The organism is Streptomyces sp. NPDC107654 (genome assembly GCF_055639035.1).
The window spans coordinates 55,785-110,738 of the sequence record NZ_JBVKBI010000023.1; the positions used below are offsets into that span (position 1 = coordinate 55,785).

51 protein-coding genes and 2 pseudogenes (1 of these 53 cut by a window edge) are annotated in these 54,954 nt (G+C 73.3%); 19 read left to right on the plus strand and 34 right to left on the minus strand.

Annotated elements, in window-relative coordinates; all coding sequences use genetic code 11:
- Positions 1 to 14: 14 nt before the first annotated feature.
- Complete coding sequence (locus ACZ7N4_RS30940) at positions 15 to 1,217, minus strand: FAD-dependent monooxygenase (RefSeq protein WP_471364689.1); 1,203 nt, start codon at positions 1,215 to 1,217, stop codon at positions 15 to 17.
- Between the two features lie 333 nt (positions 1,218 to 1,550).
- Between ACZ7N4_RS30940 and melC1 the strand changes: the two genes are divergently transcribed.
- Positions 1,551 to 1,928, plus strand: a complete 378-nt coding sequence (melC1, locus tag ACZ7N4_RS30945; RefSeq protein ID WP_471364692.1) for an apotyrosinase chaperone MelC1 — start codon at positions 1,551 to 1,553, stop codon at positions 1,926 to 1,928.
- Between the two features lie 35 nt (positions 1,929 to 1,963).
- Positions 1,964 to 2,785, plus strand: coding sequence for a tyrosinase MelC2 (melC2, locus tag ACZ7N4_RS30950; RefSeq protein ID WP_471364696.1), 822 nt, complete (start codon positions 1,964 to 1,966; stop codon positions 2,783 to 2,785).
- On the opposite strand, the gene ACZ7N4_RS30955 is transcribed toward melC2, so the two are convergent.
- The 4 genes from ACZ7N4_RS30955 to ACZ7N4_RS30970 all read right to left on the minus strand — a co-directional run bounded on the left by ACZ7N4_RS30955 (position 2,786) and on the right by ACZ7N4_RS30970 (position 5,449).
- On the minus strand, positions 2,786 to 3,505 hold the full coding sequence (locus ACZ7N4_RS30955) for a ribonuclease H family protein (protein WP_471364699.1): 720 nt from the start codon (positions 3,503 to 3,505) through the stop codon (positions 2,786 to 2,788).
- A 34-nt stretch (positions 3,506 to 3,539) separates the two neighbouring features.
- Entirely contained in the window at positions 3,540 to 4,334 is a 795-nt protein-coding gene (locus ACZ7N4_RS30960; protein ID WP_471364702.1) for a VOC family protein, read from the minus strand.
- 142 nt (positions 4,335 to 4,476) lie between these two features.
- On the minus strand, positions 4,477 to 4,959 hold the full coding sequence (locus ACZ7N4_RS30965; protein WP_471364705.1) for a VOC family protein: 483 nt from the start codon (positions 4,957 to 4,959) through the stop codon (positions 4,477 to 4,479).
- Between the two features lie 97 nt (positions 4,960 to 5,056).
- Positions 5,057 to 5,449, minus strand: a complete 393-nt coding sequence (locus ACZ7N4_RS30970; RefSeq protein WP_471364708.1) for a helix-turn-helix domain-containing protein — start codon at positions 5,447 to 5,449, stop codon at positions 5,057 to 5,059.
- Between the two features lie 267 nt (positions 5,450 to 5,716).
- Between ACZ7N4_RS30970 and ACZ7N4_RS30975 the strand changes: the two genes are divergently transcribed.
- Positions 5,717 to 6,607 carry an RNA polymerase sigma factor SigF gene (locus ACZ7N4_RS30975; RefSeq protein WP_471364873.1) on the plus strand — a complete coding sequence of 297 codons (891 nt, stop codon included), beginning with the start codon at positions 5,717 to 5,719 and terminating at the stop codon, positions 6,605 to 6,607.
- Between the two features lie 40 nt (positions 6,608 to 6,647).
- Here the strand turns inward: ACZ7N4_RS30975 and ACZ7N4_RS30980 are convergent, their stop codons facing one another.
- The 5 genes from ACZ7N4_RS30980 to ACZ7N4_RS31000 form a co-directional block, all read right to left on the minus strand.
- Positions 6,648 to 7,103 (minus strand): ATP-binding protein, encoded by a 456-nt coding sequence (locus ACZ7N4_RS30980; protein ID WP_471364711.1) that lies wholly within the window; start codon positions 7,101 to 7,103, stop codon positions 6,648 to 6,650.
- A gap of 169 nt (positions 7,104 to 7,272) precedes the next feature.
- On the minus strand, positions 7,273 to 8,928 hold the full coding sequence (locus tag ACZ7N4_RS30985; protein ID WP_471364714.1) for a DUF6777 domain-containing protein: 1,656 nt from the start codon (positions 8,926 to 8,928) through the stop codon (positions 7,273 to 7,275).
- 159 nt (positions 8,929 to 9,087) lie between these two features.
- The gene (locus tag ACZ7N4_RS30990; RefSeq protein ID WP_471364717.1) at positions 9,088 to 10,083 is read right to left on the minus strand and encodes a serine/threonine-protein kinase; all 996 of its coding nucleotides are present in this window, start codon (positions 10,081 to 10,083) and stop codon (positions 9,088 to 9,090) included.
- Complete coding sequence (locus tag ACZ7N4_RS30995) at positions 10,083 to 10,625, minus strand: hypothetical protein (protein ID WP_471364720.1); 543 nt, start codon at positions 10,623 to 10,625, stop codon at positions 10,083 to 10,085. The genes ACZ7N4_RS30990 and ACZ7N4_RS30995 overlap by 1 nt, the downstream gene beginning before the upstream one ends.
- 198 nt (positions 10,626 to 10,823) lie before the next feature.
- Entirely contained in the window at positions 10,824 to 11,234 is a 411-nt protein-coding gene (locus ACZ7N4_RS31000) for a hypothetical protein (protein WP_471364723.1), read from the minus strand.
- Between the two features lie 331 nt (positions 11,235 to 11,565).
- On the opposite strand from ACZ7N4_RS31000, the gene ACZ7N4_RS31005 reads away from it, so the two are divergent.
- On the plus strand, positions 11,566 to 11,967 hold the full coding sequence (locus tag ACZ7N4_RS31005; protein ID WP_471364725.1) for a nuclear transport factor 2 family protein: 402 nt from the start codon (positions 11,566 to 11,568) through the stop codon (positions 11,965 to 11,967).
- 203 nt (positions 11,968 to 12,170) lie between these two features.
- On the opposite strand, the gene mgrA is transcribed toward ACZ7N4_RS31005, so the two are convergent.
- Positions 12,171 to 13,163, minus strand: a complete 993-nt coding sequence (mgrA, locus tag ACZ7N4_RS31010) for an L-glyceraldehyde 3-phosphate reductase (RefSeq protein WP_471364728.1) — start codon at positions 13,161 to 13,163, stop codon at positions 12,171 to 12,173.
- Positions 13,164 to 13,274: 111 nt separating this feature from the next.
- Between mgrA and ACZ7N4_RS31015 the strand changes: the two genes are divergently transcribed.
- Positions 13,275 to 14,165, plus strand: coding sequence for a LysR family transcriptional regulator (locus tag ACZ7N4_RS31015; RefSeq protein ID WP_471364733.1), 891 nt, complete (start codon positions 13,275 to 13,277; stop codon positions 14,163 to 14,165).
- A gap of 114 nt (positions 14,166 to 14,279) precedes the next feature.
- Complete coding sequence (locus ACZ7N4_RS31020) at positions 14,280 to 14,780, plus strand: mycothiol transferase (RefSeq protein ID WP_471364735.1); 501 nt, start codon at positions 14,280 to 14,282, stop codon at positions 14,778 to 14,780.
- On the opposite strand, the gene ACZ7N4_RS31025 is transcribed toward ACZ7N4_RS31020, so the two are convergent.
- From ACZ7N4_RS31025 to ACZ7N4_RS31055, 7 genes are all read right to left on the minus strand, one after another.
- On the minus strand, positions 14,777 to 15,856 hold the full coding sequence (locus ACZ7N4_RS31025; protein ID WP_471364739.1) for an adenosine deaminase: 1,080 nt from the start codon (positions 15,854 to 15,856) through the stop codon (positions 14,777 to 14,779). The genes ACZ7N4_RS31020 and ACZ7N4_RS31025 overlap by 4 nt on opposite strands.
- Positions 15,857 to 15,902: 46 nt before the next feature.
- Positions 15,903 to 16,298, minus strand: coding sequence for a VOC family protein (locus ACZ7N4_RS31030; RefSeq protein ID WP_471364742.1), 396 nt, complete (start codon positions 16,296 to 16,298; stop codon positions 15,903 to 15,905).
- Between the two features lie 763 nt (positions 16,299 to 17,061).
- Complete coding sequence (locus tag ACZ7N4_RS31035; protein ID WP_471364876.1) at positions 17,062 to 17,997, minus strand: M48 family metalloprotease; 936 nt, start codon at positions 17,995 to 17,997, stop codon at positions 17,062 to 17,064.
- Positions 17,998 to 18,002: 5 nt separating this feature from the next.
- Entirely contained in the window at positions 18,003 to 18,383 is a 381-nt protein-coding gene (locus ACZ7N4_RS31040) for a BlaI/MecI/CopY family transcriptional regulator (RefSeq protein ID WP_471364744.1), read from the minus strand.
- 247 nt (positions 18,384 to 18,630) lie between these two features.
- Positions 18,631 to 19,536: an aldo/keto reductase gene (locus ACZ7N4_RS31045; RefSeq protein ID WP_471364747.1), complete on the minus strand. Its 906-nt coding sequence runs from the start codon at positions 19,534 to 19,536 to the stop codon at positions 18,631 to 18,633.
- Positions 19,537 to 19,575: 39 nt separating this feature from the next.
- Entirely contained in the window at positions 19,576 to 20,244 is a 669-nt protein-coding gene (locus tag ACZ7N4_RS31050) for a chitinase (RefSeq protein WP_471364879.1), read from the minus strand.
- Positions 20,245 to 20,599: 355 nt separating this feature from the next.
- Positions 20,600 to 21,922, minus strand: a complete 1,323-nt coding sequence (locus ACZ7N4_RS31055; protein WP_471364882.1) for an aldehyde dehydrogenase family protein — start codon at positions 21,920 to 21,922, stop codon at positions 20,600 to 20,602.
- 186 nt (positions 21,923 to 22,108) lie between these two features.
- Between ACZ7N4_RS31055 and ACZ7N4_RS31060 the strand changes: the two genes are divergently transcribed.
- Positions 22,109 to 23,158, plus strand: coding sequence for an acyl-CoA dehydrogenase family protein (locus ACZ7N4_RS31060; protein ID WP_471364749.1), 1,050 nt, complete (start codon positions 22,109 to 22,111; stop codon positions 23,156 to 23,158).
- A 477-nt stretch (positions 23,159 to 23,635) separates the two neighbouring features.
- On the opposite strand, the gene ACZ7N4_RS31065 is transcribed toward ACZ7N4_RS31060, so the two are convergent.
- From ACZ7N4_RS31065 to ACZ7N4_RS31075, 3 genes are all read right to left on the minus strand, one after another.
- Complete coding sequence (locus ACZ7N4_RS31065) at positions 23,636 to 24,778, minus strand: LLM class flavin-dependent oxidoreductase (RefSeq protein WP_471364753.1); 1,143 nt, start codon at positions 24,776 to 24,778, stop codon at positions 23,636 to 23,638.
- Positions 24,779 to 24,933: 155 nt separating this feature from the next.
- On the minus strand, positions 24,934 to 25,017 hold the full coding sequence (locus ACZ7N4_RS31070) for a putative leader peptide (RefSeq protein WP_351932810.1): 84 nt from the start codon (positions 25,015 to 25,017) through the stop codon (positions 24,934 to 24,936).
- 112 nt (positions 25,018 to 25,129) lie between these two features.
- On the minus strand, positions 25,130 to 25,306 hold the full coding sequence (locus tag ACZ7N4_RS31075; protein WP_471364756.1) for a hypothetical protein: 177 nt from the start codon (positions 25,304 to 25,306) through the stop codon (positions 25,130 to 25,132).
- Positions 25,307 to 25,528: 222 nt separating this feature from the next.
- On the opposite strand from ACZ7N4_RS31075, the gene ACZ7N4_RS31080 reads away from it, so the two are divergent.
- A complete protein-coding gene (locus ACZ7N4_RS31080; protein ID WP_471364759.1) occupies positions 25,529 to 25,963 on the plus strand; it encodes an SPW repeat protein in 435 nt (144 codons plus the stop codon).
- Between the two features lie 691 nt (positions 25,964 to 26,654).
- Here the strand turns inward: ACZ7N4_RS31080 and ACZ7N4_RS31085 are convergent.
- Entirely contained in the window at positions 26,655 to 28,175 is a 1,521-nt protein-coding gene (locus ACZ7N4_RS31085) for an APC family permease (RefSeq protein ID WP_471364763.1), read from the minus strand.
- Positions 28,176 to 28,289: 114 nt separating this feature from the next.
- Between ACZ7N4_RS31085 and ACZ7N4_RS31090 the strand changes: the two genes are divergently transcribed.
- Positions 28,290 to 29,474 (plus strand): ROK family protein, encoded by a 1,185-nt coding sequence (locus ACZ7N4_RS31090; RefSeq protein ID WP_471364766.1) that lies wholly within the window; start codon positions 28,290 to 28,292, stop codon positions 29,472 to 29,474.
- Between the two features lie 107 nt (positions 29,475 to 29,581).
- Positions 29,582 to 32,332: a glycoside hydrolase family 2 protein gene (locus ACZ7N4_RS31095; protein ID WP_471364768.1), complete on the plus strand. Its 2,751-nt coding sequence runs from the start codon at positions 29,582 to 29,584 to the stop codon at positions 32,330 to 32,332.
- A gap of 69 nt (positions 32,333 to 32,401) precedes the next feature.
- Here the strand turns inward: ACZ7N4_RS31095 and ACZ7N4_RS31100 are convergent, their stop codons facing one another.
- Positions 32,402 to 33,859 (minus strand): hydrolase, encoded by a 1,458-nt coding sequence (locus ACZ7N4_RS31100; protein WP_471364772.1) that lies wholly within the window; start codon positions 33,857 to 33,859, stop codon positions 32,402 to 32,404.
- 226 nt (positions 33,860 to 34,085) lie between these two features.
- Here ACZ7N4_RS31100 and ACZ7N4_RS31105 point away from each other — a divergent pair, with 226 nt between their 5' ends.
- On the plus strand, positions 34,086 to 34,349 hold the full coding sequence (locus tag ACZ7N4_RS31105; protein ID WP_471364775.1) for a GlsB/YeaQ/YmgE family stress response membrane protein: 264 nt from the start codon (positions 34,086 to 34,088) through the stop codon (positions 34,347 to 34,349).
- 1 nt (position 34,350) lies between these two features.
- Here the strand turns inward: ACZ7N4_RS31105 and ACZ7N4_RS31110 are convergent, their stop codons facing one another.
- On the minus strand, positions 34,351 to 35,127 hold the full coding sequence (locus tag ACZ7N4_RS31110) for a GNAT family N-acetyltransferase (RefSeq protein ID WP_471364778.1): 777 nt from the start codon (positions 35,125 to 35,127) through the stop codon (positions 34,351 to 34,353).
- 108 nt (positions 35,128 to 35,235) lie between these two features.
- Between ACZ7N4_RS31110 and ACZ7N4_RS31115 the strand changes: the two are divergent.
- Positions 35,236 to 35,483 (plus strand): annotated as a pseudogene (locus ACZ7N4_RS31115) (fumarylacetoacetate hydrolase family protein); the annotation flags it as partial.
- A 253-nt stretch (positions 35,484 to 35,736) separates the two neighbouring features.
- On the opposite strand, the pseudogene ACZ7N4_RS31120 reads toward ACZ7N4_RS31115, so the two are convergent.
- The 5 genes and pseudogenes from ACZ7N4_RS31120 to ACZ7N4_RS31140 form a co-directional block, all read right to left on the minus strand.
- A pseudogene (locus ACZ7N4_RS31120) lies at positions 35,737 to 36,002 on the minus strand (nitroreductase/quinone reductase family protein); the annotation flags it as partial.
- 326 nt (positions 36,003 to 36,328) lie between these two features.
- On the minus strand, positions 36,329 to 36,652 hold the full coding sequence (locus tag ACZ7N4_RS31125; RefSeq protein WP_471364782.1) for a hypothetical protein: 324 nt from the start codon (positions 36,650 to 36,652) through the stop codon (positions 36,329 to 36,331).
- A complete protein-coding gene (locus tag ACZ7N4_RS31130) occupies positions 36,628 to 36,936 on the minus strand; it encodes a hypothetical protein (RefSeq protein ID WP_471364786.1) in 309 nt (102 codons plus the stop codon). Before ACZ7N4_RS31130 ends, ACZ7N4_RS31125 begins: the two co-directional genes overlap by 25 nt.
- A gap of 533 nt (positions 36,937 to 37,469) precedes the next feature.
- Positions 37,470 to 38,324, minus strand: coding sequence for a GNAT family N-acetyltransferase (locus ACZ7N4_RS31135; protein WP_471364789.1), 855 nt, complete (start codon positions 38,322 to 38,324; stop codon positions 37,470 to 37,472).
- A gap of 213 nt (positions 38,325 to 38,537) precedes the next feature.
- On the minus strand, positions 38,538 to 39,224 hold the full coding sequence (locus tag ACZ7N4_RS31140; RefSeq protein ID WP_471364792.1) for a chaplin: 687 nt from the start codon (positions 39,222 to 39,224) through the stop codon (positions 38,538 to 38,540).
- A gap of 284 nt (positions 39,225 to 39,508) precedes the next feature.
- Here ACZ7N4_RS31140 and ACZ7N4_RS31145 point away from each other — a divergent pair, with 284 nt between their 5' ends.
- Entirely contained in the window at positions 39,509 to 41,113 is a 1,605-nt protein-coding gene (locus ACZ7N4_RS31145) for an alpha/beta hydrolase (protein ID WP_471364796.1), read from the plus strand.
- Positions 41,114 to 41,286: 173 nt separating this feature from the next.
- Entirely contained in the window at positions 41,287 to 41,811 is a 525-nt protein-coding gene (locus ACZ7N4_RS31150) for a DUF4232 domain-containing protein (protein WP_471364799.1), read from the plus strand.
- Here ACZ7N4_RS31150 and asnB read toward each other — a convergent pair.
- Positions 41,804 to 43,645 (minus strand): asparagine synthase (glutamine-hydrolyzing), encoded by a 1,842-nt coding sequence (gene asnB, locus ACZ7N4_RS31155; protein ID WP_471364802.1) that lies wholly within the window; start codon positions 43,643 to 43,645, stop codon positions 41,804 to 41,806. The genes ACZ7N4_RS31150 and asnB overlap by 8 nt on opposite strands.
- 276 nt (positions 43,646 to 43,921) lie before the next feature.
- Positions 43,922 to 44,701 carry an alpha/beta fold hydrolase gene (locus tag ACZ7N4_RS31160; protein ID WP_471364805.1) on the minus strand — a complete coding sequence of 260 codons (780 nt, stop codon included), beginning with the start codon at positions 44,699 to 44,701 and terminating at the stop codon, positions 43,922 to 43,924.
- Positions 44,702 to 44,868: 167 nt separating this feature from the next.
- On the opposite strand from ACZ7N4_RS31160, the gene ACZ7N4_RS31165 reads away from it, so the two are divergent.
- A complete protein-coding gene (locus ACZ7N4_RS31165) occupies positions 44,869 to 45,963 on the plus strand; it encodes a baeRF3 domain-containing protein (RefSeq protein WP_471364807.1) in 1,095 nt (364 codons plus the stop codon).
- A 100-nt stretch (positions 45,964 to 46,063) separates the two neighbouring features.
- Positions 46,064 to 47,086, plus strand: coding sequence for a Gfo/Idh/MocA family protein (locus ACZ7N4_RS31170; RefSeq protein WP_471364810.1), 1,023 nt, complete (start codon positions 46,064 to 46,066; stop codon positions 47,084 to 47,086).
- A gap of 153 nt (positions 47,087 to 47,239) precedes the next feature.
- On the opposite strand, the gene ACZ7N4_RS31175 is transcribed toward ACZ7N4_RS31170, so the two are convergent.
- Positions 47,240 to 47,653, minus strand: a complete 414-nt coding sequence (locus ACZ7N4_RS31175) for an SsgA family sporulation/cell division regulator (RefSeq protein ID WP_471364813.1) — start codon at positions 47,651 to 47,653, stop codon at positions 47,240 to 47,242.
- Between the two features lie 347 nt (positions 47,654 to 48,000).
- Between ACZ7N4_RS31175 and ACZ7N4_RS31180 the strand changes: the two genes are divergently transcribed.
- Positions 48,001 to 49,437, plus strand: coding sequence for a PP2C family protein-serine/threonine phosphatase (locus tag ACZ7N4_RS31180; RefSeq protein ID WP_471364816.1), 1,437 nt, complete (start codon positions 48,001 to 48,003; stop codon positions 49,435 to 49,437).
- A 40-nt stretch (positions 49,438 to 49,477) separates the two neighbouring features.
- On the opposite strand, the gene ACZ7N4_RS31185 is transcribed toward ACZ7N4_RS31180, so the two are convergent.
- On the minus strand, positions 49,478 to 50,974 hold the full coding sequence (locus ACZ7N4_RS31185; protein ID WP_471364819.1) for a DNA-binding protein NsdB: 1,497 nt from the start codon (positions 50,972 to 50,974) through the stop codon (positions 49,478 to 49,480).
- Between the two features lie 288 nt (positions 50,975 to 51,262).
- Here ACZ7N4_RS31185 and ACZ7N4_RS31190 point away from each other — a divergent pair, with 288 nt between their 5' ends.
- Complete coding sequence (locus tag ACZ7N4_RS31190) at positions 51,263 to 52,408, plus strand: aminoglycoside phosphotransferase family protein (RefSeq protein ID WP_471364822.1); 1,146 nt, start codon at positions 51,263 to 51,265, stop codon at positions 52,406 to 52,408.
- A gap of 361 nt (positions 52,409 to 52,769) precedes the next feature.
- Positions 52,770 to 54,740, plus strand: coding sequence for an N-acetylmuramoyl-L-alanine amidase (locus ACZ7N4_RS31195; protein ID WP_471364825.1), 1,971 nt, complete (start codon positions 52,770 to 52,772; stop codon positions 54,738 to 54,740).
- A 45-nt stretch (positions 54,741 to 54,785) separates the two neighbouring features.
- Here ACZ7N4_RS31195 and ACZ7N4_RS31200 read toward each other — a convergent pair whose 3' ends face one another.
- Positions 54,786 to 54,954: the 3' portion of a hypothetical protein gene (locus ACZ7N4_RS31200; RefSeq protein ID WP_471364828.1), read on the minus strand. The gene runs 329 nt beyond the window's last position; only the last 169 of its 498 coding nucleotides appear in the window; the start codon falls outside the window, past its right edge; the stop codon is at positions 54,786 to 54,788.

Consider the following 54,954-nt stretch of genomic DNA (forward strand, 5'->3'; position numbering starts at 1 on the left):
GGTGGAGGGCGGGGTTATCCCCGGCCGGCCGCGGAGCGGGCGTGCAGGGCGCGGGCGGCGCGGGGGCCGAGCCAGCGCTTGAGCCTGCGCAGCGTCTCCAGCCGTCCGGCCGCCCGGTCGAGGCCGTAGTACAGCTGCGGCGGGACGTACGGCAGCAGCGGCGAGTGGCGCTGGCCGAGCAGGGCGAACATCCGGTGCGGGGGCAGGTCGATGTAGCGGGGCAGGTCCTCGTACCACTGGGCGCTGTAGCGGGCGGCGCTCTGCGCGGACAGCAGCGCGGCCCGGCGTCGGCGCTCGTAGGCGGCGAGGGCCTGGGGCAGGCCGGCGTGGCCGCGCAGGGCACCGGCGAGGCACATGGCGTCCTCCAGGGCGAGGGTGGTGCCGGCGCCGATGGAGTAGTGGGTGGTGTGGGCCGCGTCGCCGAGCAGGACCAGGTTGCCGTGGTGCCAGGTGCGGTTGGTGAGGGTGCGGAAGGTCTGCCAGGAGGCGCCGGGGCGGGCCGTCAGGGGGTGGCCGTCGAGGACGCCGGCGAAGAGCTTCTCCAGCAGGGCGAGGCCCTCGGCCTGGTCGGCGCGGTCCAGGCCGAGGCCGGTGAGGGTCCCCGGTGAGCACTCGACGACGCAGGTGCTGCGGTCGTCGCCGTAGCCGTAGCCGTAGGCCCAGATCCAGCCGTGCTCGGTCTCGGTGAAGGCGAAGGTGAAGGCGTCGAAGACCTTGCTGGTGCCGAGCCAGATGTAGGGGTTGCGGCCGGAGGTGACGCGGGTGCCGAAGTCGTGGGCGGCGTTGGTGCGCAGGGCGCTGTGCACTCCGTCGGCCGCGACGACGAGGTCCGCGCCGGCGGGCGGGCGCGTCACCTCGCTCTCGTACCGCAGGCGGACCCCGAGGGCGCGGGCCCGGCCGGCGAGCAGGTCGAGCAGCCGGTGCCGGCCGATGCCGAACCCCTCGTCCCCGGGGTGCCGGGTCGTCAGGTCGCGGACGTGGGCGACGCCCTCGCTCCACCGGACCGAGTGCTCCTCGATCGCCCGGGCCGTCTCGGGGTCGTGCGCCCGGAGCCGGTCGAGGAGTCCGTGCCAGTAGGTCACGCCCCAGCCGTAGGTGGAGCCTTCGGGGTCGCGTTCGTGGACGGTGACGTCATGGGCGGGGTCCTGCCGCTTGAGCAGGATGGCGAGGTACAGGCCGGCGGGCCCGCCTCCGACACAGACGACCTTCACACGCACTCCCCTGACCGTCACCCGACGTGCTGGAACGGCACCGGAGGGTAGCAGGGGCGGCGGGCCGCCCGATCGCGTCAGTTTGGCGCGGTGAGCCGCGCCACTCGAACGGGTGGCGACCGGAAAAGATCATCGGCAAGTGCGGCGCCCCGGCAAGGAATTCCCCGTTCCGGGGCGGAACGGCCTACCGCCCCAGCAAGATCATCTTAGTTCAACTCTCTACGACATGTGGCTAATTGTCCGGATCACAGCCAACCGGTTCCGGCTGATTTCTCCCGCCCCCAATGATCCGGATAGGCATGCGTCGTCACCACCGAACCACTCTTCAGGAGGACCCGCATGCCCGACATCACCCGGCGTCGCGCGCTCACCGCGGCAGCCGCCGTCGCCGCGACGGCCTCGGTCGCCACCCTCGCGGCGCCCGCCGCGTCGGCCGCCGACCACCACATGCCCACCACGCCCGATTCCTTCGACGAGGTCTACAAGGGCCGCCGGATACAGGGCCGTCCGGCGAGCGGCGGCGGACACCACCACGAACACGGCGGCGGCTACGGGGTGTTCGTCGACGGCGTGCAGCTGCACGTGATGCAGAACGCCGACGGCAGCTGGATCAGCGTCGTCAGCCATTACGACCCGGTGCCGACCCCGCGCGCCGCCGCTCGTGCCGCGGTGGACGAGCTGCAGGGCGCAACGCTGCTGCCGTTCCCCGCCAACTGACCGCCCTCGCAAGGACTTCCGGAGCACCCCGCACCATGACCGTACGCAAGAACCAGGCCACCCTCACCGCCGACGAGAAGAAGCGGTTCGTGGGCGCCGTCCTCGAACTGAAGCGCAGCGGACGCTACGACGACTTCGTCCGCACCCACAACGAGTTCATCATGTCGGACACCGACAACGGTGAGCGGACCGGCCACCGCTCCCCCTCCTTCCTGCCCTGGCACCGCAGATTCCTGCTCGACTTCGAGGAGGCGCTGCAGTCGGTGGACTCCTCGGTCGCGCTGCCCTACTGGGACTGGAGCGCCGACCGCACGGTGCGGGCCTCGCTGTGGGCGCCGGACTTCCTCGGCGGCACCGGGCGCAGCACCGACGGCCGGGTGATGGACGGCCCGTTCGCCGCGTCCACCGGGAACTGGACGATCAACGTGCGCGTCGACGGCCGTACGTTCCTGCGCCGCTCGCTCGGCACCGGTGTGCGGGAGCTGCCGACGCGGGCCGAGGTGGAGTCGGTGCTGTCGATGGCGACGTACGACATGGCGCCGTACAACAGCTCCTCGGACGGCTTCCGCAACCACCTGGAGGGCTGGCGCGGGGTCAACCTGCACAACAGGGTGCACGTGTGGGTCGGCGGGCAGATGGCCACCGGTGTCTCCCCCAACGACCCGGTGTTCTGGCTGCACCACGCCTACATCGACAAGCTGTGGGCCGAGTGGCAGCGCCGGCACCCGGACTCCGCCTATGTCCCGACGGGCGGCACGCCGAACGTGGTGGACCTGAACGACACCATGAAGCCGTGGAACACCGTGCGCCCGGCGGACATGCTGGACCACACCAGGCACTACACCTTCGACGTCTGATCAGACCTCGGCGGTACGGCACTCCGGGTGGCCCCAGCCCTGCGCGTTCTTGGCGATCTTCTCGCCGGCCGCGTAGGACCGGCCGCACAGGCAGCGGCCCGGGAACTTGGCCTTGATGGTGCGGGAGGACGCGGCCCCGCCGCTGCGCGCGGAAGCGGCGCCGCCGGTGCGGCCGCGTGCCTTCCCGCGCGATGTCCCGGCCGCCGGGGTGCCGGACGACGGCGGGGGCTCGGGCGAGCCGAGCGCGCTGCCGGCCGGCTCCTGGACGGAGGCCGCCTGGCTGGCCGCGCGGTCGGCGAAGTCGTTCAGCGGGTCGCCGTCGACCTGGTGTGCGGGGACGTAGCGGAACTCGACGGACCGGCCGCCGAGGAGTTCGTCGATGCGGACCACCAGGTCCTGGTTGGCGACGGGCTTGCCGGCGGCGGTCTTCCAGCCGTTGCGCTTCCAGCCGGGCAGCCAGGTGGTGACGGCCTTCATCGCGTACTGGGAGTCCATCCGGACCTCCAGCTCGACGTCCGGGTCGACGGCGGTGAGCAGCCGCTCCAGGGCCGTCAGCTCTGCGACGTTGTTGGTGGCCCGGCCGAGCGGGCCCGCCTCCCAGCGGGCGGGGGTCCGCTCGTCGCCGTCCGAGACCACCCACGCCCATCCGGCCGGTCCGGGGTTTCCCTTCGAAGCCCCGTCGCACGCGGCCACCACACGTTCACGCATGGGCCCGATCATGCCATGGCCTGCGGGGGTGCCGTTCCGGGACCGGTCAGACGTCCCGGATTCCCGGCATCTCGCCCTCGGTGGTCGTGATGTCGATCACCGAGAGGTTCGCGCCCTGCGGGTCGCTCAGCGCCGCGAACCGGCCGAAGGGGCTGCTCATCGGCCCGAAGCGGAGGATCCCGCCGAGCTTGACGGCCCGGTCGACGGCCGCGTCGCAGTCGTCCACGGTGAAGTAGACGTTGATGTACGACGGCACCTCCGGCGGGAAGTCGTCGGTCATCCGCATCCGGCCGAGGACGGTGTCCTCGCCGACCTCGAACATCCGGAAGTCCACCGTGTCGTCCGCGATCTCCTTCATCCGGTACGGGAAGACCGCGGAGAGGAACGCGTCCGCCTGCTCCGGTTCCCTGGTGAAGACCTCGGCCCAGCAGTAGGCGCCGGGCGTGGCCGTCGCCTCGAAGCCCTCGTGGGTGCCCGCCTGCCACACGCCGAACACGGCCCCGCTGGGCTCCCGGGCCAGGCACATGGTGCCGAAATCGCCGACCCGCATCGGCTCCATCAGCACCTCGCCGCCGTTCTCCCGGATCCTCTCCGCGGTGGCCGCCGCGTCCGGCGAGGCGAGGTACAGGCACCACTGCGAGTGGCCCTCCTGGCCGGGCATGGGCGGGACGACGGCGGCCACGGCCTTGCCGTGCGCGTAGGCCTGGGTGTAGTTGCCGTGCTCCGACGACGACTCGCCGAAGGTCCAGCCGAGGACGTCGCCGTAGAACCGCTTGGCTCCCTCGACGTCACTGAACATCGCATCGGCCCAACAGGGCGTTCCTTCCGGTTGCACGGCCATGCTGCCGGCCCTCCTGACGTGGTCTGTCCCGTCAGTTCACGCTAGCCACGCGGGGTCCGCCCCGCGCGCCGAGCCGACTGCCCGTACGACGCGCGGAGCCCTCCGGCGCCCCGCCTCCGGCCGGCCCCGCGGCCGGCTTCCGCTACTCGCCCGCGTACGCCCTGTCCAGTACCGCCGCGTCCAGCTTGGTCATGCCCATCATGGCGTCGAGGGCGCGGGAGGCCTTTTCCTGGTCCGGGTCGGCGATCATGCCGAGGAGGGGGGCGTAGACGACCTGCCATGAGACGCCGTACCGGTCCTTGAGCCAGCCGCACTGGCCGCCCTCGCCGCCGTTCTCGGTGAGCTTCGTCCAGTAGTGGTCGATCTCCTCCTGGCCGGAGCAGAGGATCTGGAAGGAGACGGCCTCGTTGAAGCCGAACTCGGGGCCGCCGTTGAGGGCGACGAACCGCTGGCCGTTGGCCGTGAACTCCACGGTCAGCACGGAGCCGGCCGGGCCGCGACCGGACTCCGGCCACCGGACGACGTTCCCGACGCGGGAGTCCTTGAAGATCGAGACGTAGTGGTGCGCGGCCTCCTCCGCCTGGCCGTCGAACCAGAGACACGTGATGAATCCGTCGGTGGACATGAGCACCTCCTGGGGCGTGGAACGCGGTCGTGTCTGTCGACTCCCGCACGCGCCGAAACTCATCGCGCTTCCGGCAGCCGCGGGGAGACGTGACGGATCAGGCCGCCAGACAGAGCCCCCGGTACGGCCGGTGCGGAGCGGCGGCGGGCGAGGGCCGCCCGGCGGTGCGCCGGGTCAGCTCGCCGTGCACCAGCGACAGCAGGTCCCCGAGGCCCAGGCCGAGCGCGTGGGCCGCGGCCGCCAGCACCTCGGACGAGGCCTCCTTGCGTCCCCGCTCGATCTCGGACAGGTAGGGCAGCGAGATCCGGGCGGCGTCGGCCACGTCCTTGAGCGTGCGGTCCTGCGCCTTCCGCTCCCTGCGCAGCACCTCACCGACGAGATCCCGCCACAGTGGCTCCCTGGGGGCGGGCTCGGTCTCCGGAGCGGCCGGCCGGGCGGGCGCCGGTCGCAGTGGAATGACACGGGCTTCTTCACTCACCGGGTTGCTCATCCCGTCAGCCTAGGATCGGTGCCGTCCCGGAACGAGGGAGCAGGATTGCGCTCTGCGGGAAACCCTCGCGGCGCACCGACCGTTTCGCGCCAGTGCGGGCGGAGGGGTGCATGCGTGGCGTCACCGTGGGTACCCGGGCCGTGAGCGGCTCTGCGGACCTGCTTGAACCCCCGCAGAACGGGTACCCGCACAGAACGGCCTGTGCGGGAAACCGGCAGTCAGGCCGTACAGGGAGATGTCGGAACCGTGACTTTCGTGGGAGAGGTAATGAACACCGCCGCCGGGATCCGGTCGGACGCAGAGGTCGTCGAACAGACCGTGCAGGACAGGACGGGCGACGGGTCGCTTCCCGGCATCGCGGACCCGGCGTCCGTCGCGCCACGGGACGCACGGGAGCTGTCCCGCCAGTTCTTCCGCCGCCTGACCGAGCTGGAGGAGGGGACGCCCGCGTACCAGTACGCGCGCAACACCCTCATCGAGATGAACATGTCACTGGTGCGGTTCGCGGCCGGACGCTTCCGTGGCCGCGGCGACGACATGGAGGACATCGTCCAGACCGGGATGATCGGCCTGATCAAGGCCATCGACCGGTTCGAACTGGCGCGCGAGGTCGAGTTCACCTCCTTCGCTCTGCCCTACATCGTCGGCGAGATCAAGCGGTTCTTCCGTGACACCACCTGGGCCGTGCACGTTCCGCGCCGGCTCCAGGAGCTGCGCGTGGAGCTGGCCAAGGCCCGCGAGGAGCTGTCGAGCCGCCTGGACCGGGACCCGACGGTCGCCGAGCTGGCCACGCTGATGAACCTCACCGAGCACCAGGTCGTCGAGGCCCAGCTGGCCTCCAACGGCTACAACTCGGCTTCCCTGGACGCGGCGCTCACCGGCGACGGCCCGGAGGACGGCGAGGCGGTGCTCGCCGACTTCATCGGTGTGGAGGAGGAGGGTCTGCAGCTCGTCGAGGACTTCCACGCGCTCGCCCCGCTGATGGCGGAGCTGAGCGACCGTGACCGGCAGATCATCCACCTCAGGTTCGTCGAGGAGGCGACCCAGGCGGAGATCGGCGAGCAGCTCGGCTGCTCCCAGATGCATGTCTCCCGCCTGATCAAGCGGATCATCGCCCGGCTGCGGCAGGGGATGCTCGGCGAGCTGGGCTGCGCCTGACACACCACGCCGTCGGCGCACCGCTCGGCCTCGCCGCCGCTCAGTCGCGTCGCAGCTGGAAGACGGCTCGCACCCGCTTGCCCACGGGCACGCGTTCGACGGTCAGCTCCGAGGCGAGGGCGTACACGATCTCCAGACCGTGCCGCCCGACGCGCTCGGGGTCCTTCGGGAAGCGGCGGGGCAGGGCGCTGCTGCTGTCGTACACGGACACCGTGACCGAGGTGTCCGTGCCCTCCAGCTCCAGGATGTACGGGCCGTTGCTGTGCCGGTCGGCGTTGGTGACCAGCTCGCTGACCATGAGAAGGAGCTCGCCGTCGGCCCGGGCGTCCGCGGTGGCGCACCACTCGGTGCGCAGCTGCTGGAGAAACCGGGACGCGAAGGCACGGGCCTCGGCGATGCATCCGGGTTCACCGGTGTAGTGCGCCGCGTTGCGCAATGGTTCCACGGGTACGTCGAAACCAGTCGGTATCACTGCCCCGCCCAGGTGCTCGATCATTCTGTCCTTCTGGGAAAACCCGGTCCGGCCGGTCGATGGTGCACCAGTCCTCGTACCCCGAGCTCGGCCCCCCAGTCCACCGGATACGTTCGCCCAGCGCGCACAGTGGCGAGTGTCACTGCATGCGACCGGGGCGGGCCGCCGTGGCGGCTCACGCCCCGGGAGGGCACTACTGCCCCTGCTGCTGGTTCTGCTGCTGTTCCTGCGTGTGCTGCTGTTGGGTCTGCTGTTCCTGCGTCTGCTGCCGGCTCTCGGAGCGGGCCGGTGCCTCGGGCGAGGCACCGGACTGCTTCGTCGACGGCGAACCGGCCGACGGGGCCGACGGAGCCGATGGAGCCGATGGAGCCGACGGAACCGACGACTCGCCGGACGGGGATTCCTTGGACGGCGACTCCTTGGACGGGGACTCCTTGGACGGCGACTCCTTCGACGGGGACTCCTTCGACGGGGACTCCTTGGACGGCGACTCCTTCGACGGGGACTCCTTCGACGGCGATTCCTTGGACGGGGACTCGGTCGCCGAGCCTTTCTCGCTCGACGGCGACTGGGACTTCGGCGGCGACGACGACTTCTCCGACGGCTTCTCCGACGGCTTCTCCGACGGCTTCGACGATTCCGAGGAAGGTGACGTCGACTTCGAGGGCGACGAGGACGTGGAACCCGTCGGTGGTGTCGAACCCGGTGAGGTCGAGGGCGACGGGGAGGCCGGTGACGTGGTGATCCCGGACGAGGCCGGCGGACAGGCGGAACCGGGCCTACTGCTCGTACCCGGTGCGCACGGCAACGGGGCCTTCCACGGGTCCGGGTACTTCGGCGGCTTGCCGTGCGCGTCGTACCGGACGTTCGCGTAGCCGCGGTGGCGGTTCACCCACATGTGGTGGTGGGTGTCGTAGATCACGAAGACCTTGACGACCACCGGGGCGGGCTGCACCACGACGACGTTCGTGGACCGGTACGAGGGCCACTGCCGGCCGACCAGCCGGGGCGCGGCGCTCTGGGCGACCGGTTCCATCAGCGGGTTGCCGCAGGCGCAGCGCAGCCGGGGCACGCCGTGCGCGTCGACCAGGACGGCGGTACCGCTCTGCAGGACGGACTGGTAGCTGGTGGCGCTGCCGTTGCGGTAGCCGTGGTTGGTGACGCGGGTGTCGGCGCGCAACTGCACGGAGGTGAGGGAGCGGAGGTAGCCGGGGACGCCGGCGGGCTGGACGCCGATCGACCTGGCGAAGGCCCGGTTCCTGTTCGCGTCGGCCTGGAGGGCCCTGATCTGCCGTTCGACGTCACAGCTGGGCGTCTTCCGGGTGCCGCCGTAGAGGCCGGGCGCCCCGCCCTGCACCCCGCGCACCTCGTTGGCTCCCTCCTGCGGGGTACTGACCGGCAGGGATGCGGTGCTCCGGGGCGCGGTGGGGCGGCCCGGTGCGGTGGACTTCCCCGGCGTGGCGGGTTCGCCCGGCGCGGTCGACTTCCCGGGCTCGCTGGACTTGCCCGGTGCGGTGGCGCTTCCCTGCGTCGTCGCGGTGGACTCGGTGAAGGGGTCCTGGCCGGTGCTGTTGGCGGCCTCCAGGAAGACCTCGCCGCTCTGCGCGGAGGTTCCGCCGCCGCCCGGACGGGTGAAGAACACCGCGAGGGCCGCGCAGGCGATCAGGGCCGCGGTGAGCGCCGCCACCCGGGGCACCGACTTCCACCAGGGGCCGTGCGGCTCCCTGTGTCCGCCGCCACCGGCGGGCGGCGGCGAGGGCGGCGGGCCGGCGGGCGGCCGGGACGAGCCCGACAGGGGGCCGGAGGGCGGGCCTGTGGGACGGCCAGAGGACGGAGGGTCGACGCTCACGAGCCCTACTTCCCGTCGCGATGCGCGGCTTCGCTCGGATGATCCCGTCAGGTTTCGTCAAACCCGCTGTGGGCTGTTTGGCTGCACACTGACACCATTGTGTGACGGAGTATCGGACCGCTCAAGCCGGGGACGCGGGGGCCCACCCGCGAACGGCCTCTAGCGCGGGCCGGCGCCGAACACCGGTGCCGCCCAGTTCGGGGGCCAGGGCGCGGGCTCGGGCGGCCGGGAGGGCGCCGGCTCCGCATCCGTGCGGCTTTCCGGCGGCGCGGCGGTCGTCGCGGTCGTGGCCGCGCGCAGGGCGGCGACGAACTCCCGGCAGGTGTCGTGGCGGGCGTCCGGGCTCTTGGCCAGGGCGCGGGCGAACACGGAGTCGACGGCCGGGGAGAGACCGGGACCGACGGCGCTCGGCGCGGGCGGCTCGTCGTACTGGTGGGCCCACAGCAGGGCCATGTCGTCCTCGCGCTGGAACGGCGGGCGGCCGGTGAGGGTCTCGTAGACCACGCAGGACAGGCCGTAGACGTCGCAGCGGCCGTCGACCGGGCGGCCGGCGATCTGCTCGGGGGCGACGTAGTCGAGGGTGCCGACGAACTGGCCGACGCTGGTGAACCCGGTCAGCGAGAGGGACTTCTTCGTGAGCCCGAAATCGGTCAGGTACACGTACTCGGGATGGTCGCTGTCGGTGCCCTCGGCGACCAGGATGTTGCCGGGCTTGACGTCCCGGTGGACCAGGCCGTGGTCGTGGGCGGCGTCCAGGGCGGAGGCCACCTGGGCGGCGATGCGCACCGCGTCCGGCGGCGGCAGCGGGCCCCGCACGTCGAGGAGGTGGCGCAGGTCGCTGCCGGGGACGTAGCGCATGGCGATGTACAGCACCCCGTCGGTCTCGCCGGCCTCGAAGACCGGCACGATGTGCGGGTGGTCGATCGCCGCGGCGACCTGGGACTCGTGGGTGAAACGCTTGCGGAAGGTGTCGTTGCGGGCCAGTTCCGGGGCGAGCAGTTTCAGCGCGACGGTGCGGCCGAGGCGCAGGTCGCGGGCACGGTAGACGACCGCCATCCCGCCACGCCCGACCTCGCTCTCGATCAGGTAGCTCGCCACCTGCCGGCCGATCAGTTCCGAGGGGCGGCCGGCGAACAGGCCGGCCTCGCTCGACATCAGCGCTCACCCTCGGGCGCGACCAGCCGGGCGGAGGCGCGGTCGGGGTCGTCCTCCCCGGTGACCGAGACGTCGGTGGCGTAGGTGCTCAGCCTCCGTCCGTCGCCGTACACCCACCGCTCCTCCTGTGCGTCGTACAGCCACATGGAGGCGCCGTCGACGACGAGCCCGATCCGCAGGCCCCCGGTGCGGAGGTCGAAGGCCTCCCCGTCCAGACCGCCGGCCGCCAGGTCCTCCACGGCGGCCCGGTAGTCGGCCAGGGCCTGCTCCAGCCGGGCGAGCAGGGGGCGCGGATCGGTGGTGGCCTCGGGCTCGGCGGCGGCGGGCGGGTCGTCGGGCAGGGCGACGAGGAGCCGGCCGTCGACCCAGGCGGCCCAGCCGTTGGCGCAGCGGATGTACCCCCAGTCGCCGCGCCGCTCCACGAGCTGCACCGGCAGCAGCGGGTCCAGGGGCACGGTGGGCCGCGCCGGGTCCGGGGCCTCCCAGGCGGGCAGTCCGTGCGGCGGGACGACGTGCGTGGGCCGGAACCCGGGGGTCTTCATCGCCGGCCCGCTTCCACGTCGGGGGTCACCGCGGGGCCCGTCTCGGTCGCCAGGACGAGTGCGGGTGCGGTCGGGACGACCGGCCACTCAGCCATGCCGGAATTCTATCGATTCGTTCAGATGTGCGCCCCGCGCGAGGGGCGAGAGGGCGGCACGGGGAGTTGCAGGGGAGGAAGACGGGGGCAGGGGGACGGTCGGTCAGGCGACCGGTACGACGAGGCCGGGCACCGTCCGCTGCATGCGCAGCGCGTCGACGGACTCCGCCAGCAGTTCGTACTCGGTGGTCTCGTCGCCGGTCGCGATCCGCACCAGCCGGCCCGCGGCCAGCTGGTCGGCGACGCTTTCCTGCCGGGCCGGGTCACCGCACCAGGCGCGCAGCACGAAGGACACGTCGGGCACGGTGTCGGCGACCGGCACGAGCGAGCCGGCCGGGAAGTGCCCGGCCTCGGGCCGGGGGTCGAGGCGGTCGGCGATCCAGTTGGCGCGGTCGCGCAGCCACCACAGGGCGAGGGCCAGGGTGGGAGCGCGGTAGGTCCCGAGTGGCACTCCGATGCGCTGCCCGCCGCAGACGCCGTACGCGGTGACATGGCACAGGAATTCGTCGTGCATGCGCGCTCCCCCGTCGCGGTCGTTCGCCTGCGGGACGGCCTCGCCTCGATGCGGATCATGTGCGGTGCGTGATCGGAACCTCGCGCCAAGTGAAGTCCGTACAGTCGAGTATGTTCACTACTGAATCACTGTCACCATGACTTTCCGGCCAGTCTCCTGGCATATTCCGCGCCTGTTCTGGCCGGAATGAGGCGTCCGCACGGCGCCCGCGCATGACCTTCGAGGTAATCGACCCGGCCGCCGCTTCTCCCGCATGGTGGTCACACCGGATCGGCGAAACCCCGACCCGGGTCCTGACCAGCAGAGACGACCTCGATGGAGGAGCTTCGCCATGACCGTGCGCACCGACCGTCACGAGAACGCCGCCGCCCGCTACTTCGAGGCCTGGAACGCCTCCGGACCGGAGGCCGTCGCGAAGGCCGTCGCGGCCGCGTGGGCCCCGGACGGCGGCTACACCGACCCGCTCGTGGACGTCCGCGGCCACGAGCGGATCGCGGCCGTCATCGCGGCGGCCCACGAGCAGTTCCCGGGCTTCGTGTTCCGCCCGCTCGGCGCGGTCGACGGCCACCACGACACCGCGCGCTTCGGCTGGGAGCTGGTGAACGAGGCCGGGGGTACCCCCTCCGGGGGAGGGCCGGCGCCGGTGGCCGGGTTCGACGTGATCACCCTGGACGCCGAGGGCCGCATCCGGCAGGTCCTGGGATTCCTCGACCGGGTGCCGGCCGGCGCCTGACGGCGCCACCGGGAACGCGCCTCGGACGGTCCCGGCAGCGACGGCCGTAGCACCGGCCGCCCGTAGCACCGGATGGCCCTGGCACCGGATGGGCGTAGTACCGGGCGGACGCGGCGCCAGGCGGGCGCGGCACCGAACGGTCCCGGGCACCGGGCGATCGCGGCACCGGACGCGCGCAGCCCTCCGGGGCCGGCCGTCCGGTGCTACGGCCGGACGATCGCGTCGATGCGCGCCAGTTCCTCGGTGTCGAAGTCCAGGTTGCGGACTGCCTCGACGCTGTCCTCGATCTGCCGCGCGCTGCTCGCGCCGACCAGGGCGGAGGTCACCCGGCCGCCGCGCAGCACCCAGGCCAGGGCGAGCTGGGCCAGCGTCTGGCCGCGGGACTTCGCGATCTCGTCGAGCGCGCGCAGCCGGGCGACGAGGTCCTCCGTGACCGCGTCCGAGTTCAGGAACGGGCTGTCGCTCGCGGCCCGGGAGTCCTCCGGGATGCCGTCGAGGTAGCGGCCGGTGAGCAGGCCCTGTTCCAGCGGGGAGTACGCGATGGAGCCGACCTGGAGCGCGTCCAGGGTGTCGAGCAGGCCCTCGTCCTCCGGACGCCGGTCGAGCATCGAGTAGCGCGGCTGGTGGATGAGGAGCGGGGTGCCCAGCTCGCCGAGGATGCGCGCGGCCTCACGGGTCTGCTCGGCGGAGTAGTTGGAGACGCCGACGTAGAGGGCCTTGCCCTGCCGCACCGCCGAGTGCAGGGCACCCATCGTCTCCTCCAGGGGGGTGTCCGGGTCGAAGCGGTGCGAGTAGAAGACGTCGACGTACTCCAGGCCCAGCCGCTTCAGGCTCTGGTCGAGCGAGGACAGCACGTACTTGCGCGAGCCCCACTCGCCGTACGGGCCGGGCCACATCAGATAGCCGGCCTTGGTGGAGATCACCAGCTCGTCCCGGTAGCCCGCGAAGTCCGCCTTCAGCGCCTCGCCGAGGGCGGACTCGGCGGCCCCGGGCGGCGGACCGTAGTTGTTCGCGAGGTCGAAGTGGGTGATGCCGAGGTCGAACGCGCGGCGCAGGATGGCCCGCTGGGTCTCGACGGGACGGTCCGGCCCGAAGTTGTGCCACAGGCCGAGCGACAGGGCGGGCAGCTTCAGTCCGCTGCGTCCGGTGCGCCGGTAGGGCATCTCGGCGTAGCGGTCGGGGTGTGCGGTGTACAACGCGACTCCAGAGGGGTTGGCACACGATCTACCGGTGCCACTCTTCCCCGGGCGGCGGGAAGCGGTCCAACAGAAGAATCCGATGGGATTCAGCGGTTAGCCTTCTCAATCATGGAACTGCGTCATCTCCAGCACTTCGTCGCGGTCGCCGAGGACCAGCACTTCACCCGGGCCGCCGAACGCCTGATGGTGTCCCAGTCGGGCCTGTCGGCGTCCATCCGCGCGCTGGAGCGGGAGCTGCGGGCGCCGCTGTTCGTGCGGACCACGCGTCGGGTGACGCTCACCGAGGCGGGGCGGGCGCTGCTGGTGGAGGCCGAGCGGATCCTGGCGCAGGTGCGTTCGGCGCACGAGGCGGTGGCGGCGGTGCAGGGCGTGCTGCGGGGCACGCTGGCCCTCGGCACCGAGCAGTGCATCGCCGGGGTGCAGGTGGCCCGGCTGCTGGCGGCCTTCCGGGGCCGGCACCCGGACGTGGAGATCCGGCTGCGGCAGGCCGGTTCGGGCGCGCTGGCGGAGGATGTCGCCGCCGGGCGGCTCGACCTGGCGTTCGCCTACCGTACCCAGGCGGACACCGACCAGCTGCGCTCCGTGCCGCTGACCAGCGAGCCGATGACCGTGCTGTGCCACCCGAACCACCGCCTGGCCTCCGCCCCGGCCGTGCCGGGCCCGGACGACCTCGCCGGGGAGGTCTTCGTGGACTTCCACCCCGACTGGGGCCCGCGCCGCACCACCGACGCCGCGTTCACCGGGGCCGGCGTCCGGCGCACGGTCGCCCTGGAGGTCAACGACGTGCACAGCCTGCTGGACCTGGTGGACGAGAACCTGGGGATCGCCGTCGTACCCCGGCACTTCCGGCACAAACGGCCGGCGCTCGCGGCGCTCCCGCTGAAGGGCGTGGGCGAGGCGGAGTACGAGACGGTCGCCCTGCTGCCGCCGGAGCGGGCCACGAGCCCGGCCGCGCGAGCACTGGTCACGCTGCTCGAAACGGGAGCCCTGAACGCCTGACGAGGAGCCCCGACCACGCGACGAGGGAGGCCTGGCCGCGCGACGAGGGCCGGTGGCCGCCGGAATCCGGCCGACGAGGCGCGTGAGCGGCGCTGGTTTGCGATGGTGGACGGTATGCATGCAAAGGACATCCTCATCGACGGCTACGGCCGCATCCAGGAAGAAGTCCAAGCCGTCCTCGACGGCCTCGGCCCGGACCAGCTGCACCACCGCCCGTCCCCCGAGGCCAACACCATCGCCTGGCTGGTCTGGCACCTGACGCGCGTGCAGGACGACCATGTCGCGGACGCGTTCGATCTCGACCAGGTGTGGCTCTCCCAGGACTGGGAGAAGCGGTTCGGCCTCGACCTGCCCCGGCACGACACGGGTTACGGGCACACCCCGGCCAAGGTCGCCAAGGTGCGGGTGGCGTCGGCCGACCTGCTGACCGGGTACTACGACGCCGTCCACGAGCAGACCCTCGTCGCCCTGCGCACGCTGGCCGCCAAGGATCTCGAACGCGTCGTGGACGAACGCTGGGACCCCCCGGTGACGCTCGGCGTCCGCCTGGTGAGCGTCCTGTCCGACGACCTCCAGCACATCGGACAGGCCGCCTACCTCAGGGGTCTCGTCTAGAGCGCGTTCGCGTACCCCGGGAGGACCACGTCCTCGATGAGGGCCTTGCGCTCGTCGAACGGGATGAACGCGCTCTTGAGGGCGTTCACGGTCACCGTGCGCAGGTCCTCGACCGTCCAGCCGGCCTCCTCGACCAGCAGGGACATCTCCCGGGTCATCGTCGTCCCCGAGACCAGACGGTTGTCGGTGTTGAGGGTGACCCGGAAGCCGAGGTCCTTCAGGGCGGTGATGGGGTGCTCGGCGATGGAGGTGGCGCAGCCGGTCTGGAGGTTGGAGGTGGGGCACATCTCCAGGGCGATGCGGCGGTCGCGGACCCAGGAGGCGAGGCGGCCGAGCTTGCCGGCCGCGAGGTCCGGGATGTCCTCGGTGAGACGCACACCGTGGCCGATGCGCTGGGCACCGCACACCTGGAGGGCCTGGTGGATGCTGGGCAGGCCGTGGGCCTCACCGGCGTGGATGGTGAAGGGCACGTTCTCGCGGCGCAGGTGCTCGAAGGCGGCCAGGTGGTCGGCGGGCGGGAAGCCGTCCTCGGCACCGGCGATGTCGAAGCCGACGACACCGGCGTCACGGTAGGCGACGGCCAGGTCGGCGGCCTCGCGGACGCGGTCGAACATCCGCATGCCGCACAGCAGGGTGCCGACGCGGACGGGGGTGCCGGCGGCGGCCGCCTTGGCCATGCCGGCCGCGAGGCCCTCCTGGACGGTCTCCACGACCTCGCTCATCGCCAGCCCACCGGCGGTGTTCAGCTCGGGGGCGTAGCGGACCTCGGCGTAGACGACGCCGTCGGCGGCGAGGTCGAGGACGTACTCCTCGGCGGTGCGCAGCAGGCCCTCGCGGGTCTGCATGACGGCGAGGGTGTGCTCGAAGGTGGCGATGTAGCGCACCAGGTCGCCGGAGTTGGCGGCCTCGAAGTACCAGGCGGCCAGCTCGTCCGGGTCGGTGGTGGGCAGGGTGTGGCCGACCGCGTCCGCGAGTTCGACGACGGTGGCGGGGCGCAGGCCGCCGTCGAGGTGGTCGTGCAGGACGGCCTTGGGGAGCCGGCGGAGGGTCTCGGTGTCGATGCGGGACGCGGTCATGGGCGTTTCGTTTCCTCAGGTCCTCGGGCAGGTGGTGCGGGGCGGATCAGTGGCCGGCGGGCTGGAGCAGGTCCCAGCGGTTGCCGTACAGGTCCTGGAAGACGGCGACCGAGCCGTACGGCTCGTGGCGCGGCTCCTCCAGGAAGGTCACGCCGGCGGCGGTCATCCGGGCGTGGTCGCGGGCGAAGTCGTCGGTGTGCAGGAAGAAGCCGACGCGCCCGCCGGTCTGGTCGCCGACGCGGGCCCGCTGGTCCTCGTCCTTGGCCCGGGCCAGGAGCAGTCCGGTGCCGGTGCCGTCGCCGCCGGGCTCGACCACGACCCAGCGCGAGCCGTCGGGACGCGGGGCGTCCTCGACGAGACGGAATCCGAGGGCCTCGGTGTAGAAGCGGATGGCCTCGTCGTAGTCGTGCACGACGAGGGTGACCAGGGCGACGCGGCGCATGGCGACCTTCCGGTGGGACGGGTTAGCCGGTGAGGTTATACGTAAAACCTGCTGCGCGCCAGTCCGGTTTTACGCGCGTCACGAACGCGGTGCCGCGAGGTGACGGGGAGGGGTTGAGGTCGGGGCGAGGGGCGCGTTCTCGCCAGGCGGGTCTCCGTGTCCCCGGGCGCGCGCGGGAGGCCGGAGAGGGGTTCCCCGCTCCCCCTCAGGCGCTCTCCCCGGGCGCCGGGGGCGAGGCGCGGCATGCATGGCCGCCAGGCTTCACGGCACCGCGGCCAGGCGCGGCATGGCTGACGGGGCTTCACGGCTTCCGTACCGGGCCTGGCACCTTGCCGCCGGGGCTTCACGGCGCCCAGACCGGGCCTGGCCTGGGCTGGCCTGGCCGGGCCGCCGGGACTTCCCACGGCATCCGCGGACAGGCACGGCCGTGCCGCCGGGGCTCTACGGCATTCGCAACCGGACGGGGCATCCACCGCCGGGGCTCCGCCGCTCCCGCAGCCAGGTACGGCCTCGCCGCCGTGGCTCTGCGGCCCCCGCAGCCGGGCACGCCCGTACCGCCGGGGCTCTACGGCATCCGACGCGACGCGCGGCGATCGGCGGGCACTCTTCTCAGGGGGCCTCCCCCGGCCGGCAGGCGCCTTCTCGCCCCGCTTCCCACGGGCCCGCCTCAGGGGCTCCTTCCCCTCCTCAGGGCCTCCTCCCCCTCCTCGAGACCCCTTCCCCGGGGTTCTCAGGGATCCGCTTCAGCGTGCTCCCGCCATCCTCAGGGCGCCTCCTCGCCCTGGGCGACCTCCACGCGGTGGTGGACGTCGGCCGTTGCGGTGGCCGATGCCGCGCAGGACAGGGCCGTGCAGGCGACGAGGAGCACGGCGACGGTGCGGGCCGCGCGGGCGCGCGGGGGGCGCGGGGCGGCCAGCAGGGCCTGGACGCGGCGCGGGACGGGCCCGGTGGCCGCCCCGGGGAGGAGGCCGTGGCGCGCGGTGGGGCCGGCGAGGGCGGCGCGGGCGATGGCGCGGGCGGTCAGACGCCGGTCGCCGACCGTCGCCGCGGCGGCCTCGTCGGCGGCGCGCTCGGCGGCGAGCCGTACCGTGGCCCGGACCCGGCGCAGCGCGGGATGGCAGTGGGCCGCGAGTTCGGCGGCGGCGAGCGCGACGTGGTGGCCGCCCGCGTTGTGGGCCCGCTCGTGCGCGAGCAGCACCTCCCGCTCGGGGCCGTCCAGGCTGCGCAGCATCGCGGTGGTGACGACGACCCGGTGCGGCCGGCCCGGCAGGGCGTAGGCGTCGGGGTGCGGCGAGTCCACCACGCACAGGTCACCGGCGCCGGACCCGCGCGCGGCCTCGGCCCGGGCCGCCCGGAAGGCTCGGCCCTGCCGCAGCGCCGAGCTGACCAGGGACCAGCCGGAGACGGCCAGTGCGGCGGCCGAGGCGACGGCGGCCGGGACGACGTAGAGGTCGGAGGCGGTGCGCAGGGGGTGGACGAGTTCGCCGAGCGCGGCGAAGACCGGCAGTTCGAGCATGCCGATCAGGACGAACGCGCCGAGCGCGGCGAGCGAGCAGCCGGCGAGGAGCACCGCGCAGCCGGTGACGGACCACAGCGCGACGACGGGGTCCAGCCGGCCCAGGGCCCGGCGGGCCAGGGCCGGCAGGGCGCACGGCAGCAGCAGCGGAAGCAGGAGCAGCAGCAGCAGCAGTACGGTCATCACGGTCATCGGCCGTCGGATTCGAGCAGGTCCCGCAGAACCCGTTCGTCGTCCGGGCTGAGCTGGGCGACGAAGCGGGCGAGCACCGTCTCGCGGTCGCTGTCCCGGTCCAGTTCGCTGTGCATACGGCGGGCGGTGAGACCGTGGGCGTCCTGGACGTCCCCCGCGGGAGAGTAGGCGTAGCCGCGGCCCTGGCGCTGCCGGTCCACGACCCCCTTCTCGTGCAGCCGGGTGAGGATCGTCGTCACCGTCGTACGGGCGAGGTCCACGCCGAGGCTCTGCTGGACCTGGCCGGGCGTCCGGGGCGCGTCGGCGGCCCAGAGCACGGCCATGACGCTCGCTTCGAGTTCGCCGGCCGGCCGGCGTTCGTCCTTGGCGTCGCTCATGGGAAGGTTCCTCACCCCGTCCTGGTCCGGTGGTCCGGGCCTGTCTCCGTCCACCCGATGGTAGCCAGCCGGGGCCGCCCCGCGGTCGTACGACCGTACGCACCGGGGCGTGCGCGGACCCGGTCGGGCCGCCCCACCGTCACACGACGGCAGGCACCGGAACGCGCACGGACGCCGTCCAGGCCGCCCCACGATCACACGACGGTACGCACCCGGGGCGTGCACGGCCCCCGTCCGGCCGTCGGCGTCAGCTCACCCCGGCGCGGGCCGCGCCGAGCCGCGCCCGTTCCTCCTCCGTGAGCCGCAGCCCGCCCGCGGCGACGTTCTCGGCCAGGTGGCCGGGGTCGCCGGTGCCCGGGATGGCGAGGACGTGTGGACCCTGGTGCAGCGTCCAGGCGATGCGGACCTGGGCGGGGCTGACGCCGTGGGCCCGGGCGGCGGAGAGTACGGCGTCGCCGTGAGCGGTGGTCGCGCCGTGCTCCCCGGCCGCTCCGGCCACGGCGTAGAAGGGGACGAAGGCGATGCCGTGCGCTCCGCACAGCCGCAGGACCTCGTCGCCGACCGGGTCGGGACGGTCCACGGCGTACCGGTTCTGCACGCTCACCACCGGCGCGATCTCCATGGCCTCGGCGAGGTGCCGGGGTTCGACTCCGGAGATCCCGAGGTGCCGGATCAGGCCCGCCTCGCGCAACTCGGCGAGGGCACCGAAGTGTTCGGTGATGGAGTCCTGGCTCATCCGGCGGAGGTAGACGAGGTCGAGATGGTCGCGGCCGAGCTGGCGCAGGTTCTCCTCGACGTGCCCGCGCAGTTCGTCGGGCCGGGCGGAGGTGCCCCACTCGCCGTGGTAGTCCCGGTAGGGGCCGACCTTGGCGGCGATGACCAGGTCGTCGCCGTACGGGGACAGCGCGGTGTTGACGAGTTCGTTCGCGCTGCGCAGCGAGGAGAAGTAGAAGGCCGCCGTGTCGATGTGGTTGACGCCCAGTTCGACGGCCTTGCGCAGGACGGCGAGTGAGCGTTCCCGGTCGCTCGGGGTGCCGTTGTGGAAGGCGGCACTGCCCGTCAGCCGCATCGCGCCGAGGCCGATGCGGTGGACGGGCAGGTCGCCGAGCAGCCAGGTGCCGGAGGCGTCTGCGGTGATCGTTTCTGCGGTCATCCGCGGAGTCTCGCAGACGGCGCCCGGCTCCGGGGCGGGTCAGCAGTACAGGTTGGCGCCGGGCGAGACGCCGAGGATCTGGGTGAAGCGCTGGTAGGCGGAGACGCGGCTCTGCACCTGCGCGGGATTCTTGCCGTCGCATTCCAGGGAACCGTTGATGCTGCGTACGGTCTGACCGAAGCCGGCGCCGTTCACCATGGCGTTGTGCGCGGTCATCGTGCCGGGCCCGGTCTGGGTGTTCCAGTACCACAGGCCGGTCTTCCAGGCGACGGACGCGTTGCTCTGGACCAGGTTCGGGTTGTTGAGCAGGTCGATGCCGAGTGCGTCCCCGGCGGTCTTGTAGTTGAAGTTCCAGGAGAGCTGGATGGGGCCGCGCCCGTAGTACGCCGCCTGTCCCGCCGGGCAGCCGTACGGGCGGCTCCAGTCGCAGTAGTGCGGGTAGTTGGCGGTGTTCTGCTCGACCACGTACACCAGCCCGCCGGTCTCGTGGCCGACGTTGGCGAGAAAGGCGGCGGCCTCCTGTTTCCTCACGGTGTCGCTGCCGGTGTTCGCGAAGCCGGGGTAGGCGCCGAGGGCGGCGGTCAGGCCGCTGTAGGTGTAGAAGGAATTCCGGTTCGGGAACATCTGGTTGAACTGCGTCTCGCTGACCACGAAGCCCGCCGCGGAGGCCGTGGGGGCCGCCTGGAGCACCAGGGCGGAGGCGCCCAGGGCGAGTGAGGTCAGGAGGGCGGCGATGCGGTGCTTCGGCACGGACCAACTCCTTTGCGCAGCACGGCCGCACCCGCACGGGGGCGGGAACGGCCGGGTGGGGGGTTGCGCCCACTCAACCGCCTTGGTCTGTACCAGTCAAGGGTGTAGACCAGTCAATCCGGTGCGGGGTGCCCGGGCCGACTCCGCCCCATCGGACACCGTTTGCCGCCTCTCGCCTACAGACCGGCCGCGCATGGGAGTCGGGCCCGGCCGCGTCGACGGCCGGACCCACAGGTGCGCCGGCTGGATCCGGAGGCGGTGCGGCCGGACTCGTAGGCGGTGCCGGCCGGTCTCCGGGAGGTGGTGCGGAAGGTCAGCTCAGCGGCTTCGACAGGACCGCCTTGCGGTGGCTGAACGTCTCGATGGAGTAGCGGCCGTGGTAGTTGCCCATGCCGCTCTCCCCCACTCCGCCGAACGGCAGGTCCGAGACGGTGAGATGGGCGAGGGGCAGGCCGTGGCCGAGGCCGCCCGAGGAGGTCTCGGCGGCGATGCGCGCACGGGTCTCGTCGGACTCGCTGAAGACGTACAGCGCGAGTGGCTTGTCCCGCTCGTTGATGAAGCCGATCGCCTCGTCCAGGCCGGGCACGGTGACGATCGGCAGGATCGGCCCGAAGATCTCCTCCTGCATGACGGGCGAGGCCGGGTCGACGTCCGCGAGCACGGTGGGCGCGAGGTACCTGGCCGTCCGGTCGCCGGTGCCGCCGACGGCGACACGGCCCGAGCCGAGCAGGGCGGAGAGCCGGTCGAAGTGCCGCTCGTTGACGATCCGGCCGTACTCCGGCGAGCGGGCCGGGTCGCTGCCGAACAGGCCCTCGACGGCACGGACCAGCGCGGCTTCCAGGCCGGCCGCGGTCTCCGGGTCGGTCAGGACGTAGTCGGGGGCGACACAGGTCTGGCCGGCGTTGAGGAACTTGCCGCGGGCCAGCCGGTCCGCGACCACGTCAAGGTCGGTGCCGCGGTCCACGAACACCGGGGACTTGCCGCCCAGTTCGAGGGTGACCGGGGTGAGGTGCTCGGCGGCGGCCCGCATGACGACACGGCCGACGGTGCCGTTGCCGGTGTAGAAGATGTGGTCGAAGCGTTCGGCCAGCAGGGCCGTGGTCTCCGGGACGCCGCCCTCGACGACGGCGACGGCGTCGGTGTCCAGGTAGGCCGGGATCAGCTCGGCCAGCGCGGCCGAGGTGGCGGGGGCCAGCTCGCTCGGCTTGGCGACGACCGCGTTGCCCGAGGCCAGCGCGCCGACCAGGGGGGCGAGCAGCAGCTGCGCCGGATAGTTCCAGGGGGCGATGACGAGGACGACGCCCAGGGGGTCGTACTGCGTCCAGGCGCCGGCGTCGGCACCGAGGTGCGCCGGGACGGGCGCGGGCTCGGGGCGCAGCCAGTCCGTCAGGTGCTCCAGGGTGTGGTCGATCTCGCGGACGGTGAAGTCGATCTCGGTGCGATGGGCCTCGGTGCTGCTCTTGCCGAGGTCGGCGCGGAGGGCGGCGGCGAGGTCGGCGCCGCGTTCCGTGAGCAGCGCGCGGAGCCGGCGCAGCTGGCCGGTGCGCCACTCGACGGGCTTGGTGCGGCCGGTGGCGAAGGTGGCGCGCAGCCGGGCCACGACGTCGGCGGGCTGCTCGGGCAGGGAGTGGTTCACGGGTGCCTCGCTGAGGTGCCCGGGCGGTCCGGCCCGGGCCTGCTGGTGGGTCAGATGCAAATGCCAACCTTTCATGTCTCAAATTCATTCCGGGGACGCCCGGGCGTGACGAGGGTCACTCGACCGGGGGCGCCTCCGCTGCCGCCCGGTCCGGGTCGCCGCGGACCGCCCGGAAGAATCGTCCGCATGGACCTCACCCCGCACCCGCTCGTCGTCCGCGCCCGCCGCCTCGCCACGGACCTGCTCGCGCCCGAGGCCGAGCGGGTCGACCAGGAGGGGGTGCCCGCGAGTCACATCGAGGCCGTGAAGCGGTCGGGGCTGCTCGGGGTGACCGCGCCCGCGGAGTACGGCGGGGCGGGGGCACCGCCCGCCGTGCTGCGCGAGACGGCGGAGATCCTCGCCGCCGCGTGCTGCGCGACCTGGTTCGTGCAGACCCAGCACCACACCCCGGTGCAGACCCTGGCGCGGAGCGAGCTTCCCGCCCGCGAGCGGCTGCTCGGGCCGCTCTCGCGCGGTGAACTGCTGTCCGGGGTGGCCTACGCGCACCTGCGGTCGTACCCGCGCCGTCCGGTGCGGGCCGGCCGGCAGGGCGCGGGTTGGCGGTTCGACGGGGCCGTCCCCTGGTACACCGGGTGGGGGCTGAACGACGTGATGCTGCTGGCCGGGGTGACCGACTCCGGCGAGGTGCTGTTCGCGTTCGCCGAGGCGCGCGAGCAGCCGGGGCTGCGGGCGTCGGCGCCGATGCGGCTGGCGGCCCTCACCGCCGCGCGCACGGTGTCGCTGGAGCTGGACGGCCTGTGGCTGCCCGCGGAGGCGGTGGCGCTGCACACCCCGTACGCGCGCTGGGCCGCCGGGGACCGGATCAGAACGCTGCACACCAACCCGGCGGTCTTCGGCGTGGCCGAGGCCGCCCTGTCCCTCCTGGACGACGGCACGGCCGCCCCGCTCCGCTCCCGCCTCGCCGACGTCCGCGACCGGGCCTACGCCCTGGCCGACCTTCCGGCAACCGAGGTGCGGGCCGGGGAGCGGCTGGCGGTGCGGGCGGAGGCGTACGAGGTGCTGCGGACGGCCACCACGGCGGCGGTGGTGGCGGGCGGTGGCCGGTCCATGGCCCTGACGAGCCGGGCCCAGCGCCTCGCCCGCGAGGGGCTGTTCCTGCTGGTACAGGGCCAGACGGCCGAGTCCCGCGAGGCACATCTGCGGGCCCTGGTCACCTCGCCGCGAGAGACCCGCTGACCGCCGTCATCGGGCGTCGGCGCGGCAGTCGGTGAGCCTCGGCGGGGGCGCCGGCCGTGCCCGCCGCCGCACATGCCGTCCTGCGCCACGTCCCACCACGGGGGCGGCTGGGGCAGAGCAGGCACTCCTCATGGCGCAGGAGCAGCGCACACCGGAGCCGTTCCGGGCGGGCCGGCCGACGGCGGAAGGGCCGTCCGCGTGCCGGCCGTCCTGCGCCGTCGCGCCGGTCAGGTGCCGCGCGCCGTGTCCGTCCGGTGCCGTGCGAGCCGCATCCGCTCGATGCCCCGCGCCGTCGCCTCCGCTCGATCTCCTGCACCGCCGACCCGCCCGGTACCGTGCGCAGCCCGGACGTGGAGCGCACCAGGGCCGCGCGGATGTACCACGTGCCAGGGCGGCCCGAGCGCACCCGGCTCCTCCCCCCACCACTCTCCCCCCACTCCCCCACGCCCCTCCGCTGTCCCTCCACTCGCCCCCCGCTCACCCCGCGAACGGCACCGCCCCGGCCGTGGCGGCCCGGCCGCCGTCGGGGTGCGCCCACAGGCCCCGCGCGGCGAGGCGGGGCAGTACACCCTCGCCGAACCAGTACGCCTCCTCCAGGTGCGGATAGCCGGAGAGTACGAACTCGTCGACGCCCAGGGCGTGGTACTCCTCGATCCGCTCGGCGACCTCGTCGTGGCTGCCGACCAGGGCCGTGCCCGCCCCGCCGCGCACGAGCCCGACGCCGGCCCAGAGGTTGGGATGGATCTCCAGGTTGTCCCGGCCGCCGCCGTGCAGCGCGAGCATCCGCCGCTGCCCCTCCGACTCGCTGCGGGCGAGGCCCGCCTGTACGGCCCGTACGGTCTCGGCGTCGAAGCCGGCGAGCAGCCTGTCCGCTTCCGCCCAGGCCTGCGCGGAGGTGTCGCGGGTGATGACGTGCAGCCGGACGCCGAAGCGCAGGCCGCGGCCGTGCTCCGCGGCGAGCCTCCGGATCCGGGCGATCTTCTCGGCGACCTGCGCGGGCGGTTCTCCCCAGGTGAGGTACACGTCGGCGTACCGGGCCGCGACCTGGCCCGCGGCGGGCGAGGAGCCGCCGAAGTACACCTCCGGGACGGGCTCGGGCAGCCGGCCCAGCCTCGCCTGTTCGACCCGCAGGTGCTCCCCGTGCAGGTCGACGCCCTTGCCGTCCCACAACTGCCGTACGACCTCCAGGAATTCGCCGGTACGACGGTACCGGGCGTCCTTGTCGAGGAAGTCGCCGTAGGCCCGCTGCTCCCGGCTCTCGCCGCCGGTGACCACGTTGAGCAGCAGCCGCCCGGCGGTGTGCCGCTGGAAGGTGGACGCCATCTGGGCGGCGAGCGTCGGTGAGAGGAAGCCGGGCCGGAAGGCGACCAGGAACTTCAGCCGCTCGGAGTTCTGGCTGACCATGGCGGTGGTCAGCCACGCGTCCTCGCACCAGGCGCCGGTCGGGGTGAGCGCGCCGACGAACCCCAGGCCCTCGGCGGCCCGGGCGATCTGGCTCAGGTAGGCGACGGTCGGCGGCCGGTCCCGGCCGGAGGCGGTCGCCGGGGTGCCGTGACCTCCGCCGACGACGTCACGGCTGTCGCCGTTGGTGGGCAGGAACCAGTGGAACACGAGGGGCACGGGACGTCTCCGATCGGGGCGGGGCTCTCCCGGCTCCCGCGGTGGGCATCGCGTGACAGGCGTCGGAGGCCGCGGGGTTCCGGCGGGGAGGAGGGGTGCCGGAACCCGGGCGTGCCGAGGGGGCCCGGAGACGGGAAGGGAACGCGGCGGGAGGATCAGGCCGCGCGGCGACAGGAGGCGCTGGAGACGCGCGCGAGGTCGACATGGCGTCGCCGCGTGAGGTCCAGTCGCATCGTCATGCCGCCGATCCTGACAGCGGCCGGCGAGACCGGTCAAGGAGATCCCGGCCGACTCCGCGTCCGGGGCCCGGATTTCACGGAGGCGCAACGCAGGCGCAACAGTGGACGGCCTTCAGGAGCCGCCGCCCTCCTCCTGTCCTTCGACCACGACGAGGAAGGCGTCCGACGTCAGGTCCATGACCACGGTCGCCGGCTCGCCCTCGGCGCGTCGGGCGGCCGCGTACTCCTCCGCGGGCCATGAACCACGCGGAGCCCCGGCGGGGAATCGCTCCAGCACCTTCTCACTCATGACGGCAGCCACCTCCTGCGTCGCTGACCCGGACGGGAATGTACGTGTTGTCCCGACCCGCTTGCCCCCGATCGGCGCGGGCATGTCACCCCCTGACCCGACCGCTACTCACCCCACCCCTACACATAAGGAAGAAATAAGAGCAAACTGGATTTAGCGGCGCTTATCGCACGCACACTGCACCAGAAGCGGTCTGGCCTGCACAGTCAAAGGAGACGACTCATGGCCAACTTGCACAGAGGTGACATAGCGAGCCACCCCGATGTCTCCGAAATGCGGGAACGCTACGCCCGCATGCTCGGCGGTCGCGACGTGGCGCTCGTGGACGGGCCGGTCTTCCTGCTCGGCCTCTACTGCGCTGCCTCCCCGTGGATCGTGCACTACACGGCGAGCCAGCCCGCCCTCGTGACGCACAACCTGATCCTGGGCGTGGCGATCGGCCTGCTGGCACTGGGGTTCAGCCGGGCACCCGAGCGGATGTACGGCCTCAGCTGGGCCATGTGCGCCATGGGCGTGTGGATGATCATCGCTCCGTGGATCGTGGGCACCCGCCCGGACGCGGGCGTCATCGTCAACAACGTCGTCATCGGGGCCCTGGCCCTCGTCCTCGGACTGATATGCGCCGCGACGGCGGCGAAGAGCACCCCCAGGCCGTAGAAGAGCCGTAGCGCCACCAGAGCCGTGAAAGAGGAGATCGAGAGAAGGAAGGGAGACACAGCCAGGCCGGTTCGCCCGGGCGGACCGGCCTCGCTGTGCGCCCGCGTCCTCGTCGCGTGCCCGGTGCGGCCGGCGGGTCCTCGTCGCGTGTCCGGTGCGGCCGGCGCGTCCGTCGGCGGGAGCGGGGCGCACCGGGCGCCCTGAGGGGGATCCCCACCTCCGGCGGCAGCCCCGGCCTGTCCGGCACCGGCCGCGGCTCCCGGGTCCGGGCGTCACCGGCCGGCTGCCGCGCGCGGCGCGGCCGGAAGCGCACCGCGGCCGCGTTGTCCTGCCGGAAGGCGCTCTCCCACGGCCCGGGGTGCCGGGCGAGCACCTCGCGCGCGGCCCGCAGCCGACGCCCGGCGCCTGACCCCCCGCACCACGAAGAATCTGCTCAGCACGCGGACCGGGCCGATGGGCCCCCGTACGGCGGGCCCGGCGGGGGCGCTCGCCGCAGGCCGGCGGGTGCTGCGCCCAGCCGGGCCCGGCGAAGGCCGACGCCACGCGCTCGCTGCGGAAGGTGCCGTCGGCGGCGGGCAGGGCGCCCCCGGACTCGGAAAGGTGGTGGCGGAACATCCGCCACAGCCGTTCCACGGCCGGCCGGTCCCCGGGGGCGCGGGACCGGCGGTGAAGTCCGCGGTGATGATGTCGGTCATGAACGAGGGCGTTCCCGGCGGATCGCGGTCCGGCCGGGGAATTCGCTTCGACGTCCGTGACCCTGGCTCGCATCAAGGGCGTCGCGGTCCTCGCCCACGTCGTCACCGCTGCCGCCGCCTTCCTGCGGCCCGAACGGCCACACCTTCTCCCGTCGCGCCCACACCAGGAAGGCCACGCAGCCGAGGGCCAGCCAGGCCAGGGACCACTCCACGGGACGGCGGCCCGGGGAGTTGTCGTCGGCGTACGCGTAGATCACGCACCAGCCGGCGAACGCGACGACGCTCGGCAGGGGGTACAGCCACATCCGGTACGGGCGGGGCAGGTCCGGCCGGCGTCTGCGCAGCACCGTCAGCGCGACGATCTGGGCCAGCGCCTGCACGATGACCATCACCGTGGTGAGCAGCTGGATCAGGGTCGCGAGGTCGGTGTGGCGGCCGATCAGGAAACCGACGGCGGTGATCGCGCCCATGGTGGCGAGCCCGAACACCGGGAACCGGTGCTTCGGGTGCAGCTTGGCGTACGGGCGGAAGAAGACCCGGTCCCGAGCCGCGTCGCAGGGCACCCGGGAGCCGCCGAGCAGACCGGCGAAGACGGAGGCGAACGCGGTGACCAGGATCAGCACGGTCACCGCGTCGGCCGCGCCCCTGCCCCAGGTCTCCTCCAGCACCGCTGAGGCCACCGAGGAGGAGGCGATGTCGTGCGGGTCGGTCATCCGGCGCCAGTCGACGACGCCGAGGGTGCCGATCTGCAGCAGCAGGTAGATCGCCATGATGCCGAGGATCGAAAGGACGATGGAGCGCGGGAGCGTACGGCCGGGGTCCTTGATCTCGGCGCCCATGTAGGCGGTGGTGTTGTAGCCCAGGTAGTCGTAGATGCCGATGGTCAGACCCGCGGCGAAGCCCGGCCAGTAGTGGCCGCTCAACACATCGAAGGCGCCTGCCGGATAGGTGAAGGCCATATGGGGGCTGAAGTCGGTGGCGGCGGCGGCGATCACCAGCAGCACGGAGGCGATCATCACGGCCCACATCACGGCGGTGATCCGGGCGATGTGCTCGATGCCGCGCCACAGCAGGATCACCACCAGCGCGATGACACCGAGCCCGATCAGGTCGCCGGCGGTCCGCCCCAGGCCGGGCGCGAGGTAGCCCAGGTACTGCACGAAGCCGACCACGCCCGTGGACATGATCAGCGGGATGAACAGCATCGCCGTCCACACGAACAGGAACGGCATCAGCCGGCCGGTGCGGTACCGGAAGGCCTGGCGCAGATAGACGTAACTGCCGCCGGAGCCGGGCATCGAGGCCCCCAGCTCCGCCCAGACCAGCCCGTCGCACAGCGCCAGCACCGCGCCGGCGACGAACCCGACGACCGCCTGCGGACCGCCGAACGCGGCCACCATCAGCGGGATCGTCACGAACGGCCCGATGCCGCACATCTGGCTCATGTTGATCGCGGTGGCCTGGAACAGGCCGACGCGGCGGACGAAACCACCCGGGGGCGGCGGGCTACCGGACATGGGGTCTCCTGACGCGGCGGGCGCGACGCACCGGCGGGGGCGGACAGGCCGATAAAGTTAAGGAGCCTTACTATCGGCGTCAAGTGTGCGACACGCATGCCCGAGAATGGTGCGATGCCCGCCAGCGAAGCCGAAGCGCAGCAGGAACAGCCCTGGAGCCGCCGTCGCCTGCGCAGCAACAACGAACGGTTGCTCCTGGACCGGCTGCGTGCGCTCGGCGCCGCGTCCCGCGCCCAGCTGGCCCGGGACACCGGCCTGTCGAAGCCGACGGTCTCCAGCGCGCTGGCCGCGCTGGCGGCGGCCCGCCTGGTGCGCGAGGCGGGCACCCGGTCCCCGGAGCGCGGGCGCACCGCCGTGCTGTACGCCCCGGACCCGGCCGCCGGGTACGCGCTCGGCGTGGACATCGGCCGGGGCTGGCTGCGGGTGGCGGTGGCCGACCTGGACGGCGCGGTCGTCGCCCGGGCCGACGTACGCAACCGGGCCCGTGCCTCCGCCGCCCTGACCGACCTGGTCGTGACCACCGCCCGCCAGGTGATCGCCAACTCGGGCGTCGACCCGGCGGAGGTGGTGCACGGGGTGGTCGGCACACCCGGGGTGTACGACGAGAAGCAGCGGCGGGTGCGGTACGCGATGCATCTGCCGGGCTGGGGACGGACCGGGCTCGTGGACCACGTCCGGGCGGAACTGGGCGTGCCGCTGGAGGTGCACAACGACGCCAATCTGGCCGCGCTCGGCGAGTACGCGTACGGCGTCGGCGCGGGCAGCCGGCTCTTCGCGTACATCCTGATAGGCACCGGCCTCGGGATGGGCGTGGTGGCCGAGGGGCGGCTGTTCACGGGTGCGCACGGCCTGGCCGGGGAGATCGGGTTCCTGCCGTGGCACGGCCGGCGGAAACCGGAGCGGCTGGAGGACGCGGTGTCGGGAGGGGCGGTGGTGGAGTCGGCCCGGGAGCTCGGGATGCGCGGGCAGCTCACCGCGAAGGCCGTGTTCGACGCGGCCCGGCAGGGGCAGCCGGCCGCCGTGCGGGCGGTGGAGCTGGAGGGCGAGCGGATCGCGCACACCGTGGCGGCGGCCGCCGCCGTGCTCGACCCGGACCTCGTGGTGCTCGGCGGCGGGGTCGGCCACAGCGTCGACCTGCTGCTGCGGCCGGTACGGGAGCGGTTGCGCGCCCTGACCCCGCTGCGCCCCCGGATCGCGCCCAGCCGGCTCGGCGAGGACGCCGTCCTGCTGGGCGCGGTGGCCACGGCCCTGGGCACGGCGCGGGACCTGGTGTTCGCACGCCGGACGGCCGGAACCTGACCCGTGCGACGGGCACCACGGCGAGGCACGTTGACACCCCCCGCATCGCTCCCTACCGTGACCCGCGTTAGTAAAGTTTCCTAACTTTACGAGCCTGGAGACCCGCCGTGTTGCCACGTCCCGCCCTCGCACGCCGGTACACCACCGCGGCCCTGGTCCTCGGACTGCTCGGTGGACTCACCTCCGGAGCCTGGGCCGGGGACCGGCGCCCCGCCGTACCGCACGGGCGCCTCGGGGGCACCGGGGCCGGACCCGCGCCGGTCCAGCCCACCCGGGTCCCGGGCGCCGCCGGATCGAGCACCCCTCTGTCCGGTTTCGCCATCCGGTCCACGGCCGAGGTGGGCGACTCCCCCGCCGCCGTCTCCTCCCCCGGCTATCCGGAGACCGGCTGGTACCCGGCGGGCCCGCGCTCGACGGTCCTCGCGGCGCTCCTGGCCGACGGCGTCTACGCCGACCCGTTCCACTCCACGAACCTGCGGAAGATCGACCCGGCCGGTTTCAGGGTCCCGTGGTGGTACCGCGCCGACTTCACGGTCGAGGACCCCGGCCCGCGCACCGCCCTCGACTTCAGCGGCGTGGTCTCGGCGGCCGACGTCTACGTCAACGGCCGCCAGGTGGCGCCCGCCTCGGAGGTCACCGGCGCCTACACCCACCACGAACTGGACATCAGCCGGCTGGTCCGGCGGGGCACGAACACGGTCGCCTTCCGGGTGCGGCCGAACGACCCGGACAAGCACCTCACCATGGGCTGGCTCGACTGGCTCCAGCCGCCGCCCGACCGGAACATGGGCCTCGTCCGGGACGTCCTGGTCCGCCGGGGCGGCCCGGTCGCCCTGCGCGACGCGCACGTGGTCACGAAGCTGGCCGTGCCCTCCCTCGCCACCGCCGACCTGACCGTGAAGGCCCGGGCCCGCAACGACACGGACGCGCCGGTCACGGCGGAGGTCGGCGGCAGCGTCGGCGGGACGGAGTTCCGCACGACCGTCTCACTCGCCGCGCACGAGACGAGGACCGTCACCTTCTCCCCCGCCGACGTCCCCGGCCTGCACCTCACCGAGCCGAAGGTGTGGTGGCCGGCCGGGATGGGCGGGCAGCCGCTGTACGGCCTGGACCTCACCGCGACCGTGGCCGACACCGTGTCGGACACCGCGCACCAGACCTTCGGCATCCGGGACGTCCAGGCCCCGCTGAATGCCGACGGCGCCCGCCGGTACCGGATCAACGGCCGCAGGCTGCTGGTGAAGGGCGGCGGCTGGTCCCCGGACGAGTTCCTGCGCTGGGACCGCGCCTACGTCGAGGACCGGCTGGTGTACGCCCGCGACCTCGGCCTGAACACCCTGCGGCTCGAAGGCCACCTGGAACCCGACGAGTTCTTCGACCTGGCCGACCGCCACGGCCTGCTCACGCTGCCGGGCTGGGAGTGCTGCGACAAGTGGGAGGGGGAGGTCAACCCGAGCGGGTCCGGGGAGAAGTGGAGCGACGGCGACCATGCCGTGGCGCGGGCGTCCATGGCCGCCGAGGCCGCCCGCCTGCGCGGTCATCCGAGCGTGCTGTCCTTCCTGATCGGCAGCGACTCCGCCCCCGACGCGACGATCGAGCGGGGCTACCTCGACGCCCTGAGGGCGGCCGACTGGCCCGTCCCCGTGGTCCCCGCCGCCTCCGAGGCGTCCGCGCCGCAACTGGGCGCCTCCGGCATGAAGATGACCGGGCCCTACGACTGGGTGCCGCCCGGCTACTGGTACGCCAAGCGCGAGGGCGGGGCCACCGGCTTCAACTCCGAGACCAGCGCCGGTCCGAGCATCCCCACCCTCGACACCCTGCGCCGCATGATGACGCCGGCCGAGCTCGACACCCTGTGGAAGGACCCGGAAGCCCGGCAGTACCACCGCTCGCCGTCCTCGGTCTTCGGCACGCTCAAGATCTACGACAACGCCCTCACCGGCCGCTACGGCGCCCCCACCAGCCTCACCGACTACGTGCGCAAGGCCCAGCTCGCCCAGTACGAGAACGTCCGCGCCCAGTTCGAGGCGTACGGGCGCAACGCGTCCGACACGGACCGCCCCGCCACCGGGGTGATCCACTGGATGTTCAACAGCGGCTGGACGTCCCTGCACTGGCAGCTGACCGACCGCTACCTCGACCAGAACGGCGCCTACTTCGGCGCGAAGAAGGCGAACGAGCCGCTGCACATCCAGTACTCGTACGACAACCGCTCGGTCGTGGTGGTCAACAACCGGCACACCCCCGCCGCCGGCCTGACCGCCCGGGCCACGCTGTTCAACCCCGACGGCACCCGGACGTACGACAAGACCGTCCACGGTGTGTCGGTGGACGGGGACGGGGAGCACGGCACTCCGCTCACCCTGCCGTCCTCGGTGAGCGGACTGGCGCGGACGTATCTGCTGCGGCTGGTGCTGACGGACGCGGACGGCACGGAGGTGAGCCGCAACGTGTACTGGCTCTCCACCAGGGCCGACACCCTCGACTGGAGCGGCACCACCTGGTACTACACGCCGACGACGCAGTACGCCGACCTCCAGGGCCTCGCCTCGATGGCCCGGGTGCCCGTCTCGGCGTCGGCGGCCACCCGCGCGTCGGACGGCACGTCGACCACGACGGTGACCCTGCGCCACGCCGGGAGCGGGACCACGCCGGCGCTGCTGACGGACGTCCACCTCGTGGACGCGCAGGGCAGGCCGGTGCTGCCGGTGCGCTGGTCGGACAACGAGGTGAGCCTGTGGCCGGGCGAGTCGGTGACGCTGACCGCCACCTACCGTACGGCCGACCTGCGCGGCTCGGCACCGGGCGTCCGGGTGTCCGGATGGAACACGCCGGAGCGGACGGTGCCGGCGGACTGACGCGACCGCGGGAAGAGGGGAGGAAGGAGGGGGTGGACCGCGACGGCCCGCCCCCTCCTTCCCGCCGGCTCAGCTGACGTTGAGCGCGGTGTCGTCGACGACGAACGACGTCTGGAGGGTGGAGCCCTCGGTGCCGGTGAACTTGATCGTCACCGTCTGGCCCGCGTAGCTCGCGAGGTTGAAGCTGCGCTGGGTGTAGCCGCTCGCGGCGTTCAGGTTCGAGTAGGTCGCCAGCGTGGACAGCACGGTTCCGCTGCTGTCGAGGACCTGTGCCTTCAGGGTGTCGTAGGCCGTCGAGGTGGTCGTCTCGGCGGTGTCGACGTGGAGGTGGAAGCTCAGCATGGCGCTCGTGCACCCGGCGGGGACGGTCACCGACTGGGCCAGGGTGTCGGTGTGGGCCGAGCCGTAGCCGTTCAGCCAGGCCTTGTAGGAGCCGGTGCGGGCGGGCTCGCCGGAGTCGTCGGTGATGACGCCGCTGGACGTGGTCCAGGAGGCCGAGCCGGACTCGAAGCCCGGGTTGGCCAGCAGCTGCGCGGCCGTGCAGGTGCCACCACCACCCCCTCCGCTTCCGCCTCCGCTGCTGCCGCTCGCGCCGGCCAGCCATGCGGTGGCGTTGAGGGCGAGGGCCGCGTTGGTGGCGCTGGAGTCGTTCCAGCCGTCGTAGAGGGTGTTGCCGGACTGGCCGGTGCCGTCGTCGACCGGGGAGCTGTCGCCCCAGAAGGCGACGCGGCCGCTGCCGAAGGTGCTGGTGGCGAAGAAGGCGCCGGTGTTGCCCGAGTAACCCGTGCGATACAGGAGCCCCTTGACACCGGAGTTGTCGGCGGGCTTCAGCGTCGCGGTCGTACCGCTGGCGATGAGGCTCTTGCCGACGGTGCCGAAGGAGCCGTGCAGCACCGGGTCGGTGCTGTCGCTGATCGCGGCGGGGTGGTCGGAACTGATGCTCAGCGAGTCGATGGAGAAGCCGAACGGGTCGGTGGAGTCGACGCTGTTGTTCGACATCAGGTCGTTGAAGATCTCGACCGCGTCGTAGCCGTCGTTGTTGCGGTCGGCTCCGGTGTGGTCGGAGATCATGAACAGACCGCCGCCGTTCTTCACGAAGTTCATGATCGCGGTCTTCTCCGCGGCCGAGAACATCGTGTTGGGTTCGGGCAGGACCAGCGTGTCGAAGTTCGACAGGTCCGTCGCGGAGGTGCCGCCGTAGCTCAGGCTCGACCCCGACGGCAGGGTCTTCTGGCTGTAATGACCGGTCTTCTGCAGTGCGACGCCCCAGGAGGAGAGGGCGCCGGTCCAGTCCGTCTCGGCGGACGGCGAGGAGTCCTGGCCGAGGGGGTCGGGCTGGCTGGTGGAGATGATCCAGTCGGCGTTGCCGGCCGTCTCGGCGTGGGCGTTGTCGAACAGGATGCGGTGGGTGGTCGCCGCGTGGGCGGGGGTGCCGGTGCCGACCTGGAGTGCTGCTCCGGTGAGCAGCAGCCCGAAACCGGTCAGGGCCGTGGCGCATCTGTGGCGGGATCTCCTGGATCCAAGCATCCGTCGAACCTCCGTGTGGGGTGGGGAGAGGCGGGGGGGCGCCCAAGTCTGCGCGCGTAGAACCGGCTTGAGGCTTCTACAGGCGCCGATTGGTTGAAAGGTACATGGCATGAAGGGCCGGTGAACAGAGGCGTCCGGGGGCGCCCGGGGCGGAGTGGCGGTGCCGGCAACGGGCACATGCCACATCAGCGGGTGCAACGACCCGAAACCCCAAGGAGGTACGGCCATGGAGATCTCCGGCATCCTCAGCGCCATCGTCATCGGCCTCGTCATCGGTGTGCTGGGCCGGCTGGTCGTCCCCGGGCGGCAGCACATCGGGGTCCTGTGGACGATCGTCGTCGGCATCGTGGCCGCGCTGGTGGGCTCGGCGATCGCCGCCGGGATCGGGGTCGCCGACACCAAGGGTCCCGACTGGATCGAGTGGCTGATCCAGATAGCCCTGGCGGCGGTGGGCGTGGCCGCGCTGGACCGGGTCCGGGCGCTGCGCTGAGTCAGTTCCCGTGGACGTACGGCGTGGTGGTGCCCAGCGCGTGGAAGCCGAGGCGCTCCAGGATCGGGCGGCTTGTGGGCAGGGCGTCGACGTGGAGGTAGCGGTAGCCGTGCGCGGCGGCGGCACGGGCGCGGTGGGCGACCAGGGCCTGGTAGAGGCCCCGGCCCCGCCAGTGCGGGACGGTGCCGCCGCCCCACAGTCCGGCGAACCCGGTGCCCGGCACCAGTTCCATGCGGGCGGCGGCGACGGGTTCGCCGTCGGCGAGGGCGGCCACGGCGACGACCGTGCCGGGGTCGGCGGCCAGCCGGGCGAGCAACTGGTGCCGCAGCCGGCCGCCGTCGTTGCCGAAGGCCTTCTCGTGCACGTCCACGACGAGGTCGACCCCGGCCGGATCGGCGGCCCGCACGAGGCGGACACCGGCCGGGGGCGCGGTGTCCAGCGTGAGTTCGGCGACCTCGGCGACCATCAGCGTCTCCGCGGGCTCGGCCCGGAACCCGGCGGCGAGCAGCCGGGCGGCCAGGTCCGCCGGCTCGTCGTGGGAGTAGAGCTTCCACTCGAACTCCCGGCCGAGGCCGGTGAAGCGGGCGATCTGCTCCTGGATCGCCCGGTCCGCGCCCGCCGTGTCCAGGGCGGACCACAGGACGCCGTTCCAGGCGGACGGGTCCGCGACCTGCCGTACCATCCCGTCGGCCCGCTCGATCCGGGCTCCGGGCCCGTCGGGCCGGGCGCCTTCGCGCAACTCCCGGTCGTACTGGGCGAGCACCGCGGCATGGTCCATGGCCTCACCTCAGCACGGACGGCCGGACGCGGCCAACTGAATTGGGGGCTCTGGGAGTCGGAACACCATGCCAAGGCTGCTTGGGACTGAAGAGCCGCTCCCTCGCGCCCCGGTGACGACCGGCCTGAGAGCGAGCGGCGCGCGGAGGCCGCCCAGATCACGGACCGGCGAGCGGCGGAGGACCTGCCGTACGTCTCCACCGGCCTGCCGAGCGCGATCACGGGTCCGTACGACGACATGGCGCTGCCCGCCTGGGAGCTGCGGGAGCAGCCCGGCCGGGAGCCGTGCCGGCGCCCGTGATCGGCAAGTCTGCTCGTCAGGTGCCCGTCGATGACGCGCCGGAGTACACCACGGGTGACCGGTGCAGCGCACCCGCAGGGGGCGGTACGTGAACCTCCCCGCACCCAACGCGCGTGTGCGCCGCAGCCACCAGGCCGTGCCGGGACGCCCGTCACGGCCGGAGACCACTGGTGCGGCCGGCACCGGCAACGGCCCTGTCGCGGTGGTCAGCCCAGGGCGCCGGCGTCCGGGGCGCCGACGGTTTGCACGACGACCACGGGAATCTCCCGGGTGGTCTGCGTCTGATGGCCCGCGTACTCCGGGCCTGGCCGAGACGATCAGGCCCCACAGGCGCGGGCGTTCCGCACCGGTGGCGGGACGTGCCCGGGCGGTGAAGGCCAGCGCACCGACCTGGATGGTGACGTCCGGGTCGGCGAGCAGGTTGAGGTACCAGACCGGTGATGGTCGGCACCGCGGTCGGAGGCCGCCAGGACGTAGCGGTCACCGTCGCGTGCGTAGACGAGTGCGGTGCGTCGCAGTTCGCCCGTGGTACGGCCCCGGGTCGTCAGCAGCAGGTCCTTCACGCCCGGCCGACGCCCCCCGCCACCACCGCGCCGCGGTCAGGTCCGGGAGGCATGAGGGCGATTGCGTGAGCGACCGCGAGGGCCTTGCCACGCTTGGCTCATGCGCAACCGTCCTGCAGTCGTCGTGGAGGCCCCGGGCGAGCGGGCCCAGGGGGCCCTGCGGGTGCGTGGCAAGACCGTCGGCCGGGCCTGGTCGCGACGCGGTCTCGAGCGGCTGGCGCGCCGAGCGGGCCTGCCGGACCTGGACCTCGACGACCCGGGGCAGGTCGATTGGCCGGCAGACCCGTCCCACTGGCGCCTTTCCGCTGTGCCGCCGGCCGGCGACGGCCACAGCCCGACTACTGCGACGCCCGCGAGGCCGCCCCCGCAGACGCGATATCCAGATCCACCGCGACCTCCTCGTCCTCCCAGCGACCACGCTGCGAGATCGCCAGGCCGATCAGAGCAAGGTCAGCCGCCTGGTCCCGCAGCGCGTACTCCTCGTGGGTCTCAGGAGAGCTCCCACCCAGTTCGTCACGCTTCCAGGCGTCCATTGCGGCCTCGGCTACGGCCCTGGGCAGTCGGACGGTGACCCTGCCGACCTGAGCGTCGACATGTTCCCCGATCGCTGCCAGCACCTTCGAGTCGTCCCGGTACCTCACGTACTCCTCATGATCCACCATGAGGCGAGGCTACCCACGGTGGCCGGGATCTGGCTCACGGGCATGCTGGTCGACCGGTGGCTGCGGTCCGCGCTCCTCGGGGCGCTCGCGGTGATCGCGGGCGTGCTGACGGTCCCGGGCCCGGGCGCCGGGGTGCCCGCGTCGCCGGCCGGGGCGGTCGCGCTGTGGGGCGTGGCCTTCGGCGGGGCGCCGACGTTGATCCAGACCGCGCTGGTCGACGTGTCGGGGTCGGCCGACGCCGATGTGGCGACCTCCTTGCAGATCACGGTGTACAACGCGGGCATCGCCACCGGTTCCCTCACCGGCGGCGCGGGGCGCGCCGGCACTCCGCGCGGCTTGGCCCCGCGCTCCTCAGCGGTTCGACCGCCCGCGTTCCACGCCGGCTCGGTCCGCGTCCCGTCCGGCCGACCGCCACGACCCGCGGGCGGCCCTGCACCGGTGTTCCGCTGCGACTCGGGCCTTGCGCTCCCCGTCAGCCGAGCCCCCGCGTTCCGCGCCCACTCAGCCCCTGAGCCTCGCCGCGGCCCGGCCCGGCCCCCGTGCCGGCGCGCCCCGCGCTCCGGTCTGGCGCTGGACGCGGCGGGCGCCGGCCCCCTGGACCGCGCTGCCGCCGGTGCTGGTGGCGCCGGCGACGGTCGCGGCGGGGCGCCGGTACGCCTTCCCGGCCATCGGGCTCGGGGGCCGTGGGCCGCCCCAGGGAGCGTGCGGTGAGGGGGTGCGCGGAGGGCGGTGGCCGGTGAGCCCGGCGGCGGCCGGGGAGGGCGCCGGTGGTCCCGCTCGACGGAGGGGGTACGGGCCTCCCCGCCCCGCCCGGGACTCAGCCGAGTTCGAGTGTGGTGACGCCGAAGACCCGTTCCCGGGCGTGGGCGCGCACCGGGCCGGTGTACATGCGGGCCGTCTCGAACGAGGGCCGCAGTCCGGCCGCTTCGGCGAGGGCGACGCCGGCCGCGTTGGGTTCGGGCACGTCGATCGCGATGTCGCGGCCGGCCACGCCGTCGGTGAGGGCGGCGAACAGGGCCCGGGCGTCGTCGGCGGTGTCGGCGAAGAGGGGGCCGATGCGGAGGGTGTCGTGGCCCGGGCGGATCACGCCGTAGCCGGTGGGGCGCCCGCCGTCCTCGCGGACGACGGCACGGTGGCCGGGGGCGGTGAGCCACTCGGCGAGGAAGCGGGGGCGGTCGGCCGGGTGGCAGGCGCTGTCGTAGGCGGTGAGCGCGGCCAGGTCGGCGGGCCCCGCCGGGCGCACCCCGTCGGGCGTGGCGCTCTCGGGGGCGGGACCGTTGAACCGGATGGTGCGGTGGACGAGCCGGAAGCCGGACTGCCGGTAGTTGTCCTGCTGGGCGACGACTCCGTCCAGGCCGACGGTGCGGTTCCCCGCGTGGGCCAGGGCGGTCTTCCAGGTGGTGAGTCCGTGTCCGCGGCCCCGCAGCTCCGGGCGGACGAGGTAGCAGCCGAGGAAGGAGAAGTCGGGGCCGTGGTTGACGACGGAGACGGCCGACACCGGCTCCCCGTCGATCCGGCCGAGGAAGAAGCCCTCCGGGTCCTGGGCGAAGAACGCGGGCCCGTCGGACAGCCCCGGGTTCCAGCCCTCCGCCGCCGCCCACCCGCTGATCACCGGCCAGTCGGCGAGGGTGGCCTGCGTGACGACGAGGTCGTGGGGTGCCGCAGAGGTCATCGGTGCGCTCCGTTTCCGTCGGGGTCGGCTGTCGTGCGGCACGGGGCTCGGCCGCGCCGCCCGCAGCATCCTTGCGGATCGACGCGGGGCCGCGCCACGGGGAGTTCGGCCGATGACGGGGGCGGCCCGCGGGGCGTCCGGGGGCCGGGCGCCGCCGCTCGCCGGCGTCACCGCCCCACCGGGCCGGCGTCCGGTGGGGCCGTGCGCGGCGGGTCAGCAGGGGCGGTCCGGACGGAAGCGGCGGTACAGGACGGCGCCCGCGACGAGGAGCGCGGCGCTGCCGGCGGCGGCCGGGGCCGCCAGGTCCGCTCCGGTGCGGGCCAGCGAGGACGCCGCCGGGCGCGGGGCGTGGGGGGCCGGGTGGGCGCGGGCGGGGGCCGGGGGTTTCGGGGCCCGGGGTGTCGGAGCGGGCGGCTTCGGGGTCCGGGGGGTGTCGCCGGGCTCGTTGGCCGCGTGGTTGCCGATGGCGGGGTTGCCGACGCCGACCACGTCGACGCTGTTGCCGGTGACGTTCACCGGCAGGTCGACCGGCAACTGGATGCCGTTGCCGGAGATCACGCCGGGTGCGTCGGTGGTACGGCCGTGCGCGGAGGCCCCGCCGGGCGCGGCCGTGGCGCCGCCCTGTCCCGCGCGGCTCTTCCCGGCGCTCCGGTTGGCGCACGCGTTGCCCGCGGCCGGGTTGAGCAGTCCCACGACGTTCACCGTGTTGCCGCAGACGTTGACCGGGACGTGCACCGGGAGCTGGATGCCGTTGCCGGAGACCAGCCCGGGCGAGCCGGCCGCCGTGCCGTCGGCGTCGGCCCCGCCCGCCGCGAAGGCGGCGGACACCGGCAGTGCCACGGCCATCGCGCCGGACGCGGCGGCGACGGCGATCACACCGTTTCGGGTAGCCCGTCTCATAGGTTCCCTGCCTTCCAGACGTCGTCGCGGGTGGTCACCCGCACCTCGTAAAACGCAGGAGAACCATCGGAGTTATGGCTTATCGGTCTTTCACCCCATCGAGCGTCACTGTTATCGAACAGGATGCAAAGCCGCAGAACGATCACCAACGGGGCATGGCGGATGGCTCGTACGGCGGGGCGGAGTGTACGGCGGGAGCCGGCGGCCCGCTCGCCCGGAGGCGGCCCGTCCGGGGCCCGCTTATGGTGATGCGAGGGCGCCGGCGGGCGCCCGGGAGGCGATCCATGCTGGCCAAGCTGTCCACACGGCCCGCCGTGCGGCGCTGCGCGGGTGCCTCGGCCCTCGCCCTGGCGCTGCTCGGAGCCGGGCTGCCCGCGGCTGCCGCCGACCGGCCGCAGCCGGACCTGTCCCGCTTCTACCGGCAGAAGCCGGTCTGGGGTGCCTGCGAGGGCCCGGACATGCCGAAGGACCTCCAGTGCGCCAAGGTCACCGTCCCGCTCGACTACGCCCGGCCGCGGGCGGGCACCCTCCACATCGCGCTGGCCCGCTACCGCGCCACGGGGGACTCGCGCGGCTCGGTGGTGCTGAACTTCGGCGGTCCCGGCGGCGCCGGCATCCCCGAGCTTGCCGCCGAGGGCAGGCAGTTCATGGACCTGACCAACGGCTACGACGTGGTCACCTTCGACCCCCGCGGTGTCGGCCGGTCCTCCCCCGTCAGTTGCGGGGAGGGCACCGACGTGGCCTCGGCGGTGGCGGAGGAGGACACCGACCTCGGCCGCCCGCAGGCACTGCTCAGACGGTTGCGGTCGGCCGCCGGCGAGTGCGCCCGGCACTCCGGCCCGGTGCTGCCGCACATCGGCACCGTGAACGCCTCCCGCGACCTCGACGTCATCCGCCAGGCGCTCGGCGACCAGCAGCTCAACTACCTCGGCTTCTCCTACGGCACCCGGCTCGGCGCGGTGTACGCGGCGCAGTTCCCGGGCAAGGTCGGCCGGGTCGTCCTGGACGGCGTGGACACGCTGACCGAGCCGCTGGCGGAGCAGGGGATCGCGGGCGCCGAGGGGCAGCAGACGGCTCTGGACGACTTCCTGGACTGGTGTACGACGGATCTCGGCTGTCCGTTCGGGGAGGACCGGCGGACGGCCGGCGCCCGGGTGCTGCGCCTGGTGCACTCGCTCGACGAGAACCCGGTGCCCGGCGACTTCGGCGGCTCGTTCTCCGGCCAGGACCTGGTGGGCGCCATCGGGCAGGCCCTGTACAGCAGGGAGCTGTGGCCCTCGCTGGAGCGCGCGCTGGCCTCGCTGATCGAGGACGGCGACACCCGGCGCGTGCTCGCCTTCTCCACGGGCGGCATCGGACTGCCCGCGGGACGGCCCCGGGGGGACGGCGGGCTGGTCGACGCGTCCGAGGTCCCGGCGGACAACCTGCCGGCCGCCCTGATGGCGATCAACTGCGCGGACGACCCCGACCGGCCCACCGCGACCCGGATCACCAAGGACCTGAAGGAGCTGCGGACCGCGTACGACCAGGCCTCGCCGGTGTTCGGCCGCTACCGGCTGACCCAGCTGCTGATGTGCTACGGCCGCCCCCGCGGCACCGACTTCATCCGCGACCGCGTGAAGGACGTGCACTCCGCGAAGATGCTGCTCATCGGCACGCGCGGCGACCCCGCGACCCCGTACCGGTGGACCGTGGAGACGGCCCGCCGGCTCGGACCGTCGGCGGTGGTGCTCGACAACAAGGGCGAGGGCCACACCGGGTACTCCTCGTCCAAGTGCGTGCACCGCAAGGTCGACGAGTTCCTGCTGTACGGCTCGCTGCCTCCGAGCGGCAGCTCCTGCCCGGCGGACGCGCCGGGCGGGGACGTCACCTCGGACGGCACCGGTTGAGGAACCCCCGTCCGCCCGGCGGCCGGGTGTCCCGCCGGGCCGTGCCGGCGGGGGCCCGACCGGGTAACAGCCGCGAACCGGGGCAACCTTCCTGTCACCCCGGTCGTCAGACCGGGGTGAGGCGCGCCCCGGGCCGCCGCATCCCGTACGTGACCGCGACAGGGGATCCCCTCATGCGTATCCGCACCGCCATCGCCGTACCCGCCGCCTCCGCCGCCGTGGCGGGCCTGCTGCTCGCCGCGCCGCAGAGCCAGGCCGCCGCCGGGCCCGACCGGACCGCCCGCTGCGCCGAGAAGGCGTTGACGGTGCGGGCGAAGGCCGTGCCCGGCCACCCGGCCGTGCTGCGGGTCGGGGTCGCCAACCACGGCACGCGCGCGTGTCTCGTCGACCGCGTGCCCACGGTCACCTTCGGGGACCTGGACGGGGCGGCGCTGCCCGTGCCGGACGGCGGCACGGGGACGTACCGGCTCGCGGTGCGCGGCACCGCCTACGCCGACGTCCGGACCATCGAGGACCCGCGCGACCCCGAGGCCCGCCGGGTGGACACGGTCACGGTGGCGGCCTCGGCCGCGCACTGGGGCCGCTCCTTCACCGCCGGGCGGCTCGGCACCGGCCGGCGGGTCCTGGTGTGGGAGCCGGTGACCACGTGGTGGCAGCGGTCCGCGGCGGCCGCGGACCGCGCCGTCGGGCTCAGCTGAGGACCAGCTCGGGCGCGTAGAGGTCCAGCCACCCCGCCAGGTCGAGGGTGCGTTCCAGGTCGCGCCGGGCCGCCTGTGTGCTGACCGGCGCCTCGCGCTCGGCGGCCGTGCGGACCCGGTCCCGGTCGACCAGGTCGAAGACGGGGTGGGCGGGCCGGGCGAGCAGTTCCCTGGTCTGCTCCTGGAGGGCGCGGGCGTACCGGGGGTCCTGCGTGGACGGGTACGGGCTCTTGACGCGGTCGTACACCGAGCGCGGCAGGACGTCCGCCGCCGCCTCCCTCAGCAGGCTCTTCTCCCGGCCGTCGAAGGACTTCAGCGCCCACGGGGCGTTGTAGACGTACTCGACCAGCCGGTGGTCGCAGAACGGCACCCGGACCTCCAGGCCGACGGCCATGCTCATCCGGTCCTTGCGGTCGAGCAGCATGCGCACGAAACGGGTCAGGTGCAGGTGGCTGATCTGCCGCATCCGGTACTCGAAGTCGCTCTCGCCGTCCAGCCGGTCGATGCCGGCGACGGCGGTGCGGTAACCGTCGGCTATGTAGGCCTCCAGGTCGAGGGACTTGGCGAGGTCGGCGCGCACCACGCCGGCGTCCTCGCCGAAGTGGCGGCCCATCATCGCCAGCCACGGGAAGGTGTCGGCGCGGCGCGCCTCCTCGTCGAAGAACTGGAGGTAGCCGCCGAAGACCTCGTCGGCGGACTCGCCGGACAGGGCCACCGTGGACTTCTCCCGGATGGCGCGGAAGAGCAGCAGCAGTGAGCTGTCCATGTCGCCGAGGCCCGAGGGCAGGTCGCGGGCCCGGATCACCTGGGCGCGCACGGCGGGGTCGGCGAGGGCCTCGGCGTCGAGCACGATGTCCTGGTGGTCGGTGCCGGCGAGCCGGGCGACGTCGTGCACGAAGGGGGTGTCGGGGGTGCCGCGGAGTTCGTCGGCGACGAAGTTCTCGGCCTGCCCGGCGAAGTCGACGGCGAAGCTGCGCACCTTCTCGCCGTGCACGGCGAGCTGGCGGGCGGCGAGCGCGGTCATGGCGGAGGAGTCGAGCCCGCCGGAGAGCAGGGTGCAGCGCGGCACGTCGGCGACGAGCTGGCGGCGCACGATGTCGTCGAGGAGCGAGCGCACGGTGGCGACGGTGGTGTCGCGGTCGTCGGTGTGCGGGCGGGTCTCCAGGCGCCAGTACACCCGGGTGGACAGGCCGGAACGGTCGACGGTGACGACGGTGCCGGGCTCGACCTCGCGCATGCCGTCCCAGATGGCGTGTCCGGGCGTCTTGACCATGACGAACAACTCGCGCAGGCCGTCCAGCGTGACGCGGGGCCGGGCCAGCGGGTTGGCGAGGATCGCCTTGGGTTCGGAGCCGAACAGGACTCCATCGCGGGTCGGGTAGAAGTAGAAGGGCTTGATGCCCATGCGGTCGCGGATCATCACCAGCTTGTCGCGGCGGCCGTCCCACACGGCGAACGCGTACATGCCGTTGAGGCGTTCGGCGACCGCGTCGCCCCACTCCAGATAGCCGTGCAGGACGACCTCGGTGTCGGAGTCGGTGGTGAACCGGTGGCCCCGGTCGGTCAGTTCGCGGCGCAGCTCGGTGAAGTTGTAGGCCTCCCCGGAGTAGACGAGGGCGACCGTGCCCTCGGGGGTGCCCACGGTCATCGGCTGGCGGCCGCCGGGCAGGTCGATGATGGCGAGCCGGCGGTGGCCCAGGGCGGCGGGGCCCTCGGTCCAGGTGCCGCTGTCGTCCGGGCCCCGGCAGGCCATCGTCTCGGTCATCGCATGCAATGTGGTGGCCTCGGCGGTCAGATCACGGTCGAAAGAGACCCATCCGGTGATGCCGCACATGCGCTACCTCCTGCTTCCGGCTGCCCGGGGGCCCCGTCCTCACCTGCGGTTCCGCGGTGAGGGACGACCGGCCGGCAAACCAGTTGTATCGAGCACCTATATGACGAGCCTCCGTCAGGCACCCGGGTGCGTCAACGCGGCCGCGACCCGGTCCGGTCGGCAGCCCCACGATTTCGGCCGTGTTTTGCCTCAGCAAAATGCACGGACCGGCGCGCTCTCGCATCAGGGGCGACCAGATCCGGCCACGGGCAAAAACTTCCTCAAGTCGCGGATGTGTCACGGCTTCGCGGACAGAAACGAGTCGAGCGCCTTGGTGAGTTCGGCCGGCTTCTCCAGCGGCAGCTCGTGACCCGCGTCCAGGATGCGGACGACCGCGTCGGGGCAGGCCTTGGCCAGCCGGAGCATCTGCCGCACCGGCAGCTGGACGTCGTGGTAGCCGTGCACCATCAGGGTCGGCACGGCGATCTCGCCGGCCCGGTCCAGGACGTCGAAGGCCCGCATCGCGCCGTAGAGCGTCATGACGACCTCGCGCGGGGTGGCCGCGGAGGCGCGGATCTGCGCCCGGACCTCCTCGCGCGGGTGGCCCGGGGCGAAGGCCCGCTGGATGTTGGCGGCCACGAACAGCCTGTACGGCAAGAGGGTGGAGGCCGCCATCAGCAGGCCCCGGCCGCGGCTGTAGGTCATCCGGCCGATCGAGTTGACCAGCACCATCCGCTCCACCCGGTCCGGGTGCGCGAGGGCGACCGTCTGCGCGACCATCCCGCCCATCGAGTGGCCGGCCAGCACGCACCGCGCCACCCCGAGGTGGTCCAGGAGGGCCACGACGTCCGCCGCGAGGTGGGCGACGGTGGGCACCCCGGCCCCGGTGCTCTCGCCGTGCCCGCGCAGGTCCGGCCGGATCACCCGGCGCCGTGCGGAGAAGTGCGCCGTCTGGTGGTCCCAGCGGTGCCGGTTCGCGGTCCAGCCGTGCACGAACACCAGGGGCGCGTCCGCCGCGTCGCGGGGGCCCTCGTCGTCGTACGCCAGTCTCGCTCCGTCGACGTCGAGCTGCGGCATGGTGTCTCCCGGGGTGCGGCGCGCTTCGGTTACCGACCGGTACGGTAACCGCCCGCCGGCCCCCGCGTCACCGGCGGCCGGACCGAGACTTCCAGTGGGAACGGCGGTACACCCGGGTCCGGATTACCCCGAATGCCGCACAGGTGAATCGGCCCTATCGTCGTGTCATGGAGCACGCACTGAGTCCCGCGACCCTCGCCGAACTGCGGCGCCCGCGCCCGTATCCCGCGGTGTCCGTGCTGACCCCGACGCACCGCCGGGAACCCGAGAACGGCCAGGATCCCGTCCGGCTGCGCAACATGGTCACCGAGGCCCGCCGACGTCTGGAGGCCGACCCCGCCGTCACCCGTGAGCGGCGCAACGAGGTCGTCGCACAGCTCGACCGGGCGCTGGCGGAGGTGGACCTGGCACACGCCGAGGACGGCCTGGCCATCTTCGCCGCCCCCGGCGAGCACCAGGTGTGGTCCCTGGCGCGCGCCGTCCCCGAGCGGGTGGTGCTGTCCGACACCTTCCTCACCCGCAACCTGGTGGCCGCACAGGCCGCCGAGCGGCCCTACTGGGTGCTGTCGGTCTCCGCCGACCGCGTCACCCTGTGGAACGGCGGCGAGCAGCGTGTCGTGCGGGACCGCTCGGGCGGCTTCCCGCTGGAGCGCCGGCAGGTGAACTTCGACCCCGAGCGCCAGATGCGCACGGGCGGGCTGCCGAGCACCTTCAGCGACGAGGGCACCCGTCAGTTCCTGCGCGAGGCGGACACCGCCATGGCCACCGTCCTGCGCGAGCAGCCCCGGCCGCTGTACGTCATGGGCGACCAGGAGGCCCTGTCCCTGATGGACGAGGTCGGCAGCGTCGCCAAGGCGGCCGTCCACGTCCCGCGCGGCGGTCTCGGACACGCCGGCCCCGAGGCCGTCTGGCAGGCGCTGCGGCCGGTGCTCGCGGAGGAGTCCCGCAAGGACACCACCGCCGTGGTCGGGGAGCTGACCTCGGCGCGCGGTCACCGGACGTACGCGGCCGGGCTGGACGAGCTGCGGCAGAGCGCCCTAGAGGGCCGGGTCCGGCTGCTGGCCGTGGAGGAGAACTTCCGGGCCACGGTCCGCGATCTGGGCGAGCACCTGGTGCCGGCGGAACCCGGTGATCCGGACGCCCGCGACGACATCGTGGACGAGATCGTCGAGCAGTGCCTGCAGACCGGCGCCGAGGTCCGCTTCGTGCCCGACGGGGCGCTCGGCGACGCCGCCGGGATCGCCGGAGTGCTGCGGTACTGATCCCCGGAAATCCCGGAAATCGCCGGGAGCACACCGCCACAGCGGCTCTCTTGCGTCGGCGTACGCTACGGCGTGATCGTCGGCGTAAGGGAGCGCGCACATGGGTGACCTGCTGGGCGTGGCGGTACTGGGTGCCGGACACATGGGGGCCGATCACATACGGCGTCTCGACCGAGTGGTCAGTGGAGCCAGGGTCGCCGCGGTGGCCGACCCCGATGTCGACCGGGCGGAGGAGGCGGCGGCCGGCCTGGACGGGGTCACCGTGCACACGGACCCGGTGGCCGCGCTGGACGCGCCGGGCGTCGCCGCGGTCCTGATCGCCTCCCCCGGGCCCGCGCACGAGGAGGCGCTGCTCGCCGCCTTCGCCCGCCGGCTGCCGGTGCTGTGCGAGAAGCCCATGGTTCCGGACTCCGCGGGCGCGCTGCGGGTCGTGGAGGCCGAGGCACGGATCGGCCGCCGCCTGGCCCAGATCGGCTTCATGCGCCGCTACGACGCCGAGTACCGGCGGCTGAAGGCCCTGCTGGACGGGGGCGGCCTGGGCCGGCCCCTGATGCTGCACTGCACGCACCGCAACGTCTCCTCCCCCGCCGGCTTCACCAGCGCCATGCTCGTCAACAGCTCGGTCTCGCACGAGATCGACGCGGCCCGCTGGCTGCTCGGACAGGAGCTGACGGCGGTCACCGTGCTGCGGCCCACACCGTCCCCGGGGGCGCCCGAGGGCCTGCTGGACCCGCAGTTCGTGCTCTTCGAGACCGAGCGGGGCGCCCTGGTGGACGTGGAGGTCTTCGTCAACTGCGGCTTCGGCTACCAGGTGCGCTGCGAGGCCGTGTGCGAGGCGGGCAGCGCCCGGATCGGCGACGAGCGCACCATGGTGGTCACCGCAGGGGGCACCGCCCGCGAGGAGGTGGCCCAGGACTACCTCGTCCGCTTCGCCGACGCCTACGACCGTGAGGTGCAGGCGTGGGTCGACGCGGCCCGCCGCGGCGAGGTCACCGGCCCGGACGCCTGGGACGGCTACGCGGCCTCCGTCGTCGCCGAGGCGGGGGTCCGGGCCCTGGACTCGGGCCGCCGGGTGGCCGTCGACCTCGCCCCGCGCCCGGAGCCGTACGCCGCCGGCCGCTGACGCTCGCCGCCCCGTCGTCCGCTCCGCCCTCGCCCAGGGGGGTGCCCCCGCGGCACACCGCCGGCCGGAGCGCGTGCGGCCTCGTCAGCGGCCGTACCCGCGCATGAGGCGGGGACGAACAGGAGCGACAGGCGCGCGGCCCCCATCCGCCGCTCACACCCCACCGAACAGCGCGCTCAGCCCCCGCTCCACCACCCCGGCCACGTCCTCCTGCCCGGACGCCACCACGTCGTACGTGCGCAGGAGGAAGCACCGCAGCGCCGAGGCCGGGAAGAGGAGCAGGGCCATGCCGTGCGGCGAGTGGAACTCCACGACCGTGCGGGTCCGGCCGTACGGCCATATCTGCACGTCGCCGTGGCCGGCGGGAGCCCGCAGGCCCTGGTCGAGCAGGGTGCGCGCGAAGGTCCAGGTGACCTCCTCGCCGTGCAGCGCGGCCTCGGCCGGGAAGTCCACGAACACGGCGAGGGGATCGACGGCGGTGTAGCGCAGGGTGGCCGGCACCATGACCTCCCGGTCCTGGGCGGTGACCAGCCGGGCTTCGGCGAGCTGTTCGACGGTGATGTCCATGTCCTTAGGAGTCCGCGGGGGCTCCTCGCATGGCGTCAATTCCGGTCAGAGTTCGACCGGTACCGGCCGCGCCGCGCCATCATGGAACAGAGAAGCGACGAACACGCGCCTGAACACCGGTCCGTGGACTGCCCGCCTGCCTCAACTCGCGTAAGTGACGTACGACTTGACGACTCCCGCGCCTACGTCATCCGTACCTTCGGAACAGTCCGGGAAGACTCTGGCATATGCCAGAAGCACCACCGTATCGTGTGTTGCCAAATCCCTTACAGCGCGTCGCGGGCTGTGCAACAGTCGTAGCGGTCCCCCGTCGTCCCCGCCGTTTCGTCCCCCCATCGGAGTGCGTCATGCCGTCCCCAGTCTCCGCGGACCGCCCAGCCGCCCAGCCGCCCGGGCGCGGCTCGGTCGAGGCGCTGATAACACAGGCACGGCGGCTCAAGGGTGACGTGGACGCCGTACGGCGGGACACCCGGAGTGACGGTACGGACCCCGAGGAACGCTGGCAGCGCGCCCTGTACGACCTCGCCGCGCACCAACTGGACGACCTGGACGCCCATTTGGCGCAACTGCGGGACGGCCCCGCCCCCGCCGAACCCGACGTACCGCCCGCCCGGCCGCCCGCCGGACGGACCGCACCGGCCGGCGCCCCGAGCGGCTCACTGCTCAGCCGCGTCGGCAGCGCCGAGTGGGACCTGCTGACCGACGAGGCCACCTGGTCCGGGGAGCTGTACCAGATCCTCGGCCTCGACCCGGCCCGCCCCGCCCTCACCCTGGACGAGCTGCCCAGCCTGGTCCTGGAGGAGGACCGGCCCAAGCTGACCGCGATGGTCACGGACTGCCTGGTCGACGCCAAGCCGATCGACGGCGAGTTCCGTGTCGTACGGCCCGACACCTCCGTGCGGACCGTGCACATGATGGGCGAACCCGTGCTCGGCGCCGACGGCGGCACGACCTCCATGTGGGCCGTGCTGCGCGACGTCAGCGAACTGCGCCGCAGCCAGCGGACGGTGCGCGAGACCCGTGACTCGCTGCACCACCACCGCCGGCGGGAGCGGACCGAGCACCGGATCGCGGCAGAGCTGCAGGAAGCCGTGCTACCGCCATGGCGCGGCTCCCTGCGGCTCCCGCACCAGGGGCCGGCCGCGCTGGACCTGGCCGCCCACCGCCTCCCGGCCGCCACCCCCACACTGATCGGCGGGGACTGGTACGACGCGCTGGAGCTGTCCGACGGCCAGACCCTGCTCACCGTCGGCGACCTCACCGGACAGGGCGTGGCCGTCGCCTCCGGCATGGCGATGCTGCTCGGCGCCTTACGCGGCATGGCACTGGCCGGCACACAGCCCGGTCATCTGCTCACCCTGCTCAACCAGTTACTCGACACCACCGTGCAGCCCGCCCTCGGCAGCGCCGTCTGCTGCCACTACCGTCCGGAGGACCGCACCCTGGTCTGGGCGCAGGCGGGACACCCCGCCCCGCTGCTGTACCGCGACGGGACGGGGCACCCACTGCACGCACCGGACGGCGTCCTCCTCGGTGCCTCCTCGGGCGCCGTCTACGGACAGTCCGTCGTCCCCCTGCACCCCGGCGACCTGCTCCTCCTGCACACCGACGGGCTGATGTCGGGCCACGGCAGGACAGCGGCCGTGGACCGGCTGCTCGGCCTCGCCCCACGGTTCGGCGCGGCGCGCACCGCGCAGGACTGTGTGCGGACGGTCGTCGAGGAGTTCGGCGGGGCCGGGCGCGAGGACGACGCGTGCGTGCTCGTCGCCAAGGTCACCGCGTGACGGCAGCCGACCCCGTGGGGCCGGACGGCGCACAGGCCCCCTATGCCTGTGCGCTGCTGCCGTCGGTCCTGGGCCTCGGCTTGGGCAGAGCGAGCCTGATCTCCTCCCGCAGCTCGTGGATCGTCGGATAGCCGGCGTACTCCGCGGTCAGCCGGTACATCTGCCGCAGCCGGTCCCAGGTGCGACGCGAGGAGTTCGACCCCATGGACATCAGGGCCAGCCGTGCGTAGCGGTCGGCCTGTTCCGGGTCGTCGGCGATGAAACAGGCCGACGCCATGGACAGATGGTCGAAGATCTTCGAGCGTTCCCGGCCGTCGACGCGCAGCGCGAGGGCCTTCTCCGCGTAGTACTGCGCGTGCGCCGCCGCGTCCGGGTCGAACTCCGCCAGGGTGCGGTAGGCGAGCGCCTGCATGCCGTACAGGTCCTCGTCCTTGAAGGTCTGCATCCAGTCCGGTGGTTCCACGTCCTGCCGGTCGGAGACGAAGAGGTCCTCCGCCTGCCCGAGCGTGCGGCGCATGGCCTGGCCCTTGCCCATCGACGCCTGCGCCCAGGCCTCGATGGTGTGGAACATCGCCTTCGTCCGCGGCTGCAGGCGGTCGCCGGCCCCGGACTGGGCGAGCTTCATCAGGTCCAGGGCGTCGTCCGGGCGGCCCAGGTGCACCATCTGCCGGGCCGCCCGGGACAGCGCCTCACCGGCGCGCGGGCGGTCCCCGCCCTCTCTGGCGGCGTGGGCGGCGATGACGAAGTACTTCTGCGCCGTGGGCTCCAGGCCGACGTCGTGCGACATCCAGCCCGCGAGGACCGCCAGGTTGGCGGCGACGCCCCACAGGCGCCGCTGGAGATGGGGTGGATGGTGGTAGGCGAGCATGCCGCCCACCTCGTTGAGCTGCCCCACGACCGCCTTGCGCTGCAGCCCGCCGCCACGGGCCGCGTCCCAGGCGCGGAACACCTCGACCGAGCGCTCCAGTTCCTCGATCTCCTGGGACCCGATGGGGGCGGCCTCGTACCGGTCGAACCCGGCGGGGTCGGCGTGCAGGGGGTCGTCGAGGACAGGAGCGTCGGCCTTCAGGGCCGGGTCGGTGTGCAGCCAGTCGTACATGGCGCTGCTGAGCGTGGATCCCGCGGCGAGCGCGGCGCCCGCGCCCACCAAGCCGCGTCGGTTGAGCATGAGGTCCATTCCCGTGAATTCGGTGAGGACCGCGGCGGTCCGTTCGGGCGCCCACGGCACTCCTTCGGGATGTTCCTCGATCCCGTCGGGCTGCCGCTTCCCTGCACGCCCGTGCCGCACCAGACCGAGGTCCTCGATGGTCACGACACGGCCGAGACGCTCGGTGAACAGAGCCGCCAGCACCCGCGGCACCGGATCGCGCGGGATCTCTCCCGTGTCGATCCACCGCCGCACCCGGGAGGTGTCGGTCGCCAGCTGGGGGTGGCCCATGGCCGCCGCCTGCCGGTTGACCAGTCTCGCGAGTTCGCCCTTCGACCAGCCGGCCAGGCCGAACAGGTCCGCCAGTCGGGTGTTGGGTTGTCCGCTCACGTCAAGCCCCCAGGTTCTCGGCTGAGTTGACAGTAGCCCCGCGGAGGTTGCCGGGCGACTATTCGCCAGGGTTCGCCAGGGTCCGCCAGATGGTGTGCCACTGGGCATCGGGTGTCAGGTAGGAAAGCGCCACCCCGACCCGGTCGCCGCCTTCCACCCGAGGGCGCGTGACGGCACAGGACGGCAACTGCCGGGCACTCTCCCCAGGGTGTGCCCGGGCGGCCGGGACGGGTTGCGCGTGAGACGCACAGGCAGGCACCGCAGGCACACGAAGGGATCTGTTCTCCCATGTACGCAGCATCGTCCTCCGTGTCCGCCCCGCCCCGTCCGCTGCGCCCCCGCCCGGCGGGCGGCGGGCCGTACCTCGATCCGGCGGCCCGACCGAGCGGCCCCGTACCGGTCGGGGCCCGCCCCCGGCGGATCCCCGGCCAGCCCGGGACCCAGCCGCTCAGCGGGAGGCTCGACCTGTCCGGCCCCCAGGGTGCGCAGCTGCGCACCGCGCTCGCCGCGGTGCACCGGATCTGCCCGGAGTTCGCCCCGGTGCAGGTCCTGCGGCGCAGCGGACGGTCCGTCCTTCTCGTCGGGACGACGGGACGCAGCACGGCCGTGGCCAAGTGTCTCCTGGACCATTCGCCGGCCTGGGTGGAGCGGAGCCGTCAGGAAATAGCCGCATACCGCTCGTTCGTCCGGCACCGGCCGCCGGTCCGGGTGCCGAGGCTGATCGCGGCGGACCCGGACAACTGCACGCTGGTGATCGAGCGCATGCCGGGCCGGACGGCGGCGTTCCAGCGGCACCCCACGGAGGCGCCGCCCCGCGCGGACATCCGGGCCGCGCTCGGCGCGATCTGCCGGGTGAACGCCTGGCGGCCCCCGGCGGGCACCTTCGACATGCCGCTGGACTACGCGGCCCGGATCTCCCGGTACCACGAACTGGGCCTGCTCACCGACCGGGACCTCGGCGACCTGCAGAAGCTGCTGCACGGCATCGCCCACGAGGTGGGACGGCACGGCATGCTCCAGTTCTGCCACGGCGACGCCCTGCTCTCGAACATCCTTCTGTCACCGGCCGGTCCAGTGCTGGTGGACTGGGAGCACGCGGGCTGGTATCTGCCGGGGTACGACCTGGCGACGCTGTGGCTGGTCCTCGGGGACGCGCCGGTGGCCCGGCGGCAGATCAGCCAGATCGCCCAGTCGGCCGGCCCGGCCTCCCGGGACGCCTTCCTGGTGAACCTGATGCTCCTGCTGACCCGGGAGATCCGTACGTACGAGACGGCCGTGCAGCGTTCGATGCACGACGCGGCCCCGGTGGCACCGGGCGCGGCCCACCCGGGTGCCGCGCCGTCCGGCGAGGAACAGCGGCTGCTGCTCAGGCGGCTGCACGACGACTGTCAGATGGCCCGCAGGGCCGTCCGCGCGGCGGTCGGCACTCGCTGACGGGGACGACGGCTCCGCGGTGCGCCCTGAGCGGCGGCGCACCGCGGACCTTCGTGTCCGCGCCGGCGCTTGCTCCCCTCGGGCCGCGGCCTCACGCACCGCCGGCGGCTGCACCGCAGGGCCGGCCGCGCCGTGTCCGCCCCCGCGCTTTCGTGTCCGCCTCGCGCGGGTGGCCACTGGTGTATGCCAGTGACGCCCCGCAGGCCCGCGCACCGCCGCCGCGAAACTCGCCGGAAACCCTCCGTGACGTGGTAAATCGCCATCCTGTGGGCATCATTGACGGATCGTCGGCAAGCCGGTACCACTGACCCAGCTCGGCGCCGCACGCCCCGCCACGCTCCGCCCGTCACAGGAGGCCGCATTGCGAGGATCCGCCACCGACCCCACGTCGACCCCCGGCCACAGACGTCTGCGGCGAACCGCCGTCCCGCTCTCCTCCGCGGCCCTGCTGCTGCCCCTGCTCGGCGCGGCCCCGGCCCCCACCGCCACGGACTCCTCCACGCACCGGCTGCAGCACGCGTTCGCCGCCGCGGCGGCCGAGTACCACGTACCGCAGAGCGTTCTGCTGGCCGTCTCCTACCTCCAGTCCCGCTGGGACGCCCACGGCGGCGCGCCGAGTGTGACCGGCGGCTACGGCCCGATGCACCTCACCGACGCGCGCACGGCGATCGCCGCCACGGAACACTTCGCCGAGGGGACGGAGGACGCACGGGGCGACTCCGCCCGGGCCGCGCTGCGTCCCACCGCCGAGGCGCCGGCCGAGTCGGCGCTTCCGGCCCGCTTGAAGACGCTGCCGCGGGCCGCGGAGCTGTCCGGCCTGCCGGCGGAAGAGCTGCGCACCGACCCGGCGGCCAACGTGGCCGGCGGCGCCGCCCTGCTCGCCGCCGCGCAGAAGCGGCTAGGCGAGCCGCCGAGCGCCGACCCGGCCGACTGGTACGGCGCGGTGGCCGTCTTCTCCGGCGCCGACGACAGGGCGACCGCCGCCGCGTACGCCGACGACGTGTACGACGTGCTGCGCACCGGCGAGGAACGCACCACGGACGACGGCCAGCTGGTGACCCTGGCCGCGCAGCCGCGGCTGACCGCCGACACCGCCCCGCTTGGGCGGGCCGGGCTGCGCACCCTGCCGGCCGACGGCACCGAGTGCCCGAAGTCGGTGTCGTGCGAGTCGGTCCCGGCGCCGTACGAGGAGTTCGGCGACAACGACTACGGCAACCACGACCTCGGCGACCGCCCGGACTCGCAGAGCATCAGGTACATCGTCATCCATGACACGGAGGGCTCCTGGGACGGGGTCCTGAAACTGGTCCAGGACCCCACCTATGTGTCGTGGAACTACACGATCCGCTCGACCGACGGTTTGATCGCCCAGCACGTCAAGGCGAAGGACGTGGCCTGGCACGCGGGCAACTGGTACGTCAACGCCAAGTCGATCGGCATCGAGCACGAGGGCTTCCTGGCCGCGCCGGACGCCTGGTACACGGAGGCGATGTACCGGTCGTCGGCCCGGCTGGTGCGGTACCTCGCCCGGACGTACGACGTCCCGCTGGACCGACAGCACATCCTGGGCCACGACAACGTGCCCGGGCCGACCGCGTCCAGCATCCCGGGGATGCACACGGACCCCGGCCCGTACTGGGACTGGCGCCACTACTTCCAGCTGCTCGGCCACCCGTTCCGGCGCACGGCCGGCCCCCGCTCCGGGGTGGTGACGGTGCTGCCGGACTACGCCTCCAACCGGCCCGTCTACACCGGCTGCACCACCAAGGGCGAGCCGTGCACGGCGCACGGCTCCAGCGAGGTGCGGCTGTACACGGACCACGACGAGGCCGCCCCGCTGGTCAGGGACATCGGCCTGAAGACGGACCCGACGGACGGCGTGAACGATCTGTCCTCGCGGGTCTCCACCGGTCAGAGTTACGCGGTGGCCGACCGCTGGGGCGCCTGGACGGCCATCTGGTACCTGGGGCAGAAGGCCTGGTTCCGCAACCCGCCCAAGGACCCGGCGGCCGTGCCCGCGCGAGGTCTCGTGGTGACGCCGAGGCAGGGACTGGCGAGCGTCCCGGTGTACGGCCGTGCCTATCCGGAGAAGGAGGCCTACCCGGCGGGCGTCCCCGCGCAGTCGGTGGTGCCGCTGCCGTACACGATCCCCGCCGGACAGCGGTACGTGGTCGGTGACGAGGTGCCGGGCGAGTACTACTACGCGGTCACCTTCACCCCCGACTCGCACCGGGTCGTGGCGGGCGAGGACCTGTACTACGAGATCCAGTACGGCCACCGGATCGCGTTCGTCCGGGCCGCCGACGTGACGCTCGAAGCCGCCGCCCGCTAGTCCGGTCGGCAGCTTCCCGGGCCTGCCCCTGATCCCCGCCGTGTCTCAGCCCTGCTGGAAGAGCTCCGCCGGGAGCGGCTTCAGCAGGGCGTACAGGTCGTCGGTGATGGGGCGGTCCCAGGCGGCGATGGTCACCAGGACGCCGTCGCTGCGGTCGAACTGGACGCAGGAGATCCGGCTCTCGGAGAGCTTCAGCCGCCGCACGATCAGGAGG

What these genes read in the sequence shown, in the direction of transcription:
- melC1 (WP_471364692.1), top strand. Translation starts at nt 1,551, where the DNA reads ATGCCCGACATCACCCGGCGTCGCGCGCTCACCGCGGCAGCCGCCGTC.
- melC2 (WP_471364696.1), top strand. Translation starts at nt 1,964, where the DNA reads ATGACCGTACGCAAGAACCAGGCCACCCTCACCGCCGACGAGAAGAAG.
- ACZ7N4_RS30955 (WP_471364699.1), bottom strand. Translation starts at nt 3,505, where the DNA reads ATGATCGGGCCCATGCGTGAACGTGTGGTGGCCGCGTGCGACGGGGCT.
- ACZ7N4_RS30960 (WP_471364702.1), bottom strand. Translation starts at nt 4,334, where the DNA reads ATGGCCGTGCAACCGGAAGGAACGCCCTGTTGGGCCGATGCGATGTTC.
- ACZ7N4_RS30965 (WP_471364705.1), bottom strand. Translation starts at nt 4,959, where the DNA reads ATGTCCACCGACGGATTCATCACGTGTCTCTGGTTCGACGGCCAGGCG.
- ACZ7N4_RS30970 (WP_471364708.1), bottom strand. Translation starts at nt 5,449, where the DNA reads ATGAGCAACCCGGTGAGTGAAGAAGCCCGTGTCATTCCACTGCGACCG.
- ACZ7N4_RS30975 (WP_471364873.1), top strand. Translation starts at nt 5,717, where the DNA reads ATGAACACCGCCGCCGGGATCCGGTCGGACGCAGAGGTCGTCGAACAG.
- ACZ7N4_RS30980 (WP_471364711.1), bottom strand. Translation starts at nt 7,103, where the DNA reads ATGATCGAGCACCTGGGCGGGGCAGTGATACCGACTGGTTTCGACGTA.
- ACZ7N4_RS30990 (WP_471364717.1), bottom strand. Translation starts at nt 10,083, where the DNA reads ATGTCGAGCGAGGCCGGCCTGTTCGCCGGCCGCCCCTCGGAACTGATC.
- ACZ7N4_RS30995 (WP_471364720.1), bottom strand. Translation starts at nt 10,625, where the DNA reads ATGAAGACCCCCGGGTTCCGGCCCACGCACGTCGTCCCGCCGCACGGA.
- ACZ7N4_RS31000 (WP_471364723.1), bottom strand. Translation starts at nt 11,234, where the DNA reads ATGCACGACGAATTCCTGTGCCATGTCACCGCGTACGGCGTCTGCGGC.
- ACZ7N4_RS31005 (WP_471364725.1), top strand. Translation starts at nt 11,566, where the DNA reads ATGACCGTGCGCACCGACCGTCACGAGAACGCCGCCGCCCGCTACTTC.
- ACZ7N4_RS31015 (WP_471364733.1), top strand. Translation starts at nt 13,275, where the DNA reads ATGGAACTGCGTCATCTCCAGCACTTCGTCGCGGTCGCCGAGGACCAG.
- ACZ7N4_RS31020 (WP_471364735.1), top strand. Translation starts at nt 14,280, where the DNA reads ATGCATGCAAAGGACATCCTCATCGACGGCTACGGCCGCATCCAGGAA.
- ACZ7N4_RS31025 (WP_471364739.1), bottom strand. Translation starts at nt 15,856, where the DNA reads ATGACCGCGTCCCGCATCGACACCGAGACCCTCCGCCGGCTCCCCAAG.
- ACZ7N4_RS31030 (WP_471364742.1), bottom strand. Translation starts at nt 16,298, where the DNA reads ATGCGCCGCGTCGCCCTGGTCACCCTCGTCGTGCACGACTACGACGAG.
- ACZ7N4_RS31035 (WP_471364876.1), bottom strand. Translation starts at nt 17,997, where the DNA reads ATGACCGTACTGCTGCTGCTGCTGCTCCTGCTTCCGCTGCTGCTGCCG.
- ACZ7N4_RS31040 (WP_471364744.1), bottom strand. Translation starts at nt 18,383, where the DNA reads ATGAGCGACGCCAAGGACGAACGCCGGCCGGCCGGCGAACTCGAAGCG.
- ACZ7N4_RS31045 (WP_471364747.1), bottom strand. Translation starts at nt 19,536, where the DNA reads ATGACCGCAGAAACGATCACCGCAGACGCCTCCGGCACCTGGCTGCTC.
- ACZ7N4_RS31060 (WP_471364749.1), top strand. Translation starts at nt 22,109, where the DNA reads ATGGACCTCACCCCGCACCCGCTCGTCGTCCGCGCCCGCCGCCTCGCC.
- ACZ7N4_RS31070 (WP_351932810.1), bottom strand. Translation starts at nt 25,017, where the DNA reads ATGACGATGCGACTGGACCTCACGCGGCGACGCCATGTCGACCTCGCG.
- ACZ7N4_RS31075 (WP_471364756.1), bottom strand. Translation starts at nt 25,306, where the DNA reads ATGAGTGAGAAGGTGCTGGAGCGATTCCCCGCCGGGGCTCCGCGTGGT.
- ACZ7N4_RS31080 (WP_471364759.1), top strand. Translation starts at nt 25,529, where the DNA reads ATGGCCAACTTGCACAGAGGTGACATAGCGAGCCACCCCGATGTCTCC.
- ACZ7N4_RS31085 (WP_471364763.1), bottom strand. Translation starts at nt 28,175, where the DNA reads ATGTCCGGTAGCCCGCCGCCCCCGGGTGGTTTCGTCCGCCGCGTCGGC.
- ACZ7N4_RS31090 (WP_471364766.1), top strand. Translation starts at nt 28,290, where the DNA reads ATGCCCGCCAGCGAAGCCGAAGCGCAGCAGGAACAGCCCTGGAGCCGC.
- ACZ7N4_RS31100 (WP_471364772.1), bottom strand. Translation starts at nt 33,859, where the DNA reads ATGCTTGGATCCAGGAGATCCCGCCACAGATGCGCCACGGCCCTGACC.
- ACZ7N4_RS31105 (WP_471364775.1), top strand. Translation starts at nt 34,086, where the DNA reads ATGGAGATCTCCGGCATCCTCAGCGCCATCGTCATCGGCCTCGTCATC.
- ACZ7N4_RS31110 (WP_471364778.1), bottom strand. Translation starts at nt 35,127, where the DNA reads ATGGACCATGCCGCGGTGCTCGCCCAGTACGACCGGGAGTTGCGCGAA.
- ACZ7N4_RS31125 (WP_471364782.1), bottom strand. Translation starts at nt 36,652, where the DNA reads ATGGTGGATCATGAGGAGTACGTGAGGTACCGGGACGACTCGAAGGTG.
- ACZ7N4_RS31130 (WP_471364786.1), bottom strand. Translation starts at nt 36,936, where the DNA reads ATGCCCGCGTTGTACACCGTGATCTGCAAGGAGGTCGCCACATCGGCG.
- ACZ7N4_RS31135 (WP_471364789.1), bottom strand. Translation starts at nt 38,324, where the DNA reads ATGACCTCTGCGGCACCCCACGACCTCGTCGTCACGCAGGCCACCCTC.
- ACZ7N4_RS31140 (WP_471364792.1), bottom strand. Translation starts at nt 39,224, where the DNA reads ATGAGACGGGCTACCCGAAACGGTGTGATCGCCGTCGCCGCCGCGTCC.
- ACZ7N4_RS31145 (WP_471364796.1), top strand. Translation starts at nt 39,509, where the DNA reads ATGCTGGCCAAGCTGTCCACACGGCCCGCCGTGCGGCGCTGCGCGGGT.
- ACZ7N4_RS31150 (WP_471364799.1), top strand. Translation starts at nt 41,287, where the DNA reads ATGCGTATCCGCACCGCCATCGCCGTACCCGCCGCCTCCGCCGCCGTG.
- asnB (WP_471364802.1), bottom strand. Translation starts at nt 43,645, where the DNA reads ATGTGCGGCATCACCGGATGGGTCTCTTTCGACCGTGATCTGACCGCC.
- ACZ7N4_RS31160 (WP_471364805.1), bottom strand. Translation starts at nt 44,701, where the DNA reads ATGCCGCAGCTCGACGTCGACGGAGCGAGACTGGCGTACGACGACGAG.
- ACZ7N4_RS31165 (WP_471364807.1), top strand. Translation starts at nt 44,869, where the DNA reads ATGGAGCACGCACTGAGTCCCGCGACCCTCGCCGAACTGCGGCGCCCG.
- ACZ7N4_RS31170 (WP_471364810.1), top strand. Translation starts at nt 46,064, where the DNA reads ATGGGTGACCTGCTGGGCGTGGCGGTACTGGGTGCCGGACACATGGGG.
- ACZ7N4_RS31175 (WP_471364813.1), bottom strand. Translation starts at nt 47,653, where the DNA reads ATGGACATCACCGTCGAACAGCTCGCCGAAGCCCGGCTGGTCACCGCC.
- ACZ7N4_RS31180 (WP_471364816.1), top strand. Translation starts at nt 48,001, where the DNA reads ATGCCGTCCCCAGTCTCCGCGGACCGCCCAGCCGCCCAGCCGCCCGGG.
- ACZ7N4_RS31190 (WP_471364822.1), top strand. Translation starts at nt 51,263, where the DNA reads ATGTACGCAGCATCGTCCTCCGTGTCCGCCCCGCCCCGTCCGCTGCGC.